General features: G+C 28.5%; 55 protein-coding genes and 1 pseudogene (1 of these 56 only partly in view). 44 read left to right on the top strand and 12 right to left on the bottom strand.

What is annotated here, in order from left to right:
* The 29 genes and pseudogenes from IPM32_07135 to IPM32_07275 all read left to right on the top strand — a co-directional run.
* Positions 1-285, top strand: partial view of an HDOD domain-containing protein gene (locus tag IPM32_07135; GenBank protein MBK8945035.1) — the end only. It extends 594 nt beyond the left edge of the window; only the last 285 of its 879 coding nucleotides appear in the window; its start codon lies off the left edge, out of view; its stop codon occupies positions 283-285.
* The gene (locus IPM32_07140; GenBank protein MBK8945036.1) at positions 282-1577 is read left to right on the top strand and encodes a hypothetical protein; all 1296 of its coding nucleotides are present in this window, start codon (positions 282-284) and stop codon (positions 1575-1577) included. The genes IPM32_07135 and IPM32_07140 overlap by 4 nt, the downstream gene beginning before the upstream one ends.
* Positions 1574-2038, top strand: coding sequence for a hypothetical protein (locus IPM32_07145; protein ID MBK8945037.1), 465 nt, complete (start codon positions 1574-1576; stop codon positions 2036-2038). The genes IPM32_07140 and IPM32_07145 overlap by 4 nt, the downstream gene beginning before the upstream one ends.
* Positions 2035-3177: a hypothetical protein gene (locus IPM32_07150; protein MBK8945038.1), complete on the top strand. Its 1143-nt coding sequence runs from the start codon at positions 2035-2037 to the stop codon at positions 3175-3177. Before IPM32_07145 ends, IPM32_07150 begins: the two co-directional genes overlap by 4 nt.
* 8 nt (positions 3178-3185) lie before the next feature.
* Positions 3186-3359 (top strand): hypothetical protein, encoded by a 174-nt coding sequence (locus IPM32_07155; GenBank protein MBK8945039.1) that lies wholly within the window; start codon positions 3186-3188, stop codon positions 3357-3359.
* Positions 3356-4063 carry a flagellar hook-basal body protein gene (locus IPM32_07160; GenBank protein MBK8945040.1) on the top strand — a complete coding sequence of 236 codons (708 nt, stop codon included), beginning with the start codon at positions 3356-3358 and terminating at the stop codon, positions 4061-4063. The genes IPM32_07155 and IPM32_07160 overlap by 4 nt, the downstream gene beginning before the upstream one ends.
* A gap of 13 nt (positions 4064-4076) precedes the next feature.
* The gene (gene flgG / locus IPM32_07165; protein ID MBK8945041.1) at positions 4077-4874 is read left to right on the top strand and encodes a flagellar basal-body rod protein FlgG; all 798 of its coding nucleotides are present in this window, start codon (positions 4077-4079) and stop codon (positions 4872-4874) included.
* 1 nt (position 4875) lies between these two features.
* Positions 4876-5514, top strand: coding sequence for a flagellar basal body P-ring formation protein FlgA (gene flgA / locus IPM32_07170; GenBank protein MBK8945042.1), 639 nt, complete (start codon positions 4876-4878; stop codon positions 5512-5514).
* Between the two features lie 3 nt (positions 5515-5517).
* The gene (locus IPM32_07175; protein MBK8945043.1) at positions 5518-6087 is read left to right on the top strand and encodes a flagellar basal body L-ring protein FlgH; all 570 of its coding nucleotides are present in this window, start codon (positions 5518-5520) and stop codon (positions 6085-6087) included.
* Positions 6088-6096: 9 nt separating this feature from the next.
* Positions 6097-7191 (top strand): flagellar basal body P-ring protein FlgI, encoded by a 1095-nt coding sequence (locus IPM32_07180; protein ID MBK8945044.1) that lies wholly within the window; start codon positions 6097-6099, stop codon positions 7189-7191.
* 1 nt (position 7192) lies between these two features.
* Entirely contained in the window at positions 7193-8002 is an 810-nt protein-coding gene (locus IPM32_07185; protein MBK8945045.1) for a transglycosylase SLT domain-containing protein, read from the top strand.
* Positions 8003-8004: 2 nt separating this feature from the next.
* Positions 8005-8460, top strand: a complete 456-nt coding sequence (gene flgN / locus IPM32_07190; protein ID MBK8945046.1) for a flagellar export chaperone FlgN — start codon at positions 8005-8007, stop codon at positions 8458-8460.
* 1 nt (position 8461) lies between these two features.
* A complete protein-coding gene (gene flgK, locus IPM32_07195) occupies positions 8462-9820 on the top strand; it encodes a flagellar hook-associated protein FlgK (GenBank protein ID MBK8945047.1) in 1359 nt (452 codons plus the stop codon).
* Between the two features lie 2 nt (positions 9821-9822).
* Positions 9823-11070 carry a flagellar hook-associated protein FlgL gene (gene flgL, locus IPM32_07200; protein MBK8945048.1) on the top strand — a complete coding sequence of 416 codons (1248 nt, stop codon included), beginning with the start codon at positions 9823-9825 and terminating at the stop codon, positions 11068-11070.
* A complete protein-coding gene (locus IPM32_07205) occupies positions 11070-11849 on the top strand; it encodes a MotA/TolQ/ExbB proton channel family protein (protein MBK8945049.1) in 780 nt (259 codons plus the stop codon). Before flgL ends, IPM32_07205 begins: the two co-directional genes overlap by 1 nt.
* Before the next feature lie 80 nt (positions 11850-11929).
* Positions 11930-12520, top strand: a pseudogene (locus tag IPM32_07210) (OmpA family protein).
* 10 nt (positions 12521-12530) lie between these two features.
* Positions 12531-12914: a flagellar assembly protein FliW gene (gene fliW, locus IPM32_07215; GenBank protein ID MBK8945050.1), complete on the top strand. Its 384-nt coding sequence runs from the start codon at positions 12531-12533 to the stop codon at positions 12912-12914.
* Between the two features lie 10 nt (positions 12915-12924).
* Positions 12925-13179: a carbon storage regulator gene (locus IPM32_07220; protein ID MBK8945051.1), complete on the top strand. Its 255-nt coding sequence runs from the start codon at positions 12925-12927 to the stop codon at positions 13177-13179.
* Positions 13166-13870 carry a response regulator gene (locus IPM32_07225; protein ID MBK8945052.1) on the top strand — a complete coding sequence of 235 codons (705 nt, stop codon included), beginning with the start codon at positions 13166-13168 and terminating at the stop codon, positions 13868-13870. Before IPM32_07220 ends, IPM32_07225 begins: the two co-directional genes overlap by 14 nt.
* A gap of 7 nt (positions 13871-13877) precedes the next feature.
* Positions 13878-14735, top strand: coding sequence for a flagellar motor stator protein MotA (gene motA / locus IPM32_07230; protein MBK8945053.1), 858 nt, complete (start codon positions 13878-13880; stop codon positions 14733-14735).
* Complete coding sequence (locus IPM32_07235) at positions 14735-15502, top strand: OmpA family protein (protein ID MBK8945054.1); 768 nt, start codon at positions 14735-14737, stop codon at positions 15500-15502. Before motA ends, IPM32_07235 begins: the two co-directional genes overlap by 1 nt.
* 129 nt (positions 15503-15631) lie before the next feature.
* Positions 15632-16285, top strand: a complete 654-nt coding sequence (locus IPM32_07240; GenBank protein ID MBK8945055.1) for a response regulator — start codon at positions 15632-15634, stop codon at positions 16283-16285.
* Positions 16286-16367: 82 nt separating this feature from the next.
* Complete coding sequence (locus IPM32_07245; protein ID MBK8945056.1) at positions 16368-17018, top strand: hypothetical protein; 651 nt, start codon at positions 16368-16370, stop codon at positions 17016-17018.
* A gap of 7 nt (positions 17019-17025) precedes the next feature.
* Positions 17026-18879 (top strand): PAS domain S-box protein, encoded by a 1854-nt coding sequence (locus tag IPM32_07250; protein ID MBK8945057.1) that lies wholly within the window; start codon positions 17026-17028, stop codon positions 18877-18879.
* A 207-nt stretch (positions 18880-19086) separates the two neighbouring features.
* Positions 19087-19920 (top strand): hypothetical protein, encoded by an 834-nt coding sequence (locus tag IPM32_07255; protein ID MBK8945058.1) that lies wholly within the window; start codon positions 19087-19089, stop codon positions 19918-19920.
* A 9-nt stretch (positions 19921-19929) separates the two neighbouring features.
* On the top strand, positions 19930-22737 hold the full coding sequence (locus tag IPM32_07260; GenBank protein MBK8945059.1) for a S8 family serine peptidase: 2808 nt from the start codon (positions 19930-19932) through the stop codon (positions 22735-22737).
* A 5-nt stretch (positions 22738-22742) separates the two neighbouring features.
* Positions 22743-24740 (top strand): oligopeptide transporter, OPT family, encoded by a 1998-nt coding sequence (locus IPM32_07265; protein MBK8945060.1) that lies wholly within the window; start codon positions 22743-22745, stop codon positions 24738-24740.
* 65 nt (positions 24741-24805) lie between these two features.
* Positions 24806-25942, top strand: a complete 1137-nt coding sequence (locus IPM32_07270) for an aminotransferase class V-fold PLP-dependent enzyme (protein MBK8945061.1) — start codon at positions 24806-24808, stop codon at positions 25940-25942.
* A 105-nt stretch (positions 25943-26047) separates the two neighbouring features.
* The gene (locus IPM32_07275; protein MBK8945062.1) at positions 26048-26665 is read left to right on the top strand and encodes a hypothetical protein; all 618 of its coding nucleotides are present in this window, start codon (positions 26048-26050) and stop codon (positions 26663-26665) included.
* Positions 26666-26725: 60 nt separating this feature from the next.
* Here the strand turns inward: IPM32_07275 and IPM32_07280 are convergent, their stop codons facing one another.
* Positions 26726-26941, bottom strand: a complete 216-nt coding sequence (locus IPM32_07280) for a hypothetical protein (protein MBK8945063.1) — start codon at positions 26939-26941, stop codon at positions 26726-26728.
* 59 nt (positions 26942-27000) lie between these two features.
* A complete protein-coding gene (locus IPM32_07285) occupies positions 27001-28347 on the bottom strand; it encodes a phosphomannomutase (GenBank protein ID MBK8945064.1) in 1347 nt (448 codons plus the stop codon).
* Positions 28348-28946: 599 nt separating this feature from the next.
* On the opposite strand from IPM32_07285, the gene IPM32_07290 reads away from it, so the two are divergent.
* Positions 28947-31073 carry a S46 family peptidase gene (locus IPM32_07290; protein MBK8945065.1) on the top strand — a complete coding sequence of 709 codons (2127 nt, stop codon included), beginning with the start codon at positions 28947-28949 and terminating at the stop codon, positions 31071-31073.
* Positions 31074-31118: 45 nt separating this feature from the next.
* Here IPM32_07290 and IPM32_07295 read toward each other — a convergent pair whose 3' ends face one another.
* Positions 31119-32516: an aldehyde dehydrogenase family protein gene (locus tag IPM32_07295; GenBank protein MBK8945066.1), complete on the bottom strand. Its 1398-nt coding sequence runs from the start codon at positions 32514-32516 to the stop codon at positions 31119-31121.
* 128 nt (positions 32517-32644) lie between these two features.
* On the opposite strand from IPM32_07295, the gene IPM32_07300 reads away from it, so the two are divergent.
* From IPM32_07300 to IPM32_07340, 9 genes are all read left to right on the top strand, one after another.
* Positions 32645-34768 carry a S46 family peptidase gene (locus IPM32_07300; GenBank protein ID MBK8945067.1) on the top strand — a complete coding sequence of 708 codons (2124 nt, stop codon included), beginning with the start codon at positions 32645-32647 and terminating at the stop codon, positions 34766-34768.
* A 275-nt stretch (positions 34769-35043) separates the two neighbouring features.
* Positions 35044-37422, top strand: coding sequence for a protein kinase (locus tag IPM32_07305; GenBank protein ID MBK8945068.1), 2379 nt, complete (start codon positions 35044-35046; stop codon positions 37420-37422).
* An 18-nt stretch (positions 37423-37440) separates the two neighbouring features.
* On the top strand, positions 37441-37743 hold the full coding sequence (locus IPM32_07310) for a hypothetical protein (GenBank protein ID MBK8945069.1): 303 nt from the start codon (positions 37441-37443) through the stop codon (positions 37741-37743).
* A gap of 38 nt (positions 37744-37781) precedes the next feature.
* Positions 37782-38720 (top strand): hypothetical protein, encoded by a 939-nt coding sequence (locus IPM32_07315; protein MBK8945070.1) that lies wholly within the window; start codon positions 37782-37784, stop codon positions 38718-38720.
* A gap of 36 nt (positions 38721-38756) precedes the next feature.
* Positions 38757-40253, top strand: coding sequence for a sigma-54-dependent Fis family transcriptional regulator (locus IPM32_07320; GenBank protein MBK8945071.1), 1497 nt, complete (start codon positions 38757-38759; stop codon positions 40251-40253).
* 278 nt (positions 40254-40531) lie between these two features.
* Positions 40532-41011, top strand: coding sequence for a hypothetical protein (locus IPM32_07325; GenBank protein ID MBK8945072.1), 480 nt, complete (start codon positions 40532-40534; stop codon positions 41009-41011).
* A 269-nt stretch (positions 41012-41280) separates the two neighbouring features.
* Positions 41281-42495, top strand: coding sequence for a hypothetical protein (locus tag IPM32_07330; GenBank protein ID MBK8945073.1), 1215 nt, complete (start codon positions 41281-41283; stop codon positions 42493-42495).
* A complete protein-coding gene (locus IPM32_07335) occupies positions 42450-43157 on the top strand; it encodes a right-handed parallel beta-helix repeat-containing protein (protein ID MBK8945074.1) in 708 nt (235 codons plus the stop codon). The genes IPM32_07330 and IPM32_07335 overlap by 46 nt, the downstream gene beginning before the upstream one ends.
* 125 nt (positions 43158-43282) lie before the next feature.
* Positions 43283-44368 (top strand): T9SS type A sorting domain-containing protein, encoded by a 1086-nt coding sequence (locus IPM32_07340; protein ID MBK8945075.1) that lies wholly within the window; start codon positions 43283-43285, stop codon positions 44366-44368.
* Between the two features lie 24 nt (positions 44369-44392).
* On the opposite strand, the gene feoB is transcribed toward IPM32_07340, so the two are convergent.
* Positions 44393-46411: a ferrous iron transport protein B gene (gene feoB, locus IPM32_07345; GenBank protein MBK8945076.1), complete on the bottom strand. Its 2019-nt coding sequence runs from the start codon at positions 46409-46411 to the stop codon at positions 44393-44395.
* Positions 46408-46629, bottom strand: a complete 222-nt coding sequence (locus IPM32_07350) for a ferrous iron transport protein A (protein MBK8945077.1) — start codon at positions 46627-46629, stop codon at positions 46408-46410. The genes feoB and IPM32_07350 overlap by 4 nt, the downstream gene beginning before the upstream one ends.
* A 178-nt stretch (positions 46630-46807) precedes the next feature.
* On the opposite strand from IPM32_07350, the gene IPM32_07355 reads away from it, so the two are divergent.
* The 5 genes from IPM32_07355 to IPM32_07375 all read left to right on the top strand — a co-directional run bounded on the left by IPM32_07355 (position 46808) and on the right by IPM32_07375 (position 52762).
* Positions 46808-48151 (top strand): NapC/NirT family cytochrome c, encoded by a 1344-nt coding sequence (locus IPM32_07355; protein MBK8945078.1) that lies wholly within the window; start codon positions 46808-46810, stop codon positions 48149-48151.
* Between the two features lie 12 nt (positions 48152-48163).
* Positions 48164-49333 (top strand): hypothetical protein, encoded by a 1170-nt coding sequence (locus IPM32_07360; GenBank protein MBK8945079.1) that lies wholly within the window; start codon positions 48164-48166, stop codon positions 49331-49333.
* 17 nt (positions 49334-49350) lie between these two features.
* Positions 49351-50124 (top strand): HAD hydrolase-like protein, encoded by a 774-nt coding sequence (locus IPM32_07365; GenBank protein ID MBK8945080.1) that lies wholly within the window; start codon positions 49351-49353, stop codon positions 50122-50124.
* Between the two features lie 135 nt (positions 50125-50259).
* Positions 50260-50649, top strand: coding sequence for an energy transducer TonB (locus tag IPM32_07370; protein ID MBK8945081.1), 390 nt, complete (start codon positions 50260-50262; stop codon positions 50647-50649).
* A gap of 16 nt (positions 50650-50665) precedes the next feature.
* Positions 50666-52762 carry a methyl-accepting chemotaxis protein gene (locus IPM32_07375; GenBank protein MBK8945082.1) on the top strand — a complete coding sequence of 699 codons (2097 nt, stop codon included), beginning with the start codon at positions 50666-50668 and terminating at the stop codon, positions 52760-52762.
* Between the two features lie 2 nt (positions 52763-52764).
* On the opposite strand, the gene coaD is transcribed toward IPM32_07375, so the two are convergent.
* The 7 genes from coaD to IPM32_07410 are packed head-to-tail and all read right to left on the bottom strand — an operon-like array spanning position 52765 to position 57657.
* A complete protein-coding gene (gene coaD / locus IPM32_07380; GenBank protein MBK8945083.1) occupies positions 52765-53277 on the bottom strand; it encodes a pantetheine-phosphate adenylyltransferase in 513 nt (170 codons plus the stop codon).
* A gap of 32 nt (positions 53278-53309) precedes the next feature.
* Positions 53310-53855: a 16S rRNA (guanine(966)-N(2))-methyltransferase RsmD gene (rsmD, locus tag IPM32_07385; protein MBK8945084.1), complete on the bottom strand. Its 546-nt coding sequence runs from the start codon at positions 53853-53855 to the stop codon at positions 53310-53312.
* Positions 53852-54766 (bottom strand): pilus assembly protein PilM, encoded by a 915-nt coding sequence (gene pilM, locus IPM32_07390; protein MBK8945085.1) that lies wholly within the window; start codon positions 54764-54766, stop codon positions 53852-53854. Before pilM ends, rsmD begins: the two co-directional genes overlap by 4 nt.
* Positions 54767-54773: 7 nt before the next feature.
* Entirely contained in the window at positions 54774-55331 is a 558-nt protein-coding gene (locus tag IPM32_07395) for a hypothetical protein (GenBank protein ID MBK8945086.1), read from the bottom strand.
* 24 nt (positions 55332-55355) lie between these two features.
* Positions 55356-55871, bottom strand: coding sequence for a helix-hairpin-helix domain-containing protein (locus IPM32_07400; protein MBK8945087.1), 516 nt, complete (start codon positions 55869-55871; stop codon positions 55356-55358).
* 26 nt (positions 55872-55897) lie between these two features.
* The gene (dnaJ, locus tag IPM32_07405; protein ID MBK8945088.1) at positions 55898-57022 is read right to left on the bottom strand and encodes a molecular chaperone DnaJ; all 1125 of its coding nucleotides are present in this window, start codon (positions 57020-57022) and stop codon (positions 55898-55900) included.
* Positions 57023-57060: 38 nt separating this feature from the next.
* The gene (locus IPM32_07410) at positions 57061-57657 is read right to left on the bottom strand and encodes a nucleotide exchange factor GrpE (protein MBK8945089.1); all 597 of its coding nucleotides are present in this window, start codon (positions 57655-57657) and stop codon (positions 57061-57063) included.
* Between the last annotated feature and the right edge of the window lie 14 nt (positions 57658-57671).

Raw genomic sequence — 57671 nt, forward strand, 5'->3', positions numbered from 1 at the left:
GCCAACAAATGGCACTTGCCAGAACATTTATCGAACTGTATTCTTAATCATCATCAGCCAAGTTTAGCTGCTGAAAATGATGTGTTAATTTCTATAGTTCATCTTGTTGATTACATGACACAAAAATTAGAAATCGGTACTTTCTATTTAGATAAAGGAATCGAACTTGATAAATCAGTATTGGGAACATTGGGAATTTCATCGGATGAAGAATTAAATTCATTTATTGAAAGCTACCGTGAATTATTTACTAATGAAGTTAACTCAGATTTATTTATAAAATGATCTTACACAAACAAAATACTTTAAAGGTTGAACCATTCTTTAAATCGTTAGGTGAAATATCACTTTACAACGAAGAAAAATATCAACCGGAGTTGGTTTCTAATGAATTGAAACAGTTGGAAAAGTATTCTTACTTTATTCAAAATTTAATGGCTTTTGAAAAAGAAATCAAAAATGATTTTAATGTAAAAGTACTAATGGAAAAATTTCTTATTTACCTAAAAGGAATTATTCCAGTTAAAACAGTTTCACTTTTATTTTATAATGAGTTTACGAGAAAGCTTGTTCCGGTTGATGAAGATGAGAATGCAAGTATTGTTAAAAATATGAATCATTTTAATCAACAAGGAATTTTCAATTCAATTTATTCTGATAAAAAAATAATGACAGTTCCGGAACTTGAAAGTTATAATGTAAATGGTGCAAAATTATTTTATTTAATTTTTCCGGTTTACGATGAAAAGAAAAATTATGGAATTCTTTCAATCCTAACATCAATGAATGAAAAAAACATTAGTGAATTGGAAAAGAAAAACATAAATATGTTTCTGAATTTACTTCTCGGAAAACTTGAAAAAATTAAACTCAGTGAAAAGTTAAATGAAACTTATGAAGAGCTTCAAACTTATCAAGCAAAATTATCAAATGATTTCAGGCTATCCGCCATTGGAGAATTGACAGAAGGAATTGTTGAAGATATTGTAACACCTTTACAAGTAATTACAAGCAATGTTGATATTCTAAAAACTGAATTTAAAAACAGTGCTGAATTAAACCAGATTAAATCTCAAATAAAAAAAATAAATGTTGTAATTGGCAGACTTGTAAAATTTGCCGATGTTAGTCAAAAAGACGTTAAAATTAAACCATGCAATCTCAATGAAATAATTAAAGAATATTTTTATTTAATTAAATCAACTTTAGAGAATGCAAACTTTGAATGTATTCTTGATTTTGAAGAAGATTTACCTTCCATACTTAGTCACCCTAATTACATATATCAGTTGTTGACAAATGTTTTCACCGTCATCAAAAGTTATAAAACAAGAAAAGGCGGAATCATTCTTCAAACAAGATACAAATCAGATAATATAATTTTAAGAGTAATTACAACTAGCGGTATATCCGATAAAGATATTTCCAATAAAGAAGATGTTCAGAAAAATTTATCATTAAATATTATTAAGAATTTAATGAAAAAACATGAAGGTAATTTAGAATTTGATTCATTTGAAAATAGCGGTGCGGCTTTGGTATTAAAATTTCCACTAAAAAGAAAAATTAGAAAATGAAAAAATTGATTTTAATAATATTTGTTTTAATGAATCTGAATTTGCAATTATTTGCACAAGATGCACCGAAAGTTAATTCAAGTAATAAAATAAGCGAGTTAAATTCTCTTAATCAACCAATAATTTCATACAGTACAGAAAAACTTTTAACAAACAGTATTATAATTATTGAATTTTTGCTTTTAGTTATGATTTTATTTTATTGGAAAAAATCACGTAACAATTCCAGAAATAATTATAATAAAAATTTTAAGAAAAATATTGAAGCACTCAGAAATGAAAAACTAACTTTTACAAAAAATAAAATTGAAAGAAAAAAAATAAAATTATTTGCAAAAGTTATTAAGGGAGTTGAATTAGATTCTGCAATAGTAAACAAGAAAGCACGTGAATTAAATATTGGTAAAGGTGAAATATTATTGGCGGCAAGAATTCATAAATTATCTCAGCAAATAGGATGAAAAATACAATTAAAAATATGATTGATTTTGAATTACTAACAAGAGTTAGAAATTCTGTAAACGCTGATTTATTTTTACCAGAAAAAAATAATTTAGTAAGTATAATTCCATTAGAATTTTTTAGTCACTCTTTAAAAGTTTTAATTGATGGAAAAATATTTATTGCAGAAATTGATGAAAAGATTCCGTTAAAAGCTGAATTAATTGCTTTTGTTGTTGAAAAAAATCCAATTACGCTTTCATTAAATCTCACTCATTTATTAACAAAAAATAAAAACATACTTTTCGAACAAATAAGTGAAATATTTAAAATAACCAATACAGAAAGGTTCAAAGAGCTAATCTCAAAAATTATTTTAGAAGAAAAGCCGTTAATAAAATCAAAGTATCTTCAATTAGAAAAAATCACTCAAAGAATTAAGGTTAAAGATTTAGAATTGACTCTTCTCATTAATTTAGTTTGGAAATATTCTGAAAAAGAAATTCCCCAAATTTTAGATCTGTATGAAAACTTATTTGCAATATCTTTTTCAACAGTATGCAAATATTTATTCAATTCGATAAAAAATTTATTGCTGAATCAAGAAGACATTTATTTGTTAAATGAAGTTAACTCTAAATTAATTTATGATACGAAAAGAGAAAACACTTCGGCACTTCAAAATAAGTCAGAAATATTACTTAATCTTATAAAATATTTTAATGATTCGAATTATATATCAACGGATATCGATGAATTTATAAAATTTAGCTCAATTTATATTTTGCAGAAATCAGTATTTAAGGATTACGATTTCTATCCGGATTTTGTTGTTATAAAAAGAGGAAGCGGACTATCATTTATAAAATATAACATAAAGAAACTTTATTTATCAAACGGGTTACCTTCTTACAAATTAGAATTTGAACATGGTGAAATTCCGGCAAAGGTTAAAGGATTTTTAAGAAATAATTTTCTTGTTGGCAGTATTGATATTGAAAAATATGATAGCAATATATTGCAAAAAGAAATTAATGATTTGAAAAATGGAATTAACGAAAAATGGCAAATAAAAACTGAACTAAATATTAATGAAGATCAAATTTATTTTGCTGAAAATAACTTTCATAAAAATGGAATAAATAAACTTGTATCGTAATTATTGTTATGCTAAATCTAATTATTGAAATTGCTAAAAAAATAAAATTGATAAAAAGTGAAAATATGATTTTGCAAAATTCGATTTCTAAAGTTGCAAAAGAAGATAAAACAATAAAAATAATTGCAAAAGAATTTTCGGAATTTTTAATAAGAATACAAAATAACTTGGAAAGAAAATGATAAAAGGTTTATACAATGCATCGAAAAGTATGAATGACAAAATTCATAACATACAAATTGTTGCAAATAATCTTGCCAACCTAAGTACAAATGGGTTTAAAAGAGAAATACCTTTTGCAGAATATATGGAAAGAGCCGAAAATCAAGGTGTGAAACAAGTTACGGATTTTTCGGAAGGTGAATTTATTGAAACAGACAATCCGCTTGATTTTGCAATTTCAGGCAAAGCATTTTTTGCAATCAACACAGAAAAAGGAATTGAGCTTACAAAAAATGGGCAGTTCATAATTGATGATGAAGGATATTTATCTACAAAAGATGGTAATAGAGTCTTAGGTGAAAAGGGAAATATCAATCTTGATGAACTAATGCTAAAATCAAAAGGTGAAGTAACAGTTACTGATGACGGTCAAATTAAAGTTGGAAAATATTTTGTTGATTATTTAAGAGTTGTAAATGTTGAACAACCAGAAATGTTGGAAAGATCAGATAACCAAAAATTTTATTACTCAGAACAAGAATTCAATAATGTTGATCGAAGTCAGTTTAAAATTCATCAAGGATTTATTGAAGGCTCAAATACTAATCCTATATTGGAAATGCAAGCAATGATACAATTACAAAAAGATTTTGAAGCATCACAAAAAATGATTACTTCATTGGATGGAATGTTAAGTCAAAGTAAAGAAATTGGAAAAACATAAGAGGAAAAAATAAATGCCAACAAGAGCTTTAAGAAGCGCGGCTTCCGGAATGTATGCGCAAGAAATTAATATTCAAGTTATATCCAACAATATTGCTAACATGAATACAACAAGTTTTAAGAAAAATAGAGCTGAGTTTAAAGATTTGATTTATCAAGAAATTTCTGCGAATCCTCAAAACACTGTAATTCCAGGTTCGATTGAAAATACAAATACAAAAATACAAGTCGGAAGCGGTGTTAAGCCTTCTTCAACACAAAAAGTTTTTGTACAAGGTGATTTGCAGCAAACTGGCCAGCAGCTTGATGTTGGAATTAATGGTGATGGTTTTTTCCAAGTTAGAAAAAGTGACGGTACATTTTCTTATACAAGAGACGGTTCATTTAAAATTTCAGCAGAAGGTTCAATAGTAACATCTGATGGTTACGTTTTAGAGCCAGGATTTGCAATTCATGAAGATGTAAGAAGTTTAAGTATTTCAAGAGACGGAGTAATTACATCAACCGAAGTTGGTGGTGACATAGTTGAATTGGGTACAATTGAACTTGCAAAATTTGTAAACCCCGGGGGTTTACATGCAATCGGCGATAACTTATATGATGAAACCGAAGCTTCCGGTTCACCTATTCTTGGACAAGCTGGACAAGAAGGATTTGGTGAATTGAATCAAGGATTTTTAGAATCTTCTAATGTTGATATTGTTGAAGAAATGATTTCAATGATATCAGCACAAAGATCATATGAAATCAATTCTAAAACTGTTAAAACTGTTGAAGAAATGATGTCAATAGCAAATAACTTAAAAAGATAAAATGATTTTAGCATTTAAAATATTGTTAACTACAATTCTTTTTTTTAATAACGCTGATGTTATTGAAAAGTATTTGAAAAAACATCTTACTAATGTTAAAAAGTATGAATATAAAATTCCCAATCATACAATGGATGAAATTATACCGGATGAAAGTCGTGAATTTAGACTTGAAAAAAATTACGCATATATTCCAGTAAATATTTTTAACGGAAAGGGAGAAAAAAAACAAGGGATTGTAACAATAAAAATTAAATTATTTCAAGATGTACTTGTAACTTCAAGATATATTAATAAAAATGAAGAATTAAGTTTAAACGATTTTAAAATTGAAGAAAAAGAGGTTTCAACATTAAGAGCTGAACCGATTTTAGATTTTAAAAACATAAATAAATACAGAGCAAGAATAAATATTTCTTCAGAATCTATAATAGAAAAAAATATGATTGAAATTATTCCAGATATAAAAAGCGGTGATAATGTTAATGCAATTTACAATAAAGGAATAATTCAGATAAGTTTTAATGCTACTGCAAGATCCGAAGGAATTATTGGCGAAATAATAAAAATAAAAACTGACGATAAAAAAATATTCAAAGCAGAAATTTTAAATAATAATACTGTAAAAATAATTGAGTAAAAAATGAAAAAGTTATTTGCATTGTTTTTAGTTATTCCAATTTTGATAAATGCACAGAATATGAGTCAAAATGGATTTAGATCTTTATTTTCAGATTACAAAGCTGCAAGTCTTGGTGATGCAATTACAATAATTGTTGTTGAATCTTCTGAAGCATCAAATGAGGCAGAAAAATCAACCGGTAGGGAAAGTGATATTGGATTAGGCTTAGATGGGGGATTAGATGCAACAGCATTGCCTAGTGTTGATTTAGATTTAGGTTCCCGAAACGATTTTAAAGGAAGTGGTTCCGCAAAATCTTCCGGAATGGTAAGAACAAAACTAAGTGCAATGATTGATTCGGTTTTATCAAACGGACTTCTGCGAATTAAAGGCAGTAGAAAAATTGTTATAAATGATGAAGAACAAATGATTACAATAAGAGGAATTGTAAGAACCTCAGACATTCAGACAGACAACACAGTTTATTCGTATAATATTTCTGATGCTGAAATTATTTTCCAGAGTGAAGGTCAAATTAAAAATATGCAAGACCCGGGCTGGATAACAAAACTTTTCCATTGGTTATTCTAGAGGGAAACTATGAAAATTTATAAATCAATTTTAGTAATTATTTTTTTTACAAATATTATTCATGCACAAAGAATAAAAGATATTGCATATTTCAAAGGAATTAATTCTGAGCAATTAATTGGTTACGGTTTAGTTGTAGGTTTAAGTGGAACGGGTGATAGTTATCGATCAACATTTACGGTACAATCTGTAACAAGTATGTTAAAAAGATTTGGAATAACAGTTCCGGATGCAAATTTAAGAACGCGAAATGTTGCAGCAGTTATGGTAACGGCAAAAGTTATTAATCTTGCAAAACAAGGAAGTGAATTTGATGTTTCGGTCTCATCAATGGGTGATGCAAAAAGTTTAATGGGTGGAACTCTTTTAATGACACCACTTTCCAAAAGCGATGGTAATGTTTATGCAATGTGTCAAGGGGCAATATCCATTGGCGGATATGATATAAATACAAGCAGCGGTGGAAGAGTTGCCAAAAATCATGCTTTAAGCGGCAGAATTCCAAATGGAGGAGTATTAGAAAAAGCAATTCTTGAAGAGGGTTTTATTCCAACCGAACTTAGTGTTGTTTTAAAAGAACCAGATTTTACAACTTCAAAAACAATTGCTGATTCTATCAATGCAGTTTTTGGTTCAACAGTTGCTTCAACAATTGATGCGGCAGAAGTATCTTTGGCAATTCCAGCTGGAGAAAATAATATAACCGATTTTTTATCAAGAATAGAATTAATAAATGTACAGAAAGATGTAATTGCTAAAGTAGTATTGAATGAAAGAACCGGTACAGTTGTTTCTGGAACGAATGTAAGAATATCACCGGTTTCAATTTCTCATGGAAGTTTAAATATTACAATTAAATCATTTCCATTAATTTCACAGCCGTCACCTTTTTCACAAGGTAACACAGTACTGTTTAACAATCAAGTTCCGGATGTGAAAGAAAATGAAAATGAAACAAGTACATATACAATAAACGGAGCATCAAATGCACAAGAAGTTGCAACAGCTCTAAATTCATTAAAGGTTTCCCCCAGAGATATAATTGCAATTTTCCAAGCACTAAAGGAAGCTGGTGCACTAACTGCTGAATTGGTAATAATGTAAAATGAATTCTTTAGAATTGAAAATAACGAAACCGGAATCTCATATTAAGCAAGGGAAAATTGCAGGTGATAGGTATTCTAAAGAAGAGAAAACCAAATTAGCTCAAGCTTCAAAAGATTTTGAAAGTATGCTAACAGCAATGATGTTAAAAAGCATGACAAAAACTACTGATGGATTATTTGGCAATGAGAATTACGGCGGTGATGTTTTAGATGTATTGTTTGAAACTGAAATTGCAAAACATATTTCTAATTCAAAAGGGATGGGAATAGCAGATAAAATTTTTAATTCTATGACTGGCGACAATATTAAAGATTACAACAAAAAAAATGTAAAAAATAATAAAATAAACGAAGTTGATGAAAATGTTACTAAAGCAATAAAAGATATTGAAAATACTAAGCCAAGCAATAATGCACTAAAAAGAATAGAGAAATTTGAACCAATAATTAATGAAGCATCACATAAATATGATGTTGACAAAAAATTAATTAAATCGATAATACTTACAGAATCTGCCGGAATTGTTAATGCGAAATCTAAAGCGAATGCAAAAGGTTTAATGCAGTTGATGGATTCAACAGCTTCGGATATGGGAGTTATTAATCCGTTTGATCCGAAAGACAATATTAATGGTGGTGTTAAATATATATCAAAATTGTTAAAACAATTTGATGGAAATACAAATTTGGCGCTTGCGGCATACAATGCCGGACCGGGAAATGTAAATAAATATGATGGTATTCCTCCATTTAAAGAAACTCAAAATTATATAGCAAGAGTAAATAATTACTTAAATATTTTGGAATGAAAATGAATATTGAAAAATTGATAACAGTTTTAGAAAAGCAGAACATAAATCTCGAGAAATTATTGCAGTCTGCATTGGAAAAACAAATTGCACTTGTAAATTGCAGTAATAACAGTATAAAAGAATCTGTTTCAAAAGAAGAAAAAATACTTTTATCAATTCAAATTACAGAAGAAAATAGATTAAAGCTGATGGAAGAATTATTCAATGAACTGAAAATTCAAAATACTCGATATAAACTTGAAATACTTTTGGAAAATATAAAGAGTAAAGTGGATGATAAAATTTATAAAATTATTAAAACTCTTGAATTGAGTATAAAAAAAACTATTAAAGAAATTCAAAAAGTAAACCAACAAAATTTAACACTTATTCAGCAATCAAGAAGTTTAATTAGTGAAACAATTACAGCTGTACTAAATTCGAAGAATAGAGCTATTGTAGATAGGAAAGGATGAAATGGCACTAAATAGTATTTTCGGGATTGCAAAATCCAGTTTGTTTGCACATCAGCAAGCATTATCTGTAACATCAACAAATCTGGCGAACGCAAATAATCCGGCTTACAGCAGACAAGTTGTAATGTTTGGAGCAACTCCACCAGACCACAGAGCTGTATTTTCATTTGGTACCGGTGTTGCAGTTGATGAAGTTCTAAGGATTAGAAATCAAGTTACAGATACTCAAATTAGAGCAAACAATCAAAATTATTATGATGCTAATAAAAGATCATCAATGCTTAAGCAAGTTGAAAGTATGTTTTCCGAACCATCTGAATATGGTTTATCAAATTTAATAAATTCATTTTTTAACTCTTGGGATGAACTTGCTGTTGACCCATTGTCCTCTGCATTAAGAACAAATATTGTTCAATCTGCTCAAACGCTTTCGGAAAAAATAGAAAGTATTCACAAAGGAATTAGTCAAACCAAAATTGATGTTAAAAACGAAGCTGGTGCAATGGTTGATACAATTAATGGAATAGTGGAACAAATTCATATTACAAATAAACAAATTTATGAAGCTTCAGTTGTTGATCATTACGCAAATGATTTAATAGATAAACGTGAATCATTAATTGATGAATTAAGCCAGTATGCAAGTATAAATGTTTACTATGATAAAAATAATGTTGCAAATGTTTCAATTGGCGGAATGTTTGCTGTAGATGGATTGCATCATGTAACTTTTGATCTAGTTCAAGATGGTGAAACAATTTCTTTAATGAATGAAGAAAAATCTGCTTCTGCCACTTTGCAAGGCGGTGAGTTAAATGGGTTACTAAAAATATTTAATGATGAGCTCCCGGATCAACTTGAAAAATTAAATATTCTATCAACAACGTTAATGGATAATGTTAACAGTATTCATGAACAAGGACATACACTTACAAATCCTTCTAAAACCGGAATTAAATTCTTCTCACATTTGGAAAACGGGGTTCTTTATATAAATGAAGAGATTTTGAAAGACGGCAATAATATTGCTGCAAGCAGCGATGGAACAAGCGGCGATAACAAAATTGCTTTGTTGATGGCTGAACTGCAAAACTCTGAAGTTCTTGATGGAAATACACTTTCAGTAATGTACTCAGAGTTAATAAGCGGAATTGCAAATGAAATAAATCTGCAAGAGCAAAATGCCGAATCTTATTCTTTGGTTTTAAATCAGCTTCAAAATCAAAAAGCGGAATATTCCGGTGTTTCAACTGATGAAGAAATGGTAAATGTTATGCAATATCAAAGATCTTATGATGCCGCGGCAAAATTAATAAACGTTGCAGATGAATTATTAGAAACTTTAATTAACTTGGTATAATTATGAGAGTTCCGGATACTTTACTTCAAACAAATTTTATGAAAAATGTAAGCAAGAATAAAAGTACACTTGCAGAAATTCAGTATCAGCTAACAACACAAAGTAAAATTAATAAACCTTCAGATAATCCACTCAGCAACTCAAGAATTATGAGAATTCAAAATCAGTTAAGTAATATTGAAACTTACAAAAGTAATATAAATTATGGCCTATCAATGGTTGATGATGCAATATTATCTATGGAAAATATGCAGACAACAGTTCAAAATACAATGATTGAACTAACAAAATTAAATTCTGCAATTGTTACTGATGAACTTGATTCATTTGCGACCGGCATTGATTCGGCTATTGAAATATTAGTCGATTTGGCAAACAGTGAATTTAATGGTCAATATAATTTCAGCGGAACAGAGAATAGCTCAAAACCATTTTACTATGATAAGGCAAATAATATTGTTACAAATAATAGTCATATTGGCGGAGATAGAGTTGTAAAAATAGCTTCTAGTATAACACAAAAATTTAATATTTCTGGAAAGGATTTATTTTTAAGCGTTGTTAAACAAAATGGAAACCTAAATTCATCTGCCGGAGTTGGTGTTGACCAAACAACATCAAATAAAATTTATGATTCAGAAGGCAATGAATATACTTTAAATTTAACTTACACATCAACTTCTGCTAACACCTATGATTTGAATTATAATATTGTTGATCAAGATTCAAATGTAATTTCAAGTGATACGGTTTCTGATATAACTTTTAATTCCGCAACCGGAGAATTTGAATCAATTAGCGGTGATACTTTCGGAGAAGTTAAAATACAGAATACTGCTAATAAAATTGATATTGTTTTAGATTTAGATTCATTGACTGAAAAAAATTCTGTTACGGAACTAAATAATTCACTAAATCAAAAAGCAGATATTTTCAATACATTAATATCAATAAAACAAAAATTGTTATCCGGTGAAAAACCAACTGCCGAACAGCAACAATTAGTTGAAGATTTTAATCAACATTTATTAAATAAACTTTCCGAAGCCGGAGGTATTTCTAATAAATTATCAGACACTCAAGAAATTTTATTGAACAAAGAGATTGAACTCACAGAATTATTATCTATAGAAAAAGATGTTGATGTTGCAAGAGCTTTACTTGATTTGGAAAATTCCCAATACGCATTAGATGTGAGCTATAAAATATCTTCGATGATATTACCTAAATCATTACTGGATTATATGTAATGCTCAAAAAAAGCGGAAGTCTTTACGGGTTAATATTAGGATTTATTTCAATTTTTGGTGCTTTTTTGCTGGAAGGCGGATCCTTCAATGCACTTTTTCTATTGCCGGCGATGCTTATTGTTTTTGGCGGAACTTTTTCTGCTACAATTATTGGTGTTGGAGTAGAAAAATTTAAAAAAATATTTATGTTAATTAAATTGGCTTATTTTCCACCAAAGTATGATATTAAACAATTAATTGATGGATTTGTAAACGTTGCAGTAAAAAGTCGCCAAGAAGGAATTCTTTCGATTCAAAGCCAATTAAGCAAATTATTGTATCCTTTCCCCAAAAAAATGATGCACTTTGTAATGGATGGTACAGATCTTGAACAATTAGAATTAATTGCCTACGGTGAAATAAGAGCAATGGCAAATAGACATAACCAGAATATTTCAATGTTCAGCAAAATGGGAGGTTACGCACCTACGATGGGAATTATTGGAACAGTTATGGGTTTAATAATGACTCTAGCCAATGCCGGAAAGGATCCAAATACTTTAATTCATAATATTGCAACCGCTTTTATTGCAACATTGTGGGGAATTCTTAGCGCAAATTTAATTTGGTTACCAATAGCAGATAAACTAAAACAATGTCACTTAGACGAAAAACATATGATGGAACTTTCATTAGAAGGAGTGATGGCTATACACAGTGGGGAAATCCCATCGATAGTAAAGTCACGGCTAATGAGCTTCTTACCTCAAAAAGAACAAGGATCAATAGGCGTAAGATAGAAGATGATTCTTCGGAATTATTTGAAGAAGCAAATCCGGAACGATATCTATTAACTTATGCTGACTTAATTACTTTGCTGCTTGGGCTTTTTATAATTCTCTATGCAATTTCAAATGTTGATGTTTCAAAGTATGAGAAAATGATGGAGAATATGGGCAGTTATTTTGGCAATGAATATTTTGCTGATCCTGAATTTAAATCTGATTATCTTGATTTGAGTGACGGTAAAGAAAATTTAAAAACATCAATACAAAATTTTATTGATGAATATGAGTATTCAAATAATATCAAAATTGTTGAAAACGAAAGAGGAATTGTAATTAGTATTTTGGATAATATTTTATTTGAATCCGGACGAGCTGAACTATCTGATGCATCTAAACCAATTTTAAATAAGATGGCTCAATTATTAAAAACTTTACCTAATGATATTAGGATAGAAGGTCACACTGATAATATTCCAATAGAGACAAATGAATTTCCGTCAAACTGGCATTTATCAATGGAAAGAGCAACCAATACAGCCTATTACTTAATGCATGAACAAGGTTTGATCCAAGAAAGAGTTTCCGTAGTTGGAAATTCAGAATTTAAACCGGTAGCTGAAAATGATACTCCGGAAAATAGAGCGTTAAACAGAAGAGTAGATATAGTAATTTTAAACAAATAAGAGAAAAATTATGAAGATTCAAAACAAACAATTTGGCGAAATTGAGTATAGCGAAGATTCAATACTAAAATTCAAAGAAGGAATTATTGGATTTGAAGAATTGAACAATTTTATTTTAATTAATGAAAAGGACAGCTTTTTTTCTTGGCTTACTTCAGTAGATCAGCCGGAAATTATTTTTCCATTATTTCCAATAGAATTGCTACAAGAAGAACTAAAGAAAGAAAACAATTTTGAATCTTTTGGAATTGTGAAATTAGATAAAGAACCGGAAAAAATAACAATAAACTTAAAAGCACCAGTCTTTATTGATCAAAACGAAAAAATTGGATTTCAAAAAATATCCGAAAGTGAAGAATTGCCATTGGACTATCCACTTTTTGTTAATAATTGAGAATTTTAAAATGTTAATACTAACGAGAAAAGAAAATCAAAAAATTAGAATTGGGAATAATATTATTCTAAATATCGTTTCAATTTCCGATAATCATGTTAAAATTGGAATTGAAGCAGAAAAGGACATAGCAATTTTTAGAGAAGAAGTTTATCAGCAGATTATTGAGAATAATAAAAATTCTACAACAAAATTAAAAAATGAATTGCCGGAAAATTTAAAATTATTAAAGATTAACAAAATCAAAAAAGATGATAAAAAATAATGTTAAGGTATTAATAATTGACGACAATTTTTCGATACTACAATATCTAAAAACATTGTTGGAAAGATACGGGTTTACAGTTAAAACAAGTTCAAACGGATATGAAGGTTTGCAAGATTCCGCTGAATTTAAACCCGATATTATATTTTTAGATTTAATGATGCCAAACATTGACGGCATTAAAATGTTGCAGCTAAAAAAAGTTTTAAATGATATTAAAGAAATTCCGGTTATAGTTATTAGTGCAAATGCCGGAAGAAATAATGTAATTGCAGCAATTGAAGCAGGTGCAGACAGAGTTTTAGCAAAACCTATAAATATAAAACAGCTTAAAGCGGTTGTAAATGAATTGCTGAACAAAGAATGTTTTGAAATAGAAAACGAGTTTGAAAATATTCCGTTACAAAAAGTTGAAAATGAATTTGATTTACTCGAAAAATTTGTTGAATGTAAAATAAGTATAAATGAAGCTATTGAAAGAAGAGAATCAAAAAACTTAAAGGAATTAATAAACTTTCTTTATAGTATTGTTGAAAAAGGAAAAAGTACAATTACAAAAAATTTACTAAATGATTTGTTGAATAAAGAATTTTTGAAACCATCTGATTGGATGTTTGCAGAACTGATAATTAAGCAAATTGAGCATGAACTCAATAAAAGTAATAAACAAAATTTAATAACAAAAATTTGATAAAATTATGTTTATAATTATTGGAGCTATAGTAGTATTAGCCAGCTTAATTGTTGGTTTCTCAATGGCTGGTGGTCAGCTTTTGGTTTTATTACAGCCTTCCGAATTTGTAACAATAGGCGGTGCAGCAATTGGAAGCTTATTAATTTCTGCTTCATTGGATGATATTAAAAATATAGTTGGTGCAATTCCCAAAGCAATTAGTCATAAACATCACACAAAATCAGAAAATTTATCTCTCTTAAAAGCACTTTATGATTTATTTTTATTGGCACAAAGAGACGGATTATTAGCAATTGAAAAACATATTGAAAACCCAAATGATAGTGATGTATTCAAATCTGATCCAAAATTATTGAAAAATAAAACTGCTATAACATTTCTTTGCGATACATTAAAAGTTATGCTTTCGGGCGGAGTTCCTCCTCATGAAGTTGAAGCATTAATGGATATAGAAATTAAAACTTACAAAACAGAAACACATCCAACTTATGCATTATTAAGTAAACTTGGTGATGCTTTTCCGGCATTAGGAATTGTTGCGGCAGTTCTTGGAATAATTGTAACCATGGGAAGTATCAATGCCGGCGCTGAAGCTGTTGGTCACCACGTTGCTGCTGCTTTAGTTGGAACTTTTTTAGGTGTATTATTATCTTATGGTTTTGTTGGCCCTTTGGCTACTAATATTGAACACATGATTGAAGGCGAAGTAAGATATTTGGAAACAATAAAGGAATGTGTAATAGCGTATGCAAAAGGAAATCCTCCGATAGTTGCAGTTGAAGTTGGACGAAGAACAATAAATTCACACACAAGACCATCATTTTCAGAGTTAGAAAATTATTTAAGAGGAAAATCTGAATAATGGCTGATCAAGGTAATGATAAACCCATTATTGTTAAGAAAATTATTGCAGGCGGACATGGACATCATGGCGGCGCATGGAAAGTAGCTTATGCAGATTTTGTGACGGCGATGATGGCTTTGTTTATCGTTCTTTGGATTCTTGGTCAAGACCAAGCTGTAAAAGAAAATATTGCAGGTTATTTTAATGATCCTAGCGGATTTGGAGTTGGGAACGGACCAAGTGCAATTGAAGGAAAGGGTAAACAAAAAATGATCCCTTCTCCTTTAACTGATTTGCAAAAAAAAGAAATGGAAAAAGAGCGACTTGAATCAATGGGTGAGGAGTTATTAGATAATCTCAAGAATCAAGACTTTAAAGAATTAATTGATCAAATTGATATTGAAGTTACTGACGAAGGTTTGCGAATAGAAATTATGGAATCCAGTAATGATGCTTTTTTCGAGGTTGGAACTTCAACATTGAGCGAAAGAGCAAAATCGATTCTTTCAATTATTGGAAAACAGATGACTCAAGTTAATAATAAAGTTGTTGTTGAAGGACACACAGATTCAAGACCATTTTCAAACGGGCTTGCTGGGTATTCAAATTATGAGCTTAGTGCCGATAGAGCAAATTCCGCAAGACGTGCATTGATTGGAAGTGGATTAAAATCAGATCAAATTGATGAAATTAGAGGTTATGCAGATAATAGATTAAGAAATTTAGAAGATCCGAATGATGTTGTAAATCGTAGAATAAGTATAATTGTAAAATACTCTCAATAATCCATTCCCGACTTTTGCAAACCAGAATTTATAAAAGAAAAATTCTTTACTTTTTTTCTAACTTGTTGATATTTATTTTTATTTCAATAATTATTTGTAACAAAATTCTTAGAATAAAATAAAAGTTTGATGAATGAAACAAATAAAATATTAATTGTTGAAGATGAAGAAGATTCACGATTTATTTATGAAAGACTTCTTACCAAAAACGGTTATACAATAAAAAGTGTTAATAATGGTGAAGAAGCTCTTGAAGTAATAAACCATTTCAAACCCGCAATTATTTTAGCTGATTGGACAATGCCTAAATTAAACGGAATAGAACTTTGCAATATTGTAAAAAGTAAAGAAGAATATAAATTAATTTATTTCATATTGCTTACGGCAAGAACTTCACTTAAAGACCGAGTTGAAGGTTTAGATACCGGTGCCGATGATTATTTAGTGAAACCGATTGACAATCAAGAATTGGTTGCAAGAATTAGATCAGGAATTAGAATACATAATTTGCAAAATGAATTAAAAAATACCGAACATCAAAAAGCTGTAATTGAATTAGCTTGCACAATTGGACATAGAATTAATAATCCTTTAAGCAGCCTTAAAATGTCGGTTGATTCCCTAAAAGATGAAATAGATTCAAAAAAAGAAAATGTAAGCGATGATTTTTTTGTAATTGATGAATCGCTGAAAAGAATTCAAGAATTTGTTAAGGCACTTCAAAATTTACAAAGCGCAGAAATTACTGACTATGCATTAGATAATAAAATGCTGAAAATTTAATAGGAAAAATTTTTACCATTCCTTAAAGAAAACTTCAGTTAAACTCTTAATTTCATGTACCGATAATGAAATTAGGAGAACAATGTTAGAAAAAATATCAAATATTAATCCGCAAGATAAATTTAAAAGTGGTACAAAAGTACTTCCAACAAATCCGTATATAATTCATGCAAATGATTATAATCTGAAAAAAAAAGATTCGGCATTGTTTTCACCTCTCGCAAAATTGATGTCTAAAATAAATTGGCACATTCTTAATCTTGAATATCCATCGGATGATGAAATGCTTTTCCATTTTCTTGTAGATGATATTGAATTTTTTACAATAATAAATTTCAATGAACTTTATACAAATTCACATCATGAATTTTCTATCATTAAATCCGGATTTTACAAAAATTCAAAAGTAAATTTCGAAGCTTCTATTGAAGTTCAAAAAGATGAAATTGCAATTCTCGAATTTCCCGATAGAATAGAAATCTCTCATTTGAAAAGATTTTTTAACAGAATGGAAATAAATGAATTCAATATTGCAATAAATCAAAAATTCTATGATGAAATTACTTTAGGAATTGAAAACGGAATTTATAGTGAGCTAAATTATATACTGAAAGTTATTTATACATTTATTACAACTAAGCATCCGGATAAAATAAAAAACCATTTTATTCTAAAAAGCCAACCAAATATTCCGATTATTATTCAACAAATTGACATTATTAATACAGATTGAATAAAATTTGAAAAATACTCTTAATTACTCTTATTTCGATTTAGATATAATAAGTAAATTTGAATCCTTTGAAGAATTTCCCAATACTAAACCGGTAATTTTAGCTGGCAGTAACGGATTGATTCTTTTTGCCAATAACTCCGCCCGAATCAAACACAAATTCAAAGAAGGAAAAAATTTATTTGAATTTAAATCTGAGCCGGATTTAGAATCACTTTTTACCAATCTTACAAAAAGTAGAATCACAAGTTTTTCAACAGATTTTGTGATTAAAGATGATAATAATTATTACAGCGGATATTTATTAAATCTTGAAAAAGTTATAATTAAGAATGAAGATGTTTTTATAATTTACATCGAATCTCAAGATAACAGAACTCGAATTACAAAAAAAATTAACTCTTATAATCAAGCACTTGAATCAGTAAACGTAGGAGTTTTACTTGCTGATAAAAATGCAAATATAAATTATTTATCAACATCTTTTGAAGAATTCCTACATAAAAATATTGAAGAAGTTTATAGCAAAAATTTAGCAGAAGTTTTCAAAAAACATTTATCCACTCAAGAATTGATTGATCTACAATTCTCAATTGACCATCATCAGAATTGGGTGAAAGTAATTTCGGATATTTCAAATGATGGTGATATTTTATATAAAGAAATTAGACTAAATACCGTTCAAGATAATATTGATAAATCGATAAGTTATATTGTTACTGCAAATGATATTACCGAACATATTAAACAAGCGAGATTATTAAAAATATCCGAACAAAAACAGAAATCAATTATTAACAATATCTCTGATCCAATTTTAATTTTAAGAAAAGAAAAAAATTATCTTCTATTCGAAAACGCAAATAATAGTTTTTATTCAAATATTCTTTTATCAAAAAATGAGATAAAGCCGGAATCAAAAGTTGAAGAAATATTATCAAGAGAATTGTATAATTCAATAAATATTTCGATAACAAATTTGAATAATACCAATCGTGTTCACTCTCAATTTCATTTTACTTCATTGAACAATAAAAGATATTTAGGAAAAATAACTTTTACGGATGATAATTCTGATCACATCAAACTTTATATTATAAGCATGACTGACATTACTGAACAGCTTGAAATTGAACGAAAACTTAGAGAGGCTTATAAAAAAGAAATCAGTTTGAATAAATTAAAATCTACATTTCTTGCAAATATGTCGCATGAAATTAGAACTCCATTAAATGCTATTGTAGGATATTCTGATTTACTTGAAGATGATGTAAAAGCCAAAAATTTTGAATCTTCAACACAAATGACAACATATTTAAAAGAAGGTGTTAATCGTTTGCTAAAATTGGTTGATAATATAGTTGAAGTTTCACTTTTAGAATCGGGAAATGAAGAAATTGAACTAACTAAAATTGATCTTAATTCAGTAATTAATTTAAATCAAGATTATTGGAAAGAACAAGCGAAAATTAAATCAATTAATTTTAAGTTTGAACTTACACCAGTTGAAATAAAAATTTATGCCAATGAAGAAAAACTTAACAGAGCAATAAATGAAATTGTTGACAATGCAATTAAATACAGTAATGAGAATGGAGAGATTATTATCTCAACTTTAAATGAAGAATCTAGCGGAATAATTATTGTAAAAGATTTTGGAATTGGAATTGATAAAAATAATCTGGAAAAAATATTGCAAATTTTTGAGCAAGGTGAAGACGTTGGATATACCAGAAAATATGAAGGTGCGGGTTTAGGCCTTTCACTTGCAAACAAATTAATATCATATATGAAAGGTGAATTAAAAATTATAAGTGAATTAAAAAAAGGAACTTCAGTACAACTTATTCTGCCAAAGTAAAATGTAAATTTCCTCACAAGAAATTCTAATTTATAAATTTCTACATCATTTAAATATTTAGAAATTATAATTTTATAAGACTTTCAAATTCAAAAATTTATTTAAAACCCTAACAATACTTATTAATTATTAAGTTGATTTCGTACATAATAAAGAATTATGTTTAGAAATCTAAAATCATTACGCTAACAAAAATCCAAATAATGTATGAAGAAAATTGTTTTTCTTTGGATTCTTTCATTTATAATTACTGTATCAACTGCAGTTTACCAAAGAATGACTGGTCCTACATATCCAATCTCCGGAAAAACTAATTTAAACAATAGTGTTGTAAATTTTAAATTTGCAAGATCACACGGTGGTTTAACTGATCACGAAGTAAAAATCTTAGTAAATAATAAAAATATATACGGAAATTTATTTTACAAAAGGTATAAAACTTCGGATGAATGGATTGAAATTCCGATGAAAAATATTAATGGTGAATTAATTGGAAAATTACCACATCAACCACCAGCTGGGAAATTGCAATATTTTGTTGAATTAAATTCACAAAATGATTTTATAAAAATTCCAAATGATCATCCTGTAATTATCAGATTTAAAGGGGATGTCCCAAATTATATTTTAATTCCTCACATAATTGCAATGTTTATGGGAATGCTGTTTTCGACAAGAACCGGATTAGAATATTTTAATAATGGAAAAAATATCAGAAAACTTACAATTTGGACTTTAACGTTTCTAATTATTGGCGGATTTATTCTTGGTCCAATTATGCAGAAATTTGCTTTCGGCGAATACTGGACGGGCTTTCCGTTTGGTATAGATTTAACGGATAACAAAACTTTAATTACAATTTTGGGATGGTTATTTGCATTTTTTATGTATAAGAAAAGTAAAAATCCTAAACTTTGGGCAGCATTTGCATCAATTTTATTAATTATTGTATATTTAATTCCGCATAGTGTTCTTGGCTCAGAATTAGACTACAACAAGCTTGATGCTCAGAAAAAATCATTAGAAAAAACAATTGATTAAAGGGGTAATATGAAAAAATTATTATTTGTTTCATTAATTCTTTTTGCAATTAATATTTTAATTGCACAGCAAAATGAACAGACTTTTATTTCTCTAAGAAATACCGGAGTTGAAAAATTCCAGCAAAAATTTCCAGAGTATGATGGAAGAGGAACAATAATTTTAGTTTTAGATACCGGCGTTGATATGGGGGTTGATGGTTTAACAACAACCTCAACTGGCGAAATAAAAGTAATTGATGTTCAAGATTTTACGGGGCAAGGAGATATTCCATTTTTTGAAGCCGAAATTGATGAAGAAAATGATGTGGAATATTTTGTGAATGAAACTAAAGGTTATAAAATTTCCGGAGCAAATAAATTACAATTTAAAGCAACAGATGATAAATATTTTATCGGTGTAATTGATGAAACACTTTGGAAAAATTCCGGTTCCGGAGTTGATGATGTAAATGGAAATAAAAAAACAGACGATAAATTTTATTTTGTGACATTTCAAACTCTAGAAAATTCGGAAAAATTTTGGGTCGTGTTTTTAGATCTAAATAATAATGGAAAACTTGATGATGAGAAACCTTTAAGAAATTATAAAGAAAAATTTGATTCATTTACTTTCCCCATAGAGAATAGTCTGCCCGGTTTTACTCTCGGCTTAAATATTCTTCCGGAAAACAAAATTGTAAGTTTTTATTTTGATGATGGTTCTCATGGAACTCACTGCGCTGGTATTGCTGCCGGAAATAAAATTGGTAACAATGAATTATATGGAATTGCACCCGGCGCAAAAGTTATGGGATTAAAACTTGGGAACAATAATTTTGCTGGCGGTGCAACGGTTACAGAAAGTATGAAAAAAGCTTATTTGTATGCCGATAAAATTTCTAAAGAAAGAAAAGAACCTTGCATTATTAATATGAGTTTTGGAATTGGCTCTGAGATAGAACAGCATGCTGATATTGAAAAATTTTTAGATGAACTGGTTAAGAATAATCCATATTTATATATATCAACTTCAAACAGTAATGAAGGTCCGGGACTCTCAACAACCGGTTTACCTTCTTCTCTAAATTCTATTTTTTCAACTGGAGCGGTTTTGGCTCAAGAAGTTGGAAATGATTTATACGGTACCACTTTGGATAAAGATATAATTTTACATTTTAGTTCTCGCGGCGGAGAAGTTAGTAAACCGGATGTTGTTGCACCGGGAGCTTGTGTTTCTACTGTTCCAAATTTTAGCGGTGGCGACAGATTTTGGGGAACTTCAATGGCATCTCCATATTCAGCTGGAGTTATGTCGGTATTGCTTGGAGCTGCAAATGTTGAATATCCGGATGTTAAAATTCCTTCTCGATTTTTATATAAAGTTCTAAAAGAAAGTGCAACAAAAATGGAAGGATATGATTTTATTGATCAAGGTAACGGACTTATAAATATTGAAGCTGCATATAATCTGCTTAAAAAATATATTGATAACGATGAAATCAAAAACTTTGAGACGTATACTACAAAGGCATTTGCTCCTAATATGCCGAATTATTCCGCACAAAATTTATACATTAGAGATGCATCATTCTTAAATGGAAACGAAAAATTTACATTTAGAATTACAAGAGATAATACAATTGATTCTGAGAAATTTTACAGAATGTTCAATTTAAAAAGTAGTGTGGATTGGTTAAAACCGGTTCAGAAAAAAGTGCATATTAGAAATGATCAAACAACAATTGTAAATGCAACAATAAATCCGGAAATTCTAAAAACTCCCGGTTTGTATAATGCCAAAATACTTGCATCACGAGCTGATAATTTAGCTAATCCGGAATTTGAATTAATGGCAACTTTTATTGTGCCATATGAATTTAATTCATCAAATAAATATGGTTTAACTTTTTCAAATGAAAAATTAATGCCCGGATTGCACAAAAGATATTTTTTAAAAATTCCAGTTGGAACTTCAAATCTTAAAATAAATATTAATGCCGAAGGTAAAAATTATTCTTCATTAAGATATTATCTGCATGATCCCGATGGACGAGAAAAATATTTTGGAATGTTTGATTCGGAAGAAAATGTTAATATCTCAAACCAAATTGATGATTTAACTCCAGGAATTTATGAGCTTGTAATACTTGGACAATTTACGTCTTTGAAAGAATCGACATATAATCTTAATCTTGAAATTGATGGTACAAATATTATTGAAAATTCAATTGCAGAAAAAAAATCTGTAACCATTGTAAATTATTTTGGCGAAGAAAAAACTTTAAAAGTAAAAGGAAATTTACAGGGCTATAAGAAAAATTATAAAGTAAAAATAAGTGGTAATAATGTTCATAAAATTCCATTTGAATTGAAAAATGGTGAAAGTAAAAAAGAATTTGAAATTAGTTTAAGCAAAGAAGATTTTAATAAAGTTACTGATTTTGCTTTAATGATTTATGATGAAAGCGGCAAAGCTGTTGATGTTAACGGTCTATCATATTTTTCCGGTCAATCTTCAGTATCAAAGAAAACTAATGAAAATGAAAAAATTGAAAAATATGAATTTGTATTAATTCCAGCTTTTGCTAATGCTGATGCGGAGTTAGAAGCGAATATTTGTGAAAAAACTTACTTTGCAGAAAATGAAAAAATTTCTATGAAAGATCAAAATATTACGTTATTTCCGTTTAATGAAATTAAACTTTCTGTAAATTTTGATGAGCCAAAAATATCCAAACCAGCTGAAACAAAATATTTTGTTGAATTGATTTTTAATTCGACAAATACAAATGAAGTTGAATTCAAAAAAGTTATTACAATAAATTCTAAGGAATAAACTTTATGAGTGGATTAAAATCAAGCGAAAAACCAATTGGTTTACCGGTAAATGCATACACTGAATTAAAACCAGGTGAAGAATATATTCCGGTAATGTCTCCACAATCAAAAATTATTGAAGTTACTCCATATTCTGTAATTACCGGTTTAATAATGGCTGTTTTGTTTTCGGCAGCTGCTGCATATTTGGGTTTAAAAGTGGGACAAGTTTTTGAAGCCGCAATTCCAATTGCAATTTTAGCTGTAGGATTTTCTAATATTTTTAAAAAGAAAGATTCAATGGGCCAAAATGTAATAATTCAATCAATCGGCTCAACATCTGGAGCAGTAGTTGCCGGAGCAATATTCACACTACCGGGAATTTATATTTTAAATTTGGAAGCATCTTTTTTTCAAATGTTTATGGCTTCTTTATTTGGCGCATTTTTAGGAATTTTATTTCTCATTCCATTTAGAAAATACTTCGTTTCAGAAATGCATGGAAAGCTTCCATTCCCAGAAGGCACTGCAACTACAGAAGTTTTAGTTGCCGGAGAAAAAGGTGGAACACAAGCAATTGTATTAATTAGTGCCGGATTGATCGGAGGTATTTATGATTTTTTAATTTCAACTTTCGGAACTTGGGCGGAAATATTTACTTCAAGAGTTGTGGGGATTGGGCAAACTATTGCTGATAATTTCAAATTAGTTTTTAGATTAAATGTAAGTGCTGCAGTTGTTGGATTAGGTTATGTAATTGGTTTAAAATATTCTCTTATAATTGTTGCTGGTTCATTTGTTTCATGGTTTGTGTTAATTCCAATTATAAATTATTTGGGAGAATTTATTACTTCACCAATTGGAGCAAATGTTCAACTTTTAATTAAGGATATGTCTGCCGAACAAATTTTTACAAATTATGTTCGTCATATTGGTATTGGAGCAATTGCAATGGCTGGATTTATTGGAATTGTTCGTTCATCTAAAGTAATTAGCTCAGCAATTTCTTTAGCTGTAAAAGAAATATTCGGAGGAAAGAATAATCAAGATTCATCCATTAGAACTCAACGAGATCTTTCAATGAAAATTATTGTTGGAGGAATTATTCTTACAGCAATTGTTCTTTTTGTTTTCTTTTTGTATGGCGTTGTTTTTAATCTTGTACATGCTTTAGCCGGATTATTAATTGTAATGATTATGTCATTTTTATTTACAACAGTTGCAGCTAATGCAATAGCAATTACCGGAAATAATCCGGTTTCTGGAATGACTTTGATGACATTAGTTTTATCATCAATAATACTAGTTGCAGTTGGCTTATCTGGTGCATCTGGAATGGTTTCAGCATTGATAATTGGCGGAGTTGTTTGCACAGCTCTTTCTGTTGCTGGTTCATTTGTAACTGATTTGAAAATTGGTTACTGGCTAGGTTCATCTCCAAACAAACAAGAAGGATGGAAATTTGTTGGAACAATAGTTTCTGCCGCAACAGTAGTTTGGATTATTTCTTTGTTAGATAGAATTTACGGATTTGCCGGTGGCGGTTTGCCAGCTCCGCAAGCTAATGCTATGGCGGCAGTAATTCAACCGTTAATGTCAAACCAGCCAGCTCCTTGGATGTTATACATTGCCGGCGCTTTCGTTTCTTTAATTCTTGTAATGATAAATGTTCCAGCTTTAGCTTTTGCACTTGGAATGTATTTGCCTCAAGAAATTAATACTCCATTATTAATTGGTGGTTTAATTGCTCATTTTGTATCAACAAGAAGTAAAGATGAAAATTTAAATAATGCAAGAAGAGAAAGAGGAACATTAATTGCTTCTGGATTCATTGCTGGAGGAGCTTTAATGGGTGTTGTAAGTGTAATAATTAAAGCTGTATTAAAAGAAAATAATTTACCAGATTGGTTTATGCATGAATGGGCAGAATCAAATACGGCTGTGGTTCTTGCGTTTATCATGTTCAGTTTATTATGTGTTTATATGATTTGGGATTCATTACGTGCAAAAAAAGAAGAATAAACAATTTTACAATTTATATAAAACCCAATTCTGTTGAGTTGGGTTTTTATTTTGAGAAAATTATTATGACAGAATTTGAAGAAACTAGAAAATATTTTCCCTATATAAAAAATGGGTTAACCTATTTTAATCATGCTGCGGTTGGACCAATTTCATCACTTGTAAAAGAAAAATTAGATGAATATTTAATTCAGCGATCTGAGACTATTGTTGAAAATTATTTTGAAACAATTCCACAAGTTCAATCTGCAAAAGAGAAAATATCAAGATTGCTTAATGTTGATGTGAACTTTCTAGGTTGGAGTGACAGTGTTTCTAATGCTATGAATATTGTTGCACAAGGGTTGGATTGGAAATCCGGCGATCAAATAATTTTAAATGATATAGAATTCCCGGCAAATGTTTATCCATTTTTGAATCTTAAAAATATTGGAGTAGAAATTCTTTTTGCGAAATCTGAAAATTGGATTGTTGATTTACCTCAAATAGAAAATTTAGTTTCTTCTAAAACAAAACTTATTTCAATAAGTATGGTTCAATTTCTTTCGGGTTACAAAGCAGATATTAAAGCAATCGGTGAATTTTGTAATAAGAAAAATATAATATTCTGTGTTGATGGAATTCAAGCTGCTGGAAATACTAAAATTGATTTGCAAAATGTTAATGTTGATTTTTTTGCCGGAGGAACACAAAAATGGTTAATGGGATTGCAAGGATTATCATACTTTTATATTTCACCAAAATTATTTGATAAAATTTCTCCCCAATATATTGGCTGGACTTCAGTAAAAAACGCATGGCATTTTTTGGATTACAATCTTGAATTACTTGATAATGCCGAACGTTTTCAAAACGGAACAAATTCTAGAATTTCAATGATTGCAATTGATGAATCACTAAGTTTGTTTGAAAAAATTGGTTATGTGGAAATTGAAAAACAAATTTTAGATAATTCGATTTATTTCATTCAGCAACTTTCTGAAAAGGGTTTTGATACAATTTTAAGCAATATCGATAAGAAAAATATTGCCGGAATAGTTTCGATTAAACATGAAAAAGCAGAATACATTTTAAAAATTCTTAAAGAAAGAAAAATTGCATGTTCATTGCGTGAAGGTTTAATAAGATTCTCTCCTCATTTTTATAATACACAAGATGAAATAAATTTTGTAGTAAATGAATTATCAAAAATAAATTTCTAATTTTAATTTAATATTTTTTATTTAATTAAAAGTTATTTCAATTACATTTTCTACACAAATGCAATAAATTAGGATATATAAGTGTTATTATAAGGAGTTAATCAAATGAAAAAAATAATTATAATCATCACATTAACAATTCTGATTTTTCAAAATAGTCTTTCCCAGCTTGATACTAATTCTGCAAGTAATTCAATTTGGGGAGGATTTTTCAATCTGGGAATGCAAACTTCTTCAGTTAAAAAAAATGTTTCGATTGAGCAAGGATTTTCAAATAATTTTTATGGTTTTTCATTGGGTCTGGGAATTTTCCAAAATATATTTCTTGCGGGAATTAATTTTAGCGGCGATCTTCCTAAAGATAAAAAACCATTTATAAATAATACAACTCAAGGTGAAAAAGAATCTCAAGTTCAACTAACACAATTATCATTTTATGGTGGAATAATTTCTCCTAAATTAACATTTACAGAACAAAGCAAAATATTTTTTACAGGATTTTTCACTTTGGGAAATATGTGGGCATTTGGTGAAGAGCGTTATATAAACGGCTGTATAGATTGCGATGAAGAAGAATTAAATGTAAACGGAGGAATTTATTTAGATCCGGAAATTTATTTTGTCTATGATTTTGTTGGATTAGGATTTGGTTATAAATATTTTATTACCGGAGATTATGAAAATAAATTCAGAATTAATCTCTCGTTATTTTTATACGAATAAAAATGCTGCACATTAAATGCAGCATTATTTAGAATATATTTTTTAAATATGCAATTAATTTTATTTATCGGAATTATAGCTTAGTTCAATTTTAATGTGGAAATCTGCGCCGCTAAATAAAGTATATTTTACTTCATCAATTGTACATTTGTAATCTTCGCCAATCAAATTTGAAACTGAAGTTGAGATTACTTTTTCTAATTCGCCAACACTTAAATTCTTTAATTTATTTTTTAACAATTTGTCTACATCAATTGGAATTTTTTCTTCTGACATTTTTGACTCCCAAACTTTTTAATTAAGACGTTTTCATAATTGAATTAGTTCAATAAAAATTAGCTTCTAATAAAATCCAAAATTTCTTTAGTTTTTTCTTCCATTAATTTTATATCATTTCGTGATTCTACATTTAATCTCAACAATGGTTCAGTGTTACTCATTCTTACATTAAATCTCCAAGTTGGATATTCAATGCTGATTCCATCAACTTCATCCAATTTTCCATCAGAATACTTAGATTTTAATTGTAATAATTTATCTTTCGGATTTTCGACTTTTGAATTTATTTCTCCCGAACATGGAAAATTTTCAATCATTTCACCAACTAGTTGGGATAGTGTTTTGTTTTCTACACTTAACAATTCTAAAATTAGTAGAAACGGAATTAATCCGCTATCCGAATAATAATTATCTCTAAAATAATGATGTGCCGACATTTCACCGCCGTAAATTGCATTTACTTCACGCATTTTTTGTTTAATAAATGCATGCCCGCTTACCGATTCAACCGCAATTCCATTTGCATTTTTTACTTCTTCAAGAGTATTCCAAATTAATCTAGGATCATGAACAATTTTTTCACCCGGAAATTTTTTAAGTAATGATTTTGCCAATAATCCAACAATATAATATCCTTCAATAAAATTTCCTTTTTCATCGAAGAAGAAACATCTGTCATAATCTCCATCCCAAGCAACGCCTAAATCTGCATTGGATTTTTTCATTGCATCAATTGTTGAAAATCTATTTTCCGGTAATAACGGATTTGGAACACCGTTCGGAAAAGTTGAATCGGGATTGTGATGAACTTTTATCATTTCAATCGGTAAATATTTTTCTAAAGAATCTAGAGCCGGACCAACACAGCCGTTACCGGCATTAACTACGATTTTATATTTGTTGATTTTTTCAGCATCATAAAACTTTGATAAACTTTTAGTGAAGTCTTCCATAATATCAAGAGTTTCAATTTTACCTTTTTCTGTAGCAATTTCGCCTAAATCATTATTCAAAATCATTTGTTCAATTTCATTCAATCCGGAATCATATCCCATAGGTTTTGAACCATGTTTTACAAATTTCAATCCGTTATATTCCGGTGGATTGTGGCTTGCAGTAATCATAACTCCGCCGTCTGCATTTAGATAAGGAGTTCCAAAATAAATCATTTCGGTTCCGCAAAGTTCTAAATCAATTACATTACAGCCGGCATCCGATAATCCTTGAGCAAGCGCTTTAGAAATTTCCGGTGAAGATTCTCTAACATCTCTTCCAATCAAAACTTTTTTTGCATTTTGATGTTTTACAAAAGCTCTTCCAACTTTGTAAGCTAAATCTGCATTTAATTCTGAAGGAACTTTTCCTCTAATATCGTAAGCTTTAAATCCCGGAATTTGAGACATTTTCACCTCAATTTTTATAATGAATTACAATTGCCTTAAAAATACAAAAACATAATTTATTTAGGATAAATTTTTACATAGAAAAATCGATTTTTCAAGTCTAAATTTCGAATGTATTTAAGGAAAATTTAAAATCAAAAACTCCAAAATAGCAAAGTGCGGTAATTTAAACTGTTCAGTTTTTTTCCCAATTCAGCAAAATCAAATTTATTCCGAACAAGAACATTTATGTGATTTTTGCAAATCCGAATCAACTCATTCGCATTTGGTTCAATGCGAAAATTGTCAATCAATAATTAATTTTATTCCTTTAATGAAACACGAATCTGCAATTGTATTTTATGTTAAAAAATGTTCAAATTGTTACGGTACAATTAAAGATGAAAAAAAACTAATTCCAAACTATTTTCCCGAATCATTTATTTAATTATTTAAAATCTGCAATTTTTCAAAACCAACCAAATCTATAAATTAATTTATTATCAAATAAAAATATGAACTTTTCATTTATAGCAACTATTATTTTATACTATCAAATTTGTAAAATGAATTGCGAATTTTTAAGTTTACACAATGTTTACAAATCAAAAAGGAGAATGATGAAAATCTATTATTCAAGAATTTTTTCGGCAATTTTAATTTTAATATTTTTTACTCAATTGAATTTGGCACAGCAAAAAGATGAGCCGGTTGCAGAATCTGATATTTTTGATACCGGGAAAATGTGGACTTTTGATTATCCGCCAATTCAATATATTAGCGAAACTTATGGTTTTACTCCGACTGACGAATGGTTTGAAGATGTAAGATTATCTGCATTAAGAATTCCCGGATGCACAGCTTCTTTCGTTTCTGAAGATGGATTAATAATGACAAATAATCACTGCTCAACTTGGCACAGAGATGCCGTTGAAAAAGAAGGAGAAGATTTAGAAAAAACCGGTTTTTATGCAGAAAATTTAGAAGCTGAAAGAAAAGTTCCAAATATGTATGCTGAACAATTAGCATTTATGGTAGATATCACTGATGCAATTAATGAAGCAATTGAAATGGGTTCAACCGATGAAGAAAAAATTAAAAACAAAGAAAATAAATCAAAAGAATTAGTTGATTATTACAACAAAGAAACCGGATTGGATTGCCAATTAGTTTCGCTGTTTAACGGCGGAAAACATTCAATTTATGGATATAAAAGATTTAATGATATTAGATTAGTTTTTATTCCCGAAGAATCTATTGCATCTTTCGGCGGAGATTTGGATAATTTTACTTATCCGCGTTATGATTTGGATTGTACATTTTTCAGAGTTTATGATGAATCCGGAAAACCAGTAACATCAAATAATTTCTTCAAGTTTAGCAAAAACGGAGTTCAGAAAGATCAAGTAATTTTTTCCGTCGGAAATCCGGGTACAACAAACAGATTAAAAACTGTTTCGCAAATTGAATATAACAGAGATATTACTTACAGAAATAGAGCATTTCAGTTTGATACTTATTACAATTTGTTGGAAGATTTAAAATATCAATATCCCGATAGAGCAGATGAATTCGAAGATGTTAGAAGACGCATTGGAAATGCACAAAAAGTTTTTCATTATACACAAGTTGGTTTATTGGACCCTTACATAATTGCAAGAAAGCGAGATTTTGAAAATAAAATTAGAACTGAAGTTGAAGCTAATGATGATTTAAGAGCAAAATATAGTCACATTTGGGATGCAATAAATAAATTGCGCGAGGAAATGAAACCGGTTGAAAGTCAACTTTCTGCATACAGACAAACAAGATTTATGGGTTCTCAATATTTTGATATTGCAAAAAATATTATTGAATTTGCAGAACAAATGAATTTGCCGGAAACCGAAAGAAATCCAAAATATACAAAAAATCTTGACTCAGTTAAAAATTCACTTTATCCCGACTCATTTGATTCAATTTTAGAAAATGTAAAATTGGAAGTTCAGCTTGATTACATAAGAATGAATTTAGGCAACGATAATAATTTTGTACAAAAACTTTGCGGAAGTTACCAAGGAAGCGAAGCAGTTGAATATTTGCTAAGTAAATCAGCACTTGGAAATAAAGAAAACGCAATGAAATTTCTTGAAAATTCTGCAAGTGATATTCTCAACTCAAATGATCCATTAATTTATTTTGTAAAAAACACTAAAGATAAAATTGATGAACTTACTAAAAAGTCAAAAGAAATTATAGATACTGAAAGTATTTTAGAAAATATGTTGGGAAAAGTGTTATATGAAATTTACGGAACCGAAATTCCACCGGATGCAAATTTTACATTAAGATTAAGTGACGGTGTTTTAGAAAGTTTTGATTATAATGGAACAAAAGCTATTGAAAAAACAACTTTTTATGGAATGTATGATAGATATTTCGGAAGCGAGAAAACTTATCCTTGGAATTTACCGGCAAGATGGATTGAACCTCCGGCAGATTTTGATTTATCAACAACTTTTAATTTTATTTCCACAAATGATATTGTTGGCGGAAGTTCAGGAAGCGCTGTAATTAATAAAGATGCTGAAATAGTTGGTCTTGCTTTTGATGGAAACGTTGCTAGCATTATTGGCAATTTTATTTATTTACCGGAAGATAATAGAATGGTTTCAGTTGCTTCACAAGCAATTATTGAAGTTTTAGATAAAGTTTATAAAGCCGATAGAATTGTTGAGGAAATAAAAACCGGAAAAATTGCTGATTAAATTTTGTGCTTCAGTAGTTTTAATAATTACTGAAGCAATTTACATTTAAAAATATCTTACTAATAAATCAATAATTTTTTTCTTGAAATTTGTATAAGGCGGATAAATAATTTTTAATAAATTTATTTTACCGCCTTTTATATATGATCTTTCATTTGAAAAGGTTTTAAATCCAGCAAAACCGTGAGACCTTCCCATTCCACTGTTTTTTACTCCGCCAAATGGTAAATAATTATGACTGAATTGGACAACCAAATCATTAATTCCAACTCCACCGGATTCTGTTTGCGATGTAATTATATCTATAACTTTTTTATTTTTACAAAAAATATAAATCGTTAATGGGAAATTGCGGAATTTAATCCATTCAATTGCTTCATCAATTTTTTCAAATTCTATAATTGGTAAAAGCGGACCAAAAATTTCTTCATCTGAAATTTTGCAATTTTTGCAATTTGTTAATATTAAAGTTGGCTCAATAAATTTATTTTCCAAATCATGTTTTCCGCCATAAATTATTTCGCTTCCATTTGCTAAAGCATTTTCAATCATTCCGGTCAATTTGTTGTGATGTTTTTCTGAAATAATTCTTGCATAATCTCCATTTTCTTCAATTTTATTTTCAGAACTTTTATAAAATTTCTTAATTGCTTCAATAAGAAAATTTGAAAATTGTGAAGAAATATTTTTGTTGACTAAAAGATAATCGGGAGCAATGCAAGTTTGACCTTTATTTAAAAATTTTCCCCAAACAATTTTTTCTGCTGAAGATTTTAAATCGGCAGTTTCATCAATAATTACAGGCGATTTTCCACCAAGTTCCAAAGTTACACTTGTTAATTTTTCTGCTGCAGATTTTGCAATAATTTTTCCAACTTCGGTACTTCCGGTAAAAAATATATGATCAAAATTCAGTTCCAATAATTCGGAAGAAATATTTCTGTTTCCTCTAATTACTGCAATTTCATTTTTAGGAAATAATTCAGAAATCATCTCTTCAATTAATTTCCCGGTATTTTCAGAAAATTCACTTGGTTTAATAATTACAACATTCCCAGCAGCAATTGCAGAAATCAATGGACCAATTGTTAGCAAAAATGGATAATTCCACGGAGAAATTATTAAAACATTTCCTTTGGCTTCATATTTAATAAATACTTTATGAGTTAATAAAGTTAGCGTCCTTCTTACGCTTTTCGGTTTTATCCAACTTGATAAATTACGTTTCGCATGCTTTAACTCGGAAAGAACGGGATAGATTTCTGTTAAATCAGTTTCTATAAAAGATTTTTTAAAATCTTTGTGAAGTGATGTTTTAACCTTATCTCTATTGGCTAAAATCCACTTCTCAATTTTATTTAATTTTCCAATTCTCTCTTTTGCAGAAGAATTTTTTAGATTTAATTTATTTTCGAATTGAAGTTGAAATATTTCCTTTCCCATTTATCGCTAAAAGTTATTGGATAAAATTCGTAATTAACACAAGTAAAATAAAACTTATTTCTACAAATTGATTGAATTAATATTTGTAAATTTTGAGCATAAAAATATTTCCAAAAAATGGGGAAGTGATGATTCAAAGAAAATTAAACATCGGCCTTTTTGCAATACTATTTATTTCAAAAATCATTTTTGCACAATCAAATTTTTATGAACCAATTGATATAAATAATGTGAAATGGTCGATAAATGATTTTGGTAAAATGTGGACATTTGATAAAGTTCCAGTAGATAAGTTTGAAGCGAAGTATGGATTTAAGCCTTCAGACGAATGGTTGAGCGATGTGCAAAAATCTGCGTTGCAATTTGATGGCGGATGTTCTGCAGCTTTTGTTTCTCAAGATGGATTGATTATGACAAATCACCATTGTGGAAGAGATGAATTAAACACAGTACAAAAAGAAGGCGAGAATTTATTAAAAGATGGATTTTATGCTGATGAATTGGAAGAGGAAAGAAAAATAGAAGGACTTTTTGTCGATCAATTAATTCTTATTGAAGATGTAACAAATGAAATTAAAGATTTTATGAATTCCGGCAAAACTGATCAAGAAAAAATAATTCTGCGTGATAAAATGAAAGATTCACTTACTAATAAGTTTAACAGTGAAACTGGATTGAATTGCAGAATTGTTACACTTTACAACGGCGGAAAATATTCACTTTATGGATATAAAAGATATAATGATATTCGCTTGGTGATGGCACCGGATTTTCAAATTGCTGCAACCGGCTGGGATTGGGATAATTTTACTTATCCAAGATATGAATTGGATTTTATGTTTTACAGAGCATATGAAAATGGAAAGCCGATTAAAACCGAAAATTATTTTAAGTGGAGTAAAAATGGCGCTGAGGAAAACGAACTAATTTTTGTTGTTGGTCGCCCTGGAAAAACGGATAGACTACTTTCATTTGCTGAATTGGAATTCCTTCGCGATTTTACTTACAAGCAAAGTTTAATAGGATTTAATGAAATTTATAATGTTTACTTTGACTTGTATTCTAAATATCCAGAACGAGATGATTTGTTAAATCGTGTTATGGGTTATGGGAATGCTCGTAAATCCTATGCCGGAAGAATAAGCGGATTGAAGAATGAATTTATTATGAAGAAAAAACTAGATTTTGAAAAAGAGTTAATTGAAAAAGTAAAAACTGATTCAATATTAAATGAAAAATATGGGAATATTTGGAATTCGTTAAAAATTGTTTTAGATGAATTAAAAAATTATTCAGCAAAAAATACCGCAATTAGATTTAATAGAATTATACGACCGGTTTATTTTACAATTGCAGAAAATTTAGTTGAACTTGCCAGTCAAAAAAAATTAAAAAACGATAAAAGATTAGAAAAATTTAAAGATGAAAATTTAGCTGAAACAATAAATAAGATCTATCCTGATTCTATAAATATTGAGCTTGAGACCAACTTTTTAATTGCACATAAAAGTTTTATTGAAAAAATAATTGGTAAGGAAAGTGAATATTATAAAATACTTTATAAAAATTTAGAAATAAAGGAGTTAATAAAATCATCTCAAATATCAAATAAAGAAGAGTTTAATAATTATACAAAATTATCAAGTGAAGAAATTTTAAGTATTTCTGATCCATTTATAAAATATGTAATTGAATTAAAAAAATTGGAAGAAGATATATTTCCTAAAATCAAAGAATTGAATAATACACGACAAGTCTTAAATCAATCATTGGGAGAAGTTATATCTATTATTTTTGGTGATAAAATTCCTCCGGATGCAACTTCTACTTTGCGAATTTCAGACGGCGTATTAAAAGGTTATGAATATAACGGAACGATTGCTCCGGGAAAAACAACATACTACGGTTTGTGGGATCGATATGAATCATTTAATAAAAAAACATATCCTTGGGGATTGCATGAAAGATGGAAAAATATTCCCGAAGATTTGGATCTTTCTACCTCAATTGGATTTGCATCAACAAATGATATTGTTGGTGGAAATTCCGGAAGCTCTTTAATAAATAAAAATCAAGAAGTTGTTGGCTTAGCACATGATGGAAATATTGAAAGTCTTGCCGGAGACGTAATATTTTTGGAAGAAAATAACAGAACAGTTGCAACAGATTCCAAAGGATTGATTGAAGCTTTAAAATACGTTTACAGAACAGATAATCTGGTTGAAGAATTGATAAATGGAAAGTTGGAATAATTTGGCTTGAAGATAATAACTAATTTTTGACTTAAAATATTTATTCAAATTATACTATATATCTCTTTATAATATTTATAACAAAATATTAAAATACTTGATTTTTAAAATTTCGTAATCTATTTTATACACATAAAGCAATAAGCCTAAACCTTGTGAGAAACATTATGAATTTTAAATTCTAAGTTTTCTCCATTTTACATTTCCAGCGCTTCCCCAAGGATTCTACTTACAGTTTATTTGATTTTATTTTAATCAATCATAGGCTAGAGTAAATGATTGGGCGATTAATAAATCATTATAGAATTATTGAAAAACTCGGCAGTGGCGGAATGGGTGTTGTTTATAAAGCCTTCGACGAAAAGCTTAACCGTTTTGTTGCACTTAAATTTTTGCCTTCCAATTGTTATATTGACGATGTTTATAGATTTAGTATTATTAGTGAAGCTAGAACTTCAGCTACTTTAGAACATCCAAATATTTGCAATATTCATGAAGTTGTTGAGACAGATGATAATCAAGTTTTTATAGTAATGGCATATTATGAAGGAGAAACTCTTAAACAAAAAATTGAAAATAAATCATTAGAGCATGATCAAATTGTAAATATAATTTTTCAAATATTAAATGGTTTACAAGCATCTCATGAAAAAGGAATTATTCATAGAGATATAAAACCAGCAAATATTTTTATTACAAACAAAAATGAAGTTAAAATTTTAGATTTTGGATTAGCTAAAAATTTCGAAGATATTAATTTAACTTCGACCGAATCAACTTCCGGAACTTTTGCTTACATGTCACCTGAGCAAATCAAAGGTGAAAATTTAGATCATAGAACAGACATTTGGTCATTTGGTGTTTTACTATATGAACTAATAAGTAATAAAAAGCCATTTAATGATAAATATGAACAATCAACATTATTTTCAATTTTAAATGATGAGCCTAATCTAACCGAAATAAACAAAAATAAAAAAGATAAGTTACTTGAAGAAATAATTATAAAATGCTTAGACAAAAATAAGGAATTAAGATTTCAGTCTGTTGACGAAATAATAAAATTGCTGAAAATTAAATATTCCGTAGCTACTAAAAGTAAGATATTTAAATTTTCAAAATTACTTATTGCGACTGCATTTTTGTTAATAATTTCAATCATTTATTTTTTCGCAAGTATTAAAAAAAATTATTTTAATGGCGAAAAAAATTATAAACAAATAGCAATTTTATTTAAAAATTCAGAATCCAGTAAAAATTTTTCCGAAACATCTCTACTGCTTCAATCATTACTATCACAAAATTTAATTAACTATGAAAATATTAAAATTATTGATCCAATAAGTATGAATGGATTAATAGAAAATCTGAAAATAGTTGGTGATATAAGATCAGCAGTAAATATGAACAGAATATTGGGAGAAATGTCAATAGATTATTATTTGGTAGGAACAATAATCTCCCAAACGAAAAAAAATTTACAAACATATTTAATTAAAACAGATACAAAAGAAATAATTTTTTCAAAAAATAATTATTTTGAAACGGAAAGCGAATTACCAGAAATAGCAAACAAAATTTCCAATGTTATTTTGGATTATTTCCAAATTCAAAAAATTGATTTGAGGCATGACAAAGATTTACAGCCTTTCATTCAAGGTACAAATAATCTTTCCGCATTAAAATCATTTCTAATTGCAAGTGAATTTAATTACAAGCTTGATAAGGTAAATGAAGAAAAATATTTAAAAAGTGCCATTAGTTTAGACTCAACTTTTATTTCCCCAAGAATATGGTTAATTCCAACACTTATTTATAGAGGAGAAATTAAAGAAGCCATTGAACAGTTTAGAATGGTTAAAAACTTAGAACAAAAAGCTAATAGAAATGAACAGATTATGATAAAATGGGCTGAAGCCTATGTTAATAAAGATATAGAAAATCAAATTAAATATTTAAAACTTGCTTTAGAGTATATGCCAAGGAATAATATAATTATGTACAATCTTGCTTATTTATATTGTACTCTTACAAATTATAATGAATCAATTTATTTCTTAGAACAAATAATGGAAATGAAATGGAATTTTCCCGAAGTGTATACGTTGTTAGGATTCTGTTATACAAAATTAAAAATGTATTCTCAAGCAATTAAAACTTTGGAAAATTCTTTTAATATAAAACCAGTAAATAATGATATTTATTTACTTCTTAAAATAGCATACAATAAACAAAAAAATCTGAACCGATCGAATTACTATGATTCGCTTTATTTTGAAAATATTAAAAAAGAAGGTGTTCCATTAATATATTCAATTGAAAATTCCGCAAATTATGATCTAGAGTTTGGCGAGACAAATAATGCAATTAATTCGTTTAAAACAATTTTAGATATTGAACCTAATAATTTAGAAATACGAGAAAGAATTGCTGATTTATATCTTGAAAAATTGGATACTAATTTATCTATAATCGAATATTTCAAAATTCTTCAACTAAATAAGGGAAAATTATCCGTATATCTAAAATTGGGTAAAATTTTTGATAAAAGAAAAGATACACTTAAAGCTCTACAGTATTATAAAGAATATATAAAAGTTGACTCAACAAAAAATAAGGATTCAATAAGTAATAGAATCCGTCAATTAAAATAATGTTTAAGGAGGAAACCCATGATCGATCTAGAAAAAATTAAAGCAATCTATAATCAAGCTTTAACTGATGAAATATTTTTTAATGATTTTCTTCAAAATCCGGAAAATTTCAAATCAAATTTTAACTTAACAGATTCTGAGATTGTAGAAATTAATACTATTCTAAACAAAACTGTTTCAAATAAAGAAATGATTGGTAAATTTTATGCAACTTTTAAAAATTATTCAACAACTTTGGGAGCAATATCAATAAAACCACCAATACCATGGTGGCCAACTTTTCCTATTCCTCCTATTGAGGATACCGATTCACCAAGATAATTATATGTTTTACAAAAAGAATTCTGAAAATGTATTTAATGGACTTTAAAAGTCGCTTTGATGAATTAGTTAAATTTTGGCCGGAATTAATAAAGGCTGATTTAAATAATTATATGAAAGAAAAAAATTATCTTCATGACAATAATTATGAAAAATGTAATTATGGTTATCCTCTTTGGAGTGAAATTTTAATTTCACTGGATGAACATTTATCAAATAATTCAAAAATTAGTTCACATCAAAATATTTTCTTGCAAGATATTATATGGGCTCAGTTTTGTTTAATACTAGCTTTTAGAATAAAGGATGATTTGTATGACGGTGAAATAAAAAGTAACACACTTTTAGCTTCCTCAGATTTACTCCAAATAGAATCAATAAAAACTTATAAAAAGTATTTTAAAAGTTCAGATTCGTTTTGGACCTCATTCCATGATTCAATTAGTTTAACAATACTTGCGGCAATTAAAGTAGATGAAATGCAGCAAAATATTAGAACTGATCCTGATGAATTATTAAACACCTATTATAATGTTATATCATTATTCAATATTGGAATATCAGCAGTCTGCAAAAAATACCGAAAAGAAAATATCTTAAAAGACATTTTAAATTTTTCAACTAACTTAACTCTAGCAGCACAAATTTTAGATGATTTAGAAGATATTGAAGAAGATTTTTCAAGAAAAAGATTCAACTATGTTATCTTGAAATTATTAAATACTTCTCCACAGATTATTATAGATGAAAATTTTGTGGATGAAGAATTGATTTCAAAAATTATATTAAAAGAAGGATTAAATAACATTTTTGACAATGTTTTTGAACTTATTCAAATAAGTAAAACAATTTTAAATTCTTTAAAATTTGAGATTTTTTTTAGTTTAATTATTAATCATGAAGAATATGTAAAATTATTTAAAGAGAAATATCATAAAGATAGGATCAACATTATCTTCAATGAATTAAAGATTTAAATAGTTTTTAAAATAATATTACTTTAGCAAAATAAATTGAAAAAATTAGAATATCTTTTTGAGCTTGCAGAAATACTAAATAACCAAAACAATTTTGATGAAATGCTTCGTATTGTATCATCAAAAACATCAGCAATATTCAATTCTGATATTACTTCAATTTTAATGATTAATCCAAGTTCACAAGAAACGTATAAAACAGTCTATAAAAAAGAAATTAAAATTAAAAACGAACAATATTCTATTCTACAATCAATAATAATCGGATGGGTAATTATTAATAAAAAACCAATTCTTGTTTCAGATATTAAAACTGATGTTCGGTTCAAAGAAAATTTGTTTAATTCATTTCCAATTAAATCAATAATTTGCTCACCACTAAATAATAATGATACAAAAATTGGGTATATAATTTTAATGAATAAGAATGACAAGGATTCGTTTGAAGAAAATGATTTAATGTATTTACAAAAAATTGCAATTATTTCTGCCCCGTTTATTAATAATGCTCAAAAAATTCAAGAATTTTTCAATCTACCAGTAACACAAAATATTCTTGTAAACAAATATAAAAGTGTAGGATTATTGGGTAAAAGCAATTCATTTATTGAATTATTACAAGGTATTGAAGCTGCATCAAAATGCGATGTAAGAGTTGTAATTGAAGGAGAAACCGGAACTGGGAAAGAATTAATAGTAAGGGCAATTCATAATTTTAGTAACAGATCCGGATTCCCTTTTATTGCGATTGATTGTGGGGCAATATCTAATAATTTAATAGAAAGTGAATTATTTGGTCATGTTAAGGGTGCATTTACTGGTGCAAATCAAGATCATACAGGCCTAATAGTTCAAGCAAATAAAGGCACTTTATTTCTTGATGAAATCTGTAATCTTTCTTATGAAATGCAGGCAAAATTATTAAGGGTTTTACAAGAAGGTGAAGTTCGTCCGGTGGGAAGTATAAAAGTAATAAAAGTTGATGTAAGATTTATTGCAGCAACAAGCGTTCCTTTACACACTTTGGTAGTAAATAAGCAATTTCGTGAGGATTTATTTTTTAGACTCATGGTTTATCCAATAAAGGTCCCTTCATTAAATGAAAGAAAAACAGATATTCCAATTATCGCTAATTTCTTTTTACTAAAATTTTCGAAAGAACAAAATAAGAAAGCGGAATTTTTTCACAAAAAAATTCTTGATTATATTAAGAATAAAAATTGGAGCGGAAATATAAGAGAATTAGAAAATTTTGTTGAACATATTGTAACAATCGTTCCTTTTAATATCGAAGTAATTGAAATAGAATACCTTTCTCCAAAAATACAGGAAGATATTCGTACATATACTGAATCTACTAATAACAGAAAAATAATTTCATTAACTGTAGAATTAGAAAATTACGAAAAAAAAATAATCAAAAAGTCCCTCGAAGAAAATGAATGGAATCAATCACAAACAGCTAGATCACTTGATATTCCTGAACAAACACTGCGATACAAAATGCGAAAATTGAATATAGAAAAACTATAGAAATTTTATTATTTAATGCTCGCATAAAAATGCGAGCAATTTTCCGACAATTATTTTTTAAACATTAAAAGATTCTTCAAATTCACAATTTAACAAATAACACACATCTTTATCCTCGCAAACTTCTGCTAAAAAATATATCCACTCCTAAATAACATTAAAATTCTTAAAAGGTAACTCATTTAATTACAATAGATTATGGAGATTAACATACCAGATTTATTATGGTACGTTTTTAGACTTTTATTATTTATCAAACAAAAAACTTGGAGATAATAATGAAAACATCAATTAAAAAAATTGCATTTCTGGTTGTAACTTTCTTATTGGTAACTAAAATATTTTCATCTGGGCAAGTCAAAACAGACTCACTTGTAAGGTACAAGACTATTGAAAAAAATCTATTAGTTGGACTAAAATCAGATAATCAAGGGCTTCAGTTTAGTTGTGCCTATTATTTGGGTGAAATCAAATCAAAGAAAGCAGTTATTCCATTAATGAAAATTCTACATTCATCAAAAGTTGATGGAATGAGAATAATTGCCGCATTATCACTTTACAAAATAAACTCTGAACAAGGAATGTTTGCAGTAAAACAAGCTGCTAAATTTGATAATTGTGAAAGAGTTCAACGAATGTGCAGAAATTTTTATTTCAAACATTTATTAGATGAAAAAGGTGTTGTTGAAGTTGAAGAAATTCAAATTGCAGAAATGAAAGCCCTTAAAGATTACAAATTAGCAGATTTTGAAAAGTAAATAGAAAAATAAAACAGCTTCTCTCAGTATTTGGGAGAAGTTGCAATTAATATATTGATGAAAAAATAAGTGAAAAATTTAATTAAAAGATTTAGCTCAAATTTTAATATGGGTTTAATAAACGATTTCATCAAAGAATGCTGTAAATGAAATTAAATTATGGTTTTAGTATAACTTCAATAAAGATCAAAACAAAATTTTAAAATATGCAGAAGAAGTATATGAAATAAAATGCAGTAGCAAAGAAGCATTCTCAGAAAGGTGATAATATGAAAATATTATATTTTCTACTTTTGATCAACTTTCAAATTTTTATTTCAGTCCATTATTCAAGAAGCAACATTAATAATTCTACTATAAATTCTATAAAATTGTATGACTATTTAATTATTGCTGACGATAAATTTTTTTACGACATAAACAGATTTGCAGATTGGAAAACAAGAAAGGGAATTACAACTAAAGTTGTAAAACTCAGTTCTATTGGAAAAGAATGGAAAGAAATAAAAAATTTTGTGAAACATGAATACGAAAAAAATAATATTAAATTTATTTTGCTTGTTGGAGATGTTGAAAATATTCCTTTAGTTTATCCACATACAAATTACTCAAGCGATATTAGATATGGAGACTTGGATGGAAATGTTTTCAACATAGAAGTACCTGTCGGTAGAATAATTCCAAGCAAAAAAATTTTGTGTTATCAAATATTTGAAGATGTAAACTACGCTATTGATAAATTAATAAATTATGAAATACAATTACCAGCAGATGATATAATAAACAATGTACTTCTAATTTCTCACCAAAATAAAATTTATAATTCATGTTCAAATTCAATTTTTAATAAGGAATATATAAATCAGCCTAAATTTATTAAAGTATTTGGCGCAGAATCTGGGTGCAATGAAGATATTAATACTTTCTTAAGTTCTGGTGTAAATATAGTTAATTATCGCGGTCATGCTGGCGCAACTGGATGGGATTCATGGAGCAATATCGGAGAAAGCTTTTCTGGATCAGAACTTAACAAAATAAGCTATCAACCATGGAATCCAATTGTTTTTTCAATAGCTTGTTTTACTGCAGATCTTGAAATGGAAGATTTAACGATTGCCGAAGAATTTGTTATGAATAAGTATGGAGCAGTTGCATTTCTTGGGGCTACGGGTGCTACAGAAAATACTATGAATAATATATTCAATAAAAAGTTGTTTAGCTCAATATGTAACCAAAATATTTTTTTACTCGGAAATATTATAAAAAATTCAATGAATGATTATTCGTTGGAAAGTTGTTTCGACAGATATAAATATTTACTTATTGGAGATCCAACTTTAGAAATTTGGACAAACAAATCACAGAAATTTACAAATGTGAAACTTATTGATAATAAAAATAATGTAATTATAAAAACAAGTATTGATAGTTGTAAAGTTTGTGTTTCAAGCACAATGTCTGGAAGGAATTTTACAAAGTTATAACTGGTAATCCTCCATTCGAAATTAATACATCAGTAAGACCATTATATATTACTCTTACAAAGCATAATTATGTTCCATTTACTTTAATAACTGGTGGAAAAATCATATCTAATGAAAATTGGATTGGGAATTTAATGATTCAAGGAGATTTGATAATATCTAAAAATACTAAAATAAATATAAGTAATGGATCACCAGTTATTGAAGGCTCATTAACTATTGAGGATGGGGTAAAATTAAATTTCGATAAGGATTTACAATTAATAGTGAAAGGAAATCTAATTGCTTCCGGAATTAATTCAAATGTAATATCATTTAAAAGTATTAATGAAAAAAATAAATGGGGAGGTATCGTATTTGATCCTCTTGCAAACGGAATATTAGAAAATTGTGAAATTCAAAACGCAATAACTGGAATAAATTGTAAAAAAACTCTGCCCAAAATATGTAATAATAGTTTATATAAAAATAATACAGCAATTAATGTTTTTGATATAAACAATTTGGATAATTCAATCAGTTGCAACAATATTTTTGCAAATAAACAAAAAGGAATTTATGTAAATAACTCTTTTATAAAAATTGAAAGAAATAACATTTATGAAAATGATGTTGGTATTGATTGTTTTCACTCAAATGTTTTTTATATAAAAATTTATTAAAGAAAAATTCAACTTACGGTTTGAAGAGTTCATATTATAGCAGTATTTATATGCTTAGTAGTAATTTTTTATCTAGTTATTCTAAAACGGGTGAAAACATTTTCATTAATAATAACTGTGAAATTATGTCTGAATACTATTGTAATTTATACTTCGGAACGATGAAATATGTTGGGCTAAATACGTTTTCAAATGAGATTAATAATTGTGAAATAAATGCAAATTATAATTGTTTTATAAAAGCAGAATTGAACAATTGGGGAACGAATCCTAAATTTAACATCTTCAATTCCTATTTTGATAATCTTCCTATTTGGGATGGTTTTTCAAATAATCAAAATATTACAACCAATGATGAGAATAATTTCAATTTAATATGTAACAAAAACTCAAATCTTGAAAAAGCACTAAAATATCAACAAGATGGATTTTACAACGATGCTATTTTGTTATATCAGAATTATATTAAAAAAAATATAACCAGCCCACTAGCAGCAAATGTATTAACTAGAATAAAAGATTGTTTTACACTTTCAGATAAATCTGGATTTGGAGAATTATTAAAAGAAATAACTGAATTGAATTCAGAAGAAAATATTGATCTTGATATAGTTTGTACTGAATTGCAAAATCAGTGCTCACTAATCGAGAAAAATTATAATAAAGTAATTCGAAATATTGAATATCTAATTGAAAAATATGATTCAAATTTAATAGTGAAAAAATATTCATTATTTAATTTAGCTCTCATCTATTTTGTTTCTTTAGGTGATACTTCTAGAGCAAAAGAAACTCTTAGACTATTAGAATTAATATTTCCATTAGATGAATTGGTGCTAGATTTAAAATATTTATTTGGCAATACTGAAATTGTAAACCTGAAAAATGACTCTTTTCTTAACAGTTATAAAGATTCAGCAGTTAATAACCTAAACTATTGTTTATATCAAAACTATCCCAATCCATTTAATCCAAAAACAAGAATAAAATATTCTATTCACAATAGATATAATAAATTTTATACAAGTAATGTTAATCTAAAAATATACGATGTAATTGGTCGCGAAATAATCGAGTTGGTAAATGAAAAACAAAAAGGGGGAATTTATGAAATTGAATTTGATGCAACAAAATTCTCAAGTGGTGTTTACATAATAAAACTATCCATCGATGACTTTATTGATACAAAAAAAGCCATATTACTTAAATAATTATTTTATATGGAACGAATTGATTTAATCAATTCCAAACAATCTTAATCCATTTACCGTAATAAAAGTTGCAAAATATGCAAAACCGGAAAAAATTAATATTTGAAATAACGGTATTCGCCAATGTCCGCTTTCCTTTTTTGCAACGGCTATTGTTGATAAACACTGCATTGCAAATACAAAAAATATTATTAAACCGAGTGCGGTTGATGGTGTAAAAAGATTTTTATCGGTTCCATTAATTTTAGCGTGTCTCATTGCATTTAAAATTGAATCTCTTAAAGTTTCTTCATCACCGGAAACTCTGAAAATTAATGCCAAAGAGCTCACAAAAACTTCTCTCGCAACAAATGCAGAAATTAATGAAACTCCAATTCTCCAATCCATACCTATTGGAATCATAACAGGTTCTATAATTTTTCCGATTTGTGCGGCATAAGATGTTGAAATTCTTTCCATTTGAATTGCATCAACAATTTCTGTTTCCGTTAAATTATTTGTGTCAATTTGTGGATTTGTATTCGGGAAATACGTTAAAACCCAAAGAACTATAGAAAAAACAATAATTACCGGTCCGGCTTCCTTTAAATACTGTCTTGTACTTGATAATGTATTTAGTACAACGGATTTCAGTTTGGGAATTTTATAAGATGGCAATTCCAAAATGAATGATGAATTATCTTCTTCGCGAATAATGGTTCTACTAAATTTGTTAATAATTCCCGCAATAACTACGGAACTGATAATACTGAATAAATAAATAAATGAAAAAATAAATCCGCCAATTAAAAAATTTTCTTTAGGAATTAAAAATGCAATCAGTAAAGCATAAACAGGTAGACGTGCACTGCAACTCATTAATGGAATTATGAAAATTGTTAGTAGTCTTTCTTTTCTATTTGAAATAGTTCTTGCTGCAAGCATTGCCGGTATAGCACACGCAAATCCTGAAAGCATTGGCACAAATGATCTTCCGTTCAATCCAATTTTTGAAAGAGGTTTATCAATTAACATTGCACCACGGGCTAAATATCCAGTATCTTCAAGAAATCCAAGAATAATAAACAAAATTACAATTTGAGGAACAAAAATAATTACAGCACCAACGCTGCTGATAATACCGTCTGCAATTAAATCTCCGTACCAATTATTGCCTAAATAATTTGAAGCAGTATTTGCCATAACTGCAAAAAATTCATCTATCAATTCCATTAAAGGAAGCGCAAGCCAGAATATTGATGTAAATATTGTTCCGGTTATTAAAAGAAAAAATATTATTCCCCAAAATTTGTGCAATAAAATTCTATCAAGTTTTAAAGTAAAACTATCCGGCTTATTTATAAAATTTTGCGATAATTTATTTAACTGTTCATTAGCATTTTTAAGATTTTTTTCAGCTGCGATTTCAGAAACTACTTCATTTTCAATTTGTTCAATTTCTTTGTAGAATCTAATAATTCTTTCGGCATGTGCACTTGGAATTAGTTTTGTTAAATTATTTTTAGTGTTATCTGAAATTGATAAAATTTGTCTAATTGTTACTGCTAAATTTTCAACTCCTTTTCCGGTTCTTCCATCAATTTTTACAACTTTGCACCCAATTTTTTCTTCTAATTTTGTTGGAGAAATTGTAAAACCTTTTTTATGTAAAATATCCGTCATTGTTAATGCGATTATTACATTAAAGTTTGATTCCAAAAGCTGCTTAACTAATAATAAATGACGTGAAACTTGACTAGAATCAACCGTAACAATTACAATATTTGGAACTCCAAATTTTGGATGTTCGTACAAGGAATTTACGGTAATTTCTTCATCTGGAGAATTTGGAATTAGGCTGATAATTCCCGGAGAATCTAACAAATTAGCATCAATTTCAAACTTGGATAAAAATTCGGTTGAATTATACTCAATTGTTGAGCCAGGATAATTAACTGTTTTGAAATTTTTTCCGCTCAAAAAATTAAACAAAGTTGTTTTCCCGGAATTCGGGGGGCCAACTAAAGTAATTAAATTTTTGTTTTCAGTTAAGATTTCTTTCATGATAAAATGATAGATTCCGCTTCATGTTTTCTTATTGCAATCATTGTTCCGCGAAGTGAAAATGCAAGGGGATCATTAAAAATTGAGGAACTTAATAATTCTATTTCTTGTCCAGGTGTAAATCCAATTTCTATTATTCTTCTAAAGGACGGATGATTTTCATCAATGTAATTTATAATTGCTTTTTCGCCAAATTTTAATTTTGCAGCAGTTTTCATTAATCGTAATTGTTAAACAACAAATATTATTTAGATTGAATCTACATAAACATAATCAAATAATTTTTACGGAGCAAGTTTGAATAAATTATTCACCCAAATGCTTTATATACTAAATTAAGAGTTGACTATCTTTTTAATAATTATTAAGTTAACTTATAAATAAATGGTGGTGAAAATGAGAAAACCAAAGTTGTTCTGCATTTTACATTTTTGCTTTTCTGTTATAATTTATTCTCAAACAAGTACAAAACACGGTGAATTAAAATATGAAGATTTTAAAACGCCGGAGTTCTGCGGAGCTGCTTGTCATTCTGATTTTTATCAGCAATGGAAACAATCAATGATGTCAAAATCGTATACGCATCATTGGGATGAGATTGAATATTTTAAACTTGCTGTTCCTCATGCTGAGAAAGATGAAAAAGTTGCAGAAGTAAAAGATGGATGTAACGGATGCCATGCACCAATTTCATATGTTGCTGGAGATACGCCTCCGCCAAAACCGGAATTTAATTCAAGAGCCAACGAAGGAGTCTCTTGCGAAGTTTGTCATAGTATTTCCGGATTTGAAGGGGACACTCCTTATAATTTTAATTATATAATGAAACCCGGAAAAACAAAATTTAGCGGTAGAGGAAATGGAATACAATCTCCGGCACATGAAATTTCGGTTACAGATTTGCATCGTTCCGGTGATTTTTGCGGCATTTGTCATAATGAAAAAAGCCCCTATGGAATTTGGGTTAAATCAACACACTTGGAATGGAAAGAAGGACCTTATTCAAAAGAGGGAGTTCAATGTCAAGATTGTCATATGCCAAAAGGAGAATCAATAATTGGAGCAATGGGAAATAAATATCCAGACTCTCGCCAACATTTATTTCATGGGGCTCACGATCCGGGAAAAGTAAAAGGAACAATTGAGTTGAGAATTCATCCGGATATTGAAGAAGCTGAACCCGGTGAAACTGTAAAATTTACAGTTGTTTTGTTTAATCAAAAAACCGGACATAAATTCCCAACCGGTTCTGTTGAAGATAGAATTGTTTGGCTTCAAGTTGAGGCATTTGACGAAACCGGAAAAACATATCATATACCTGTTGATAAAAAAGGTTTTGATGGAGAAGAATATACAATTTCATCCGATGTAAATGCTTATCAAGATATGGGAATTGCGCTTGCAAACCCTAATTTTGAAGGGGTTAAACGCGATGATATACAAATTGGAAATAGAATTTTTAGAATGCCGTATTTCGATCCTCAAAATAGAATGACGATTCAGCAATGGAATACAGCATCTCTTGGAGTTGATTACAGAATTGGTCCACGAGAAACAAAAATCGAAACTTTTACATTTAACATTCCGGATAATATTTCTGAAGGCAAATTAAAAATTAACGCAAAATTGTATTATCAAAAATTAATTTCTTCCGTTGGTAAATTACTTAATGTTCCCTCTGAAGAATACGAACCGTTATTAGTAAATGAGCATTTTACAACTATAAATATTATTGATTAAGGAGTTTATAAAATGTACACATTTAAAAAAGTTTTGATGGTAATATTTTTTATTACAATTTCTGCAATAGAAATTTTTGCAATTCCAGCTTTTGCAAGAAAATATAAATTAAGCTGCCAAACATGCCACTCTCCAATGCCAAGTTTAAAACCATACGGTGATGATTTTGCCGGAAACGGATTCAGATTTCCGGAAATGCAATCAACAAGATATTTTGTTGAGACCGGTGATGATGAACTTTCGCTTATAAGAGATTTTCCAATTGCAGTTAGATTGGATCTTCATATGAGTCTAAAAACCGATGAGCAAAATCGTGGATTGGATTTGCAGTCGCCATATTTAGTTAAACTTTTATCCGGCGGAGAATTATCAAGTAAGTTATCATATTATTTTTATTTCTATATGAACGAACGTGGTAAAGTTGTTGGAGTTGAAGATGCTTATTTAATGTTTAATAATTTGCTTGATCAAGATTTTGATATTTATTTTGGACAATTTCAAATTTCAGATCCACTCTTTAAAAGAGAGTTAAGACTAACTTTGGAAGACTATCAAGTTTACAAAATGCATGTTGAAAACGGTTCAACAAATTTAGCTTATGATAGAGGAATTATGTTAACATACGGACTTGAATCCGGAACAGATATTATTTTTGAAATATTAAATGGTAACGGAATAGATGAGGCTGATGCAATTAAAAACTTTGATAAAGATAAATATAAAAATTATTTTCTAAGAGTTTCTCAAGATGTTGGCGAATATTTGAGAATTGGAGGATTTGGATATTTAGCAAAAGAGGAATTAGATAATATTTCTGAAATAAATGATAATGTAACAATGTTTGGTCCCGATTTAACTTTGGGAAATGATAAAATTGAATTTAATCTTCAATATATGTGGAGAAAAGATTCTAAAGCAATTCATACTTTTATAAATGAAAATGTAAAAACTCATGGCGGTTTGGCAGAAATAATTTATAAACCAAAAGGCGATGAAAGTAAATGGTATGCAGTTGGTTTATTTAATTTTATAAATTCTGATTTGGATTATTTGGATTACAAAACTTTAGCGTTGCATGCTGGATATTTATATAGAAGAAATATCAGAATGGTTGCGGAATATAAGTATGATCTAAATGAAAAGTATAGTATGTTCAGCGTTGGAATGATTTCAGCGTTTTAATTTTAGGAAAGTAAAATTTGCAATTATTGCAAAAACCAATTTTAATAGATTTAGATGGTGTTCTTAGAATAGGGAACAACATTGCAGAATTTGCAGAAGAATTTTTGAATTTTATTGAATCAAATAAAATTCCCGCTTGCATTTTAAGTAATTCTTCATTATTCACTTCAGAGCAAATTGAGAATTATTTTTCTTCGAATAATATTGAAATTAATATCCCAATTATTACTGCTATTGACTCCGCTTATGATTATTTAAAGAGAAGATATAAAAAAGTTGCAATATACACTTCGGAAAATGTGGTTGCAAAATTTTCAGAATTTTTGGAATATGAAAATCCCGAAGCAGTTTTAATTGGCGATATTGGTGAAAATTGGAATTATAAATTAATGCAGACAGTTTTTGAGTATGTAAGAAGTGGAGCAGAATTAATTGCAGTTCATAAAAATAGATTCTGGAATTTTCCGGGAAAAGGAATTCAACTTGATGCTGGAACATTTATTCATGGGATTGAATTTGCAGCATCAACATCTGCAACAATAATTGGGAAACCTTCTAAAATTTATTTTGAATCAGCATTAAGAAAAATTGGATTTGATGAAAATACAAAATTTATAATGTTAGGCGATGATTTGGAAACTGATATGTATGGCGCAAAAAAAATCTATGCCGAAACAATTCTAATTCTTACCGGAAAAACAAAACTTCCAATTCCAGAAAATTTGAAAATTTATGTCAATCACATTGCAGAAAATTTACTGGATGTAAAAAAAATATTAGAAAATGTATAATGAGATTTTTAATAATTTATTTCGGAAAACCATTTACAACAAAATTTTACCGTTCGCAACAAAATAAACTCTCATTTTAAACTTCGAGCCAATATCCTCGATTATTTCTTACTGAAAAATTATCAAGGGATATCTATGAATAAAAAATTAATAATGTTTCTTTTAACAGCTTTTTTGCAAATCTATGCTGTCGATAACAATTTTGTTAATATACAACAAAATGATGAATATTTAGCTTTTGCAGAACAAATGCCAGAACCGGTTGGAGGTCTTGAAGGAATTTATAAATTAATTAAATATCCAGAATTAGCTACAAAAGCTGGAGTTCAAGGAAAAGTTTATGTCCTAGCATTTATTAATGAAGATGGAAAAGTTGATGATGTAAAAGTTGTTAAAGGAATTGGAGCTGGCTGTGATGAAGCAACTGTTGAAGCGGTTAAAAAAAGTAAATTTACTCCAGGAAAATCTGCCGGAAAAAATGTAAAAGTAAAAATGTCATTACAAATTCAATTCAAGTTGACGTAAAAAACTAGGACAAATTATGATTGACTTCATAAAAAATTTAAAATTCGTACGTAAAATTCAGTTAGGATTCTTATTACTTGGCGCAATTTCAACATTTATTGCGTTGAGTGATATGTACCAAATAAATAAAATGAAAAATTCAAAAGCAGCTTTATACACTGATTTTATAACTCCAAAAGAATATATAGATGATTTATACAGCGAATTTCAGAAAGCACAATTTATAATGCTTAAACTTTCGATTCAGGAATTTTCGTCTGATTTCTCTAAAAATATTTCTGAATATAATTCACATAAAGCAAAAATTGATGAATATATTGATACACTTCAACAACAAACATATAGTGATAGTCTTCAGAAAAAATTTGCTGATATTAAAAATGTTTGGAATGAATATAAAAACATTGTTGCCGATGCAATAATTAGCGCTTCTGCATCCGGAATGTATGATATGGCTGCAGTAATTTCAACAACTTCCGGAGAAGAGTACGGATCAAAATTAGTTAATCATTTTGATATAATAGTAAACGAATTACAATTGCAATCTGAAAAATTGAATGCACAATTTTCAAAAGCGGAAGAAAACGCGCTTACATTTTTAATTGCCGGAATGATTGCGGGAACATTAGTTTTAATGTTCAGCGTTTTTATGCTTGCACCTAAATTAAGTAAGCCTATCAGCGAGTTTGTAAATATTTTCAATGAATTTTCACTGGGTAATTTTGAATTTGAAATTAAGAATAATTCAAAAGATGAATTTGGAAAGTTAATGGAAATTGCAGATCAGTTTAAATCAACTCAGCTTGAAAAAATAAGTGCCGCAAAGAAAATTGCAGAGGGAAGCTTAGAAAAAGTAAGAGAAGCTTCTGAAAAAGACAGTCTTGCAAAAGCATTTAATAGAGAAGTTGTAACAATTGAAAATCTTCTTGATGAAATTGATAAGATGCTAGAAGCAAATGAAAAAGGTGATTTGCAATTTAAAATGAAGTCTGAGAATTTTGAAGGCGGATGGCATAGAATTTTAGAAGGATTTAATAAAATTAGAAAATCTACAATTGAGCCAATAGATGAAGCAAGAAAAGTTTTAGCACTAATGGCAAACGGTGATTTTAGAACAAAGATGGTAGGAAATTATAAAGGTGACTATGAAAATATTAAAAACGATGTAAATAAAGTTGCAATTTCACTTAGTGAAATAATTGGCAGAGTTAAATTAAGTACCGAAGAATTAGCTTCATCGGCTAACCAAATCCAATCCAAAACTGTGGAAATGGCTGCTGGAGCTGGTGAACAAAATTCACAAACCAGTGAAGTTGTTTCTTCAATTGATGAAATGACGAGAACAATTACGGATAGTACAAAAAATGCTAGCGAAGCTGCAAAGACCGCTGAACAAGCCGGAAATAAAGCACGAAACGGCGGAAGAGTTGTTAAAGAAACCGTTGAAGGAATTAACAGAATTGCCGATGTTGTTATTAAATCCGCAGTTACTATTGAAGAATTAGGAAAATCTAGCAATCAAATTGGAGCAATTATACAAGTAATTAATGAAATTGCGGATCAGACAAATTTATTAGCATTAAATGCCGCAATTGAAGCTGCTCGTGCTGGCGAACATGGAAGAGGTTTTGCTGTTGTTGCAGATGAAGTTAGAAAATTAGCCGAACGAACAACTAGTGCAACAAATGAAATTAAACAGATGATCAAGAGAATTCAAGAAGATACTTCCGGAGCAGTTGAAGCTATTGAAATTGGCAAGTTAGAAGTTGAAAAAGGTAAAACTTTAGCTGTTGATGCTGGAAATGCTCTTAAAGAAATTATTATGAATACTGATGAAGTAACAGCCTTAATCAATCAACTTGCTGCAGCTAGTGAAGAACAAAATGCTACAAGTCAGCAAATTGCTCAAAATGTTGAGTTGATTCAAACAGTTACACAACAAGCGACAGAAAGCACGGGACAAATTAGTGAATCAGCAGAAAATTTAAATAAGTTAACAGAAAATCTACAAGCGATTGTTAATAAATTCCAGCTTGATTACAATGATGATATTCAATATGAATATGGTGTAAAAGAAAAAGTTAAACCTAAATCAAAATATCATTATGTATAAAATTATTGATCTCTAATATCTTGTTTAGGTTGATCACTTTTATTGCTTTTATTTTTTAACATTGTATTTACAATTGGTGGTACAAAATCAGAAATATCACTATTGAATTGTGCTAAGTTTCTTACAATTGTAGAATTAAGATATGTATATTTTTCGTGTGGCATAAGAAAAACGGTTCGTAAATTTTCATCCAATTTTCTGTTCATCAAAGCCATTTGAAATTCGTATTCAAAATCACTAATTGCACGCAATCCTCTAATAATTCCAATTGCACCAACCTCTTTCGCATGATCAACAACTAAACCTTCAAATGAATCAACGTACACGCTTTTAAATTCCTTTAAACTTTCGCGAAGCATTATCAATCTTTCCTCAACAGTAAACATTGGCGATTTTATTGGATTTCTTGCAACTGTTACAACAACTTTATCGAACAAATCAATTGCTCTTTTTATAACATCAATATGTCCGTTTGTTACCGGATCAAATGTTCCGGGATATATTACTGTTTTCATAATTTTCTTTCGCTAAAATTTAATTATAATTTCTAATTTGAAAATTGATAAATCAAACTATCGCCTAATCTTTTTATTGGCTCCAATTTAAAGTTTTTTACATCATCATTTTCTGTTTGAATTGATCTTTCAATAATTAAAATTCCCTCTGGATTTAATAATTTATTTTCAATAATATTTTTATAAACCAAATAAATATCATCTTTGAAAAATGGCGGATCTGCAATTATTAAATCATATTTTTGATTTCCGTTTGTGCTTGTATATTTTAATGAAGTTATTTTAAAAACTTTACTAAATTCTTCAACTTTCAATAATTCAATATTTGCTAAAATATTTTTATATACAACAAAATTATTTTCTACGAAATGAACTTCTTTGGCACCACGACTTATTATTTCAAATCCAAGTGATCCCGTTCCGGCATATAAATCACATGCAGTAATATTTTCAAAATCTAAAAAATTATTTAGGTAGTTAAAAATTGATTCTTTATTTCTATCTGTAGTTGGTCTAACCAAATCAGATTTGGGAAATTTAATTGTTCTTCCTTTTAATTTTCCGGCTATAATTCTCATGATACTAATCTAAGTGCCATACCCAATGCAGCATTGAATTTAACTGAATTTAAATTTTCTAAATTTTTAAAATGTGAAATATCTAATTTTAATTCTTCGAACGGATTTAAAATTTTGCAATTTAGCGAAGTTGAATTTTGAATATTATTAATTAACTCGTTGCTAAATAATGAACCGATAAAAATTATTTCAGAAATTTTATTTTTCATAAGATTTCTATTTTCTATTTCCGAAAATATATCATTTATGTATGTCAAAATTTCTGCTATATTTGAATAACTTTTGGATTTTGAAAACACAAAATTATTATTTGTAAAATATGAAGATGAGATATTTTTTTCGTCAATCCACAATGAAAAATAGTTTGATAAAGAACTATTATAAATCAATAAAGAATTTGCCGCAATGCTTGAAATATCAATTGATTTTAAAATAAGATTATTTCTAGTACAAAACTTATGAATTCTTTTTAGCAAATCTTTTTTTATTGCGTAAATAAGAAATCGGTGGAAAGGTTGATAAGTTGGCGTTTCTAAAATTATTTTTTGAAAGCTATATTCTTTAATATTTTCCGTGGGAAAAAGTTTAGAAAATTCCCAATTGATATAATCAATAACATCATTTTTGGTAAGATTTTTATCAATAGGAATTTCATAAATTTTGAAGAAATTATTTGGTAAAGAAATTTGAACTTTTGAAGCAAGAAGAGGTTTTCGTAAAATTATTTCATTATATGCATTTTGAAGAATGTGGATGAATTTTGGTTCCTTGAGGTTTTCATCTAAATTATCCTCAAAAAATTCTTCATCAACATTCTCCAAAAAAATTTTGTTTTGCTTATAATTTATCTCAACTAATTGAATTGAAGTATTAGAAATATTAATACCAACTTGATTAGTTAAGTTAGTCATCCAAATTTTATTCCCAAGAAGCGGAATGTTTTTTCTTTATGTTATCTTTTTCGCCAATTGTTCCATATCCATCTGGGCTTTCAATAAAATAATTTGCACCAATTACAGTTGTAGTATCAATTTTAATTATATCACCACGAACATTTATTACAGTATCAACAGTTGTTACAGTATCAACTTGGAGTAAAAATGGTTTGTGAGATTTTGGTGAAAACATTAAAGAATCGGCTGCAAATAAACCATCCGACAAATTTTGAAATGGGTTAGTTGATTTGTTAGTTAAAGAATCAATTCCATTCATTGCTGAAATTACACCACTATCACTTTTAACAAAATTAACCAAGGCAGATAAATCGTCTGTAAAATTTTTATTTTTCTTTTCCCATAAGATTTGAGCTTGTCTTAAATTTCCCATTCTTAAATGAGATTCGGTAGAATAATATTTTTCTTGATCAATGAAATCGGTTGGATCAATTATAGCTACTTTAACTAAAATAAAAAGCAAAATTGCGATAACTACATACAGCGCAGCATGTATATACCATGGTTCACTCTTTTGATTCATTTTTCCTCCGGATAATAGAATTTCTTATTTTTCGATATATAAATAATTTATAATTTTATTGAATTTCTTTTTACCAATTCCTTTCACGTCCATTAGCTCATCAATTTTTTTGAAACCTTTACGAGAGTTTCTTAATTCAACAATTTTTTCGGCAGTTTTTGGACCTATTCCAGGCAATTTTGCAAAATCAAAAACCGAGGATGTATTTATATTAATAATACTCTCCGGTAAAATTTTTGCGATTTTCTTATTTGAATCTAATTTCTTTACACTAAAATCTGAAAGTTCTAGGTCAGAATCAACTCTTTTTTCTACAATTTTGGACTCATATTCTAAAGTTTGCTGTTCAAGTTGAATTACTTTATTTAAACTATCAAAAAAATTAAAATGATATTTTTGCTTTGGATTTTCTGAAATTTTAAAATTCGTAAATTTTACTGATAAACCAAGCAAAAGAACTATTAAAATAAATGCTCCGGATTTAATTTCTTGAGCAGTTAAACTTAGCTTAAGTGAAATAATATTTAAGTAATTTTTCAAAATAAGCTCGAAAAATTGAATTATAATTATTTATTCGTAATACCAATATTTGGCATTTTCCCCAATTCTTTTAGTAATTCTTTTTCTTTTGAATTTATTTTTTCCGGAACGTGAATATTAATTCTGACTAATTGATCTCCCGATCCATGCTGATTTAAATGAGGAATTCCTTTTCCCCGCATTTTTAAGAATTTTCCGGGCTGAGTTCCGGGTTCAATCTTTAAACTTGCTCTTCCGTTTATTGTAGGAATTTCAATTGAAGTTCCCATTACAATATCTGGAAAACTTAAGAAAAGATCATAAATTAAATCATCTCCATCTCTAAGAAAATGTTCATGCTCAATTTCTTGAAAAACAACAATAATATCTCCAGCTGGTCCGCCATTTTTTCCGGCATTTCCTTCGCCGCGCATTGTCATATAACTATTATTTGTAACGCCGGCTGGAACATTTACTTTAATTTTTGTTTCTTCGTATACTCTTCCATCGCCGGAACAAGTTCTGCAAGGATCTGAAATAATTTTTCCGGTTCCTTTACAATTATGACAAACTGAAATATTAACAAATTGTCCAAAAATTGATCGGGAAACTTCTCTAACTTCACCGGCACCATTGCAAACTGAGCAAGTTTTAAATCCGGAACTACTATTTGCGCCGGTTCCGTTGCAGTTTGAACATTGTGTATGCTTTTTAATTTTAATTGTTTTAGAAACTCCAGAAGCAATTTCTTCTAAAGTTAATTTTAACGATACTTTTAAATCAGAACCTGGCGTACCGGTTGAACTTTGTCTTCCTCTTCCAGATCTGCCGCCGGTGTTGAATAAATCATCAAAAATTGATGAACCGCCAAAACCACCACCAAATATATCTGAGAAATGACTGAAAATATCATTAACATTTTGATAACTATGGAAATCTTGTCCGCCTCGCAACCCGTTGTGACCAAATCTATCATATTTTGATCTTTTTTCAGAATTGCTTAAAACTTCGTATGCTTCGGCTGCTTCTTTAAACTTTTCCTCTGCAGATTTATCATCCGGATTTTTATCGGGATGATACTGCATTGCCAATTTTCTATAAGCTTTTTTTATTTCATCATTTGTTGCTTCTTTTGAAACCCCTAAAATTTCATAATAATCTCTTTTACTCATTTAAATTCCTTTTTTAACAAAATCAATTCTTAAATATACTATTCTTCAATCTCTTTACTTACAATAACTTTTGCATGTTTTATAACTCTATCTTTATAAAAATATCCCGGATCAACTTCTTCAATTACTGTATTTGGAGGAACGTCTTTTGACGGTTGCTGAAGCAATGCTTCGTGAAATTCCACATTAAATTCTTGACCTTTTGCATCAATTTTTTTTATTCCTTGATCATCCAATGTTTTTGTAAATTTATCAAAAATTAATTTTAAACCTTCTTTAACCGAATCAAAACTATCTTCACCCAAATGCTGAACTGATCTATTCAAATCATCATAAATAGGAAGAATTTTTATTATGAAAGATTCTGCTGCGTATTTCATCAAATTTAATTGATCGTTTTCAGTTCGGCGTTTATAATTTTCAAATTCTGCAGCTTTACGTAAGAGTAAATCTTGAAGAGATTTTATTTTCTCTTCATAATCTGCAATTTTATTTTCTATAACTTTTTCAGTTTTTTCTTCATTTTCTTCAGAATTTATTTCTTCTTTTGAATCAATAATTTCTTCATTTGCTTCTTCATTTGTTTCAACTTTATTTTCTAATTCTTCATTATTTTCTTTTTGTGTTTCGCTCATTAATTCCCTCAAGT

Source organism: Ignavibacteriota bacterium (genome assembly GCA_016716225.1).
In the GTDB taxonomy this organism is placed as follows: domain Bacteria; phylum Bacteroidota; class Ignavibacteria; order Ignavibacteriales; family Melioribacteraceae.

What these genes read in the sequence shown, in the direction of transcription:
- IPM32_07140 (MBK8945036.1), top strand. Translation starts at nt 282, where the DNA reads ATGATCTTACACAAACAAAATACTTTAAAGGTTGAACCATTCTTTAAA.
- IPM32_07145 (MBK8945037.1), top strand. Translation starts at nt 1,574, where the DNA reads ATGAAAAAATTGATTTTAATAATATTTGTTTTAATGAATCTGAATTTG.
- IPM32_07150 (MBK8945038.1), top strand. Translation starts at nt 2,035, where the DNA reads ATGAAAAATACAATTAAAAATATGATTGATTTTGAATTACTAACAAGA.
- IPM32_07155 (MBK8945039.1), top strand. Translation starts at nt 3,186, where the DNA reads ATGCTAAATCTAATTATTGAAATTGCTAAAAAAATAAAATTGATAAAA.
- IPM32_07160 (MBK8945040.1), top strand. Translation starts at nt 3,356, where the DNA reads ATGATAAAAGGTTTATACAATGCATCGAAAAGTATGAATGACAAAATT.
- flgG (MBK8945041.1), top strand. Translation starts at nt 4,077, where the DNA reads ATGCCAACAAGAGCTTTAAGAAGCGCGGCTTCCGGAATGTATGCGCAA.
- flgA (MBK8945042.1), top strand. Translation starts at nt 4,876, where the DNA reads ATGATTTTAGCATTTAAAATATTGTTAACTACAATTCTTTTTTTTAAT.
- IPM32_07175 (MBK8945043.1), top strand. Translation starts at nt 5,518, where the DNA reads ATGAAAAAGTTATTTGCATTGTTTTTAGTTATTCCAATTTTGATAAAT.
- IPM32_07180 (MBK8945044.1), top strand. Translation starts at nt 6,097, where the DNA reads ATGAAAATTTATAAATCAATTTTAGTAATTATTTTTTTTACAAATATT.
- IPM32_07185 (MBK8945045.1), top strand. Translation starts at nt 7,193, where the DNA reads ATGAATTCTTTAGAATTGAAAATAACGAAACCGGAATCTCATATTAAG.
- flgN (MBK8945046.1), top strand. Translation starts at nt 8,005, where the DNA reads ATGAATATTGAAAAATTGATAACAGTTTTAGAAAAGCAGAACATAAAT.
- flgK (MBK8945047.1), top strand. Translation starts at nt 8,462, where the DNA reads ATGGCACTAAATAGTATTTTCGGGATTGCAAAATCCAGTTTGTTTGCA.
- flgL (MBK8945048.1), top strand. Translation starts at nt 9,823, where the DNA reads ATGAGAGTTCCGGATACTTTACTTCAAACAAATTTTATGAAAAATGTA.
- IPM32_07205 (MBK8945049.1), top strand. Translation starts at nt 11,070, where the DNA reads ATGCTCAAAAAAAGCGGAAGTCTTTACGGGTTAATATTAGGATTTATT.
- fliW (MBK8945050.1), top strand. Translation starts at nt 12,531, where the DNA reads ATGAAGATTCAAAACAAACAATTTGGCGAAATTGAGTATAGCGAAGAT.
- IPM32_07220 (MBK8945051.1), top strand. Translation starts at nt 12,925, where the DNA reads ATGTTAATACTAACGAGAAAAGAAAATCAAAAAATTAGAATTGGGAAT.
- IPM32_07225 (MBK8945052.1), top strand. Translation starts at nt 13,166, where the DNA reads ATGATAAAAAATAATGTTAAGGTATTAATAATTGACGACAATTTTTCG.
- motA (MBK8945053.1), top strand. Translation starts at nt 13,878, where the DNA reads ATGTTTATAATTATTGGAGCTATAGTAGTATTAGCCAGCTTAATTGTT.
- IPM32_07235 (MBK8945054.1), top strand. Translation starts at nt 14,735, where the DNA reads ATGGCTGATCAAGGTAATGATAAACCCATTATTGTTAAGAAAATTATT.
- IPM32_07240 (MBK8945055.1), top strand. Translation starts at nt 15,632, where the DNA reads ATGAATGAAACAAATAAAATATTAATTGTTGAAGATGAAGAAGATTCA.
- IPM32_07245 (MBK8945056.1), top strand. Translation starts at nt 16,368, where the DNA reads ATGTTAGAAAAAATATCAAATATTAATCCGCAAGATAAATTTAAAAGT.
- IPM32_07255 (MBK8945058.1), top strand. Translation starts at nt 19,087, where the DNA reads ATGAAGAAAATTGTTTTTCTTTGGATTCTTTCATTTATAATTACTGTA.
- IPM32_07260 (MBK8945059.1), top strand. Translation starts at nt 19,930, where the DNA reads ATGAAAAAATTATTATTTGTTTCATTAATTCTTTTTGCAATTAATATT.
- IPM32_07265 (MBK8945060.1), top strand. Translation starts at nt 22,743, where the DNA reads ATGAGTGGATTAAAATCAAGCGAAAAACCAATTGGTTTACCGGTAAAT.
- IPM32_07270 (MBK8945061.1), top strand. Translation starts at nt 24,806, where the DNA reads ATGACAGAATTTGAAGAAACTAGAAAATATTTTCCCTATATAAAAAAT.
- IPM32_07275 (MBK8945062.1), top strand. Translation starts at nt 26,048, where the DNA reads ATGAAAAAAATAATTATAATCATCACATTAACAATTCTGATTTTTCAA.
- IPM32_07280 (MBK8945063.1), bottom strand. Translation starts at nt 26,941, where the DNA reads ATGTCAGAAGAAAAAATTCCAATTGATGTAGACAAATTGTTAAAAAAT.
- IPM32_07285 (MBK8945064.1), bottom strand. Translation starts at nt 28,347, where the DNA reads ATGTCTCAAATTCCGGGATTTAAAGCTTACGATATTAGAGGAAAAGTT.
- IPM32_07290 (MBK8945065.1), top strand. Translation starts at nt 28,947, where the DNA reads ATGAAAATCTATTATTCAAGAATTTTTTCGGCAATTTTAATTTTAATA.
- IPM32_07295 (MBK8945066.1), bottom strand. Translation starts at nt 32,516, where the DNA reads ATGGGAAAGGAAATATTTCAACTTCAATTCGAAAATAAATTAAATCTA.
- IPM32_07300 (MBK8945067.1), top strand. Translation starts at nt 32,645, where the DNA reads ATGATTCAAAGAAAATTAAACATCGGCCTTTTTGCAATACTATTTATT.
- IPM32_07305 (MBK8945068.1), top strand. Translation starts at nt 35,044, where the DNA reads ATGATTGGGCGATTAATAAATCATTATAGAATTATTGAAAAACTCGGC.
- IPM32_07310 (MBK8945069.1), top strand. Translation starts at nt 37,441, where the DNA reads ATGATCGATCTAGAAAAAATTAAAGCAATCTATAATCAAGCTTTAACT.
- IPM32_07315 (MBK8945070.1), top strand. Translation starts at nt 37,782, where the DNA reads ATGGACTTTAAAAGTCGCTTTGATGAATTAGTTAAATTTTGGCCGGAA.
- IPM32_07325 (MBK8945072.1), top strand. Translation starts at nt 40,532, where the DNA reads ATGAAAACATCAATTAAAAAAATTGCATTTCTGGTTGTAACTTTCTTA.
- IPM32_07330 (MBK8945073.1), top strand. Translation starts at nt 41,281, where the DNA reads ATGAAAATATTATATTTTCTACTTTTGATCAACTTTCAAATTTTTATT.
- IPM32_07340 (MBK8945075.1), top strand. Translation starts at nt 43,283, where the DNA reads ATGTCTGAATACTATTGTAATTTATACTTCGGAACGATGAAATATGTT.
- feoB (MBK8945076.1), bottom strand. Translation starts at nt 46,411, where the DNA reads ATGAAAGAAATCTTAACTGAAAACAAAAATTTAATTACTTTAGTTGGC.
- IPM32_07350 (MBK8945077.1), bottom strand. Translation starts at nt 46,629, where the DNA reads ATGAAAACTGCTGCAAAATTAAAATTTGGCGAAAAAGCAATTATAAAT.
- IPM32_07355 (MBK8945078.1), top strand. Translation starts at nt 46,808, where the DNA reads ATGAGAAAACCAAAGTTGTTCTGCATTTTACATTTTTGCTTTTCTGTT.
- IPM32_07360 (MBK8945079.1), top strand. Translation starts at nt 48,164, where the DNA reads ATGTACACATTTAAAAAAGTTTTGATGGTAATATTTTTTATTACAATT.
- IPM32_07370 (MBK8945081.1), top strand. Translation starts at nt 50,260, where the DNA reads ATGAATAAAAAATTAATAATGTTTCTTTTAACAGCTTTTTTGCAAATC.
- IPM32_07375 (MBK8945082.1), top strand. Translation starts at nt 50,666, where the DNA reads ATGATTGACTTCATAAAAAATTTAAAATTCGTACGTAAAATTCAGTTA.
- coaD (MBK8945083.1), bottom strand. Translation starts at nt 53,277, where the DNA reads ATGAAAACAGTAATATATCCCGGAACATTTGATCCGGTAACAAACGGA.
- rsmD (MBK8945084.1), bottom strand. Translation starts at nt 53,855, where the DNA reads ATGAGAATTATAGCCGGAAAATTAAAAGGAAGAACAATTAAATTTCCC.
- pilM (MBK8945085.1), bottom strand. Translation starts at nt 54,766, where the DNA reads ATGACTAACTTAACTAATCAAGTTGGTATTAATATTTCTAATACTTCA.
- IPM32_07395 (MBK8945086.1), bottom strand. Translation starts at nt 55,331, where the DNA reads ATGAATCAAAAGAGTGAACCATGGTATATACATGCTGCGCTGTATGTA.
- dnaJ (MBK8945088.1), bottom strand. Translation starts at nt 57,022, where the DNA reads ATGAGTAAAAGAGATTATTATGAAATTTTAGGGGTTTCAAAAGAAGCA.
- IPM32_07410 (MBK8945089.1), bottom strand. Translation starts at nt 57,657, where the DNA reads ATGAGCGAAACACAAAAAGAAAATAATGAAGAATTAGAAAATAAAGTT.